At 58.4% G+C, this 57,671-nt stretch carries 48 protein-coding genes, 1 tRNA gene and 1 pseudogene (2 of these 50 cut by a window edge); 25 read left to right on the top strand and 25 right to left on the bottom strand.

All coding sequences use genetic code 11. The annotated features are described in order from the left end of the window. On the bottom strand, positions 1–822 hold the 5' portion of the coding sequence (locus CXQ82_RS01145; RefSeq protein WP_101273704.1) for a LysR family transcriptional regulator. It extends 30 nt beyond the left edge of the window; only the first 822 of its 852 coding nucleotides appear in the window; its start codon is at positions 820–822; its stop codon lies off the left edge, out of view. Positions 823–930: 108 nt separating this feature from the next. Here CXQ82_RS01145 and CXQ82_RS01140 point away from each other — a divergent pair, with 108 nt between their 5' ends. Then, the gene (locus CXQ82_RS01140; RefSeq protein WP_101265380.1) at positions 931–2,100 is read left to right on the top strand and encodes a CynX/NimT family MFS transporter; all 1,170 of its coding nucleotides are present in this window, start codon (positions 931–933) and stop codon (positions 2,098–2,100) included. Between the two features lie 97 nt (positions 2,101–2,197). Next, on the top strand, positions 2,198–3,133 hold the full coding sequence (locus tag CXQ82_RS01135; RefSeq protein ID WP_101265378.1) for a LysR family transcriptional regulator: 936 nt from the start codon (positions 2,198–2,200) through the stop codon (positions 3,131–3,133). On the opposite strand, the gene CXQ82_RS01130 is transcribed toward CXQ82_RS01135, so the two are convergent. Then, positions 3,024–4,118, bottom strand: a complete 1,095-nt coding sequence (locus CXQ82_RS01130; protein ID WP_101265376.1) for a fatty acid desaturase — start codon at positions 4,116–4,118, stop codon at positions 3,024–3,026. The two genes, CXQ82_RS01135 and CXQ82_RS01130, sit on opposite strands and share 110 nt — an antisense overlap. Before the next feature lie 100 nt (positions 4,119–4,218). On the opposite strand from CXQ82_RS01130, the gene CXQ82_RS01125 reads away from it, so the two are divergent. Beyond that, the gene (locus CXQ82_RS01125) at positions 4,219–5,223 is read left to right on the top strand and encodes an AraC family transcriptional regulator (RefSeq protein ID WP_101265374.1); all 1,005 of its coding nucleotides are present in this window, start codon (positions 4,219–4,221) and stop codon (positions 5,221–5,223) included. A gap of 149 nt (positions 5,224–5,372) precedes the next feature. Here the strand turns inward: CXQ82_RS01125 and CXQ82_RS01120 are convergent, their stop codons facing one another. After that, positions 5,373–5,738: a response regulator gene (locus tag CXQ82_RS01120; protein ID WP_101265372.1), complete on the bottom strand. Its 366-nt coding sequence runs from the start codon at positions 5,736–5,738 to the stop codon at positions 5,373–5,375. 38 nt (positions 5,739–5,776) lie between these two features. Beyond that, on the bottom strand, positions 5,777–6,463 hold the full coding sequence (locus CXQ82_RS01115) for a Crp/Fnr family transcriptional regulator (protein WP_101265370.1): 687 nt from the start codon (positions 6,461–6,463) through the stop codon (positions 5,777–5,779). 83 nt (positions 6,464–6,546) lie between these two features. Between CXQ82_RS01115 and CXQ82_RS01110 the strand changes: the two genes are divergently transcribed. Further along, the gene (locus CXQ82_RS01110) at positions 6,547–7,074 is read left to right on the top strand and encodes a DUF962 domain-containing protein (RefSeq protein ID WP_101265368.1); all 528 of its coding nucleotides are present in this window, start codon (positions 6,547–6,549) and stop codon (positions 7,072–7,074) included. A gap of 64 nt (positions 7,075–7,138) precedes the next feature. Here the strand turns inward: CXQ82_RS01110 and CXQ82_RS01105 are convergent, their stop codons facing one another. From CXQ82_RS01105 to dibA, 6 genes are all read right to left on the bottom strand, one after another. After that, positions 7,139–8,119 (bottom strand): sulfate/molybdate ABC transporter ATP-binding protein, encoded by a 981-nt coding sequence (locus CXQ82_RS01105; RefSeq protein WP_101265366.1) that lies wholly within the window; start codon positions 8,117–8,119, stop codon positions 7,139–7,141. Positions 8,120–8,122: 3 nt separating this feature from the next. Beyond that, a complete protein-coding gene (gene cysW, locus CXQ82_RS01100; RefSeq protein ID WP_003218139.1) occupies positions 8,123–8,995 on the bottom strand; it encodes a sulfate ABC transporter permease subunit CysW in 873 nt (290 codons plus the stop codon). A 13-nt stretch (positions 8,996–9,008) separates the two neighbouring features. Further along, positions 9,009–9,827: a sulfate ABC transporter permease subunit CysT gene (gene cysT / locus CXQ82_RS01095; RefSeq protein ID WP_027607868.1), complete on the bottom strand. Its 819-nt coding sequence runs from the start codon at positions 9,825–9,827 to the stop codon at positions 9,009–9,011. Between the two features lie 242 nt (positions 9,828–10,069). Beyond that, complete coding sequence (locus tag CXQ82_RS01085; RefSeq protein ID WP_053137687.1) at positions 10,070–11,080, bottom strand: sulfate ABC transporter substrate-binding protein; 1,011 nt, start codon at positions 11,078–11,080, stop codon at positions 10,070–10,072. Between the two features lie 75 nt (positions 11,081–11,155). Then, positions 11,156–11,338 carry a sulfur starvation response protein OscA gene (oscA, locus tag CXQ82_RS01080; RefSeq protein WP_010565387.1) on the bottom strand — a complete coding sequence of 61 codons (183 nt, stop codon included), beginning with the start codon at positions 11,336–11,338 and terminating at the stop codon, positions 11,156–11,158. Between the two features lie 299 nt (positions 11,339–11,637). After that, on the bottom strand, positions 11,638–13,551 hold the full coding sequence (gene dibA / locus CXQ82_RS01075) for a phosphodiesterase DibA (protein ID WP_101265364.1): 1,914 nt from the start codon (positions 13,549–13,551) through the stop codon (positions 11,638–11,640). Between the two features lie 166 nt (positions 13,552–13,717). Here dibA and desA point away from each other — a divergent pair, with 166 nt between their 5' ends. Both desA and CXQ82_RS01065 read left to right on the top strand, forming a co-directional pair. Next, on the top strand, positions 13,718–14,902 hold the full coding sequence (gene desA / locus CXQ82_RS01070; protein WP_101265362.1) for a delta-9 fatty acid desaturase DesA: 1,185 nt from the start codon (positions 13,718–13,720) through the stop codon (positions 14,900–14,902). A gap of 188 nt (positions 14,903–15,090) precedes the next feature. After that, positions 15,091–16,092: a sensor domain-containing diguanylate cyclase gene (locus CXQ82_RS01065; protein WP_101265360.1), complete on the top strand. Its 1,002-nt coding sequence runs from the start codon at positions 15,091–15,093 to the stop codon at positions 16,090–16,092. A 125-nt stretch (positions 16,093–16,217) separates the two neighbouring features. On the opposite strand, the gene CXQ82_RS01060 is transcribed toward CXQ82_RS01065, so the two are convergent. The 3 genes from CXQ82_RS01060 to gabD all read right to left on the bottom strand — a co-directional run bounded on the left by CXQ82_RS01060 (position 16,218) and on the right by gabD (position 20,468). Then, positions 16,218–17,426 carry an HDOD domain-containing protein gene (locus CXQ82_RS01060; protein WP_101265358.1) on the bottom strand — a complete coding sequence of 403 codons (1,209 nt, stop codon included), beginning with the start codon at positions 17,424–17,426 and terminating at the stop codon, positions 16,218–16,220. A gap of 139 nt (positions 17,427–17,565) precedes the next feature. Then, positions 17,566–18,843, bottom strand: a complete 1,278-nt coding sequence (gabT, locus tag CXQ82_RS01055; RefSeq protein WP_101265355.1) for a 4-aminobutyrate--2-oxoglutarate transaminase — start codon at positions 18,841–18,843, stop codon at positions 17,566–17,568. Positions 18,844–19,025: 182 nt separating this feature from the next. Next, positions 19,026–20,468 (bottom strand): NADP-dependent succinate-semialdehyde dehydrogenase, encoded by a 1,443-nt coding sequence (gene gabD / locus CXQ82_RS01050; protein ID WP_101265353.1) that lies wholly within the window; start codon positions 20,466–20,468, stop codon positions 19,026–19,028. 371 nt (positions 20,469–20,839) lie between these two features. Between gabD and CXQ82_RS01045 the strand changes: the two genes are divergently transcribed. From CXQ82_RS01045 to CXQ82_RS01005, 11 genes are all read left to right on the top strand, one after another. Next, positions 20,840–20,916, top strand: a tRNA-Arg gene (locus tag CXQ82_RS01045). A 168-nt stretch (positions 20,917–21,084) separates the two neighbouring features. Next, entirely contained in the window at positions 21,085–22,326 is a 1,242-nt protein-coding gene (locus tag CXQ82_RS01040) for a tyrosine-type recombinase/integrase (RefSeq protein WP_065941051.1), read from the top strand. Continuing rightward, positions 22,326–22,649, top strand: coding sequence for a hypothetical protein (locus tag CXQ82_RS31210; protein ID WP_157832139.1), 324 nt, complete (start codon positions 22,326–22,328; stop codon positions 22,647–22,649). The genes CXQ82_RS01040 and CXQ82_RS31210 overlap by 1 nt, the downstream gene beginning before the upstream one ends. Then, the gene (locus CXQ82_RS01035; RefSeq protein ID WP_101265351.1) at positions 22,646–23,284 is read left to right on the top strand and encodes a hypothetical protein; all 639 of its coding nucleotides are present in this window, start codon (positions 22,646–22,648) and stop codon (positions 23,282–23,284) included. The genes CXQ82_RS31210 and CXQ82_RS01035 overlap by 4 nt, the downstream gene beginning before the upstream one ends. Before the next feature lie 38 nt (positions 23,285–23,322). After that, on the top strand, positions 23,323–23,826 hold the full coding sequence (locus tag CXQ82_RS31205; RefSeq protein ID WP_157832138.1) for a hypothetical protein: 504 nt from the start codon (positions 23,323–23,325) through the stop codon (positions 23,824–23,826). Beyond that, complete coding sequence (locus tag CXQ82_RS01030) at positions 23,819–24,073, top strand: AlpA family transcriptional regulator (RefSeq protein ID WP_065941142.1); 255 nt, start codon at positions 23,819–23,821, stop codon at positions 24,071–24,073. The genes CXQ82_RS31205 and CXQ82_RS01030 overlap by 8 nt, the downstream gene beginning before the upstream one ends. After that, on the top strand, positions 24,070–24,375 hold the full coding sequence (locus CXQ82_RS01025) for a hypothetical protein (protein ID WP_101265349.1): 306 nt from the start codon (positions 24,070–24,072) through the stop codon (positions 24,373–24,375). Before CXQ82_RS01030 ends, CXQ82_RS01025 begins: the two co-directional genes overlap by 4 nt. A 530-nt stretch (positions 24,376–24,905) precedes the next feature. Continuing rightward, positions 24,906–25,187, top strand: coding sequence for a hypothetical protein (locus CXQ82_RS01020; RefSeq protein ID WP_101265347.1), 282 nt, complete (start codon positions 24,906–24,908; stop codon positions 25,185–25,187). After that, complete coding sequence (locus tag CXQ82_RS01015) at positions 25,184–25,465, top strand: DUF3077 domain-containing protein (RefSeq protein ID WP_027606917.1); 282 nt, start codon at positions 25,184–25,186, stop codon at positions 25,463–25,465. The genes CXQ82_RS01020 and CXQ82_RS01015 overlap by 4 nt, the downstream gene beginning before the upstream one ends. Then, positions 25,462–28,368, top strand: a complete 2,907-nt coding sequence (locus tag CXQ82_RS01010) for a DUF927 domain-containing protein (RefSeq protein ID WP_101265345.1) — start codon at positions 25,462–25,464, stop codon at positions 28,366–28,368. Before CXQ82_RS01015 ends, CXQ82_RS01010 begins: the two co-directional genes overlap by 4 nt. A gap of 71 nt (positions 28,369–28,439) precedes the next feature. Beyond that, entirely contained in the window at positions 28,440–29,075 is a 636-nt protein-coding gene (locus CXQ82_RS01005) for a hypothetical protein (protein WP_101265343.1), read from the top strand. Positions 29,076–29,932: 857 nt separating this feature from the next. Here the strand turns inward: CXQ82_RS01005 and CXQ82_RS01000 are convergent. Further along, positions 29,933–33,436, bottom strand: a complete 3,504-nt coding sequence (locus CXQ82_RS01000) for an NACHT domain-containing NTPase (protein ID WP_157832136.1) — start codon at positions 33,434–33,436, stop codon at positions 29,933–29,935. A gap of 376 nt (positions 33,437–33,812) precedes the next feature. Here CXQ82_RS01000 and CXQ82_RS00995 point away from each other — a divergent pair, with 376 nt between their 5' ends. After that, positions 33,813–34,307: a hypothetical protein gene (locus tag CXQ82_RS00995; protein WP_101265338.1), complete on the top strand. Its 495-nt coding sequence runs from the start codon at positions 33,813–33,815 to the stop codon at positions 34,305–34,307. A gap of 41 nt (positions 34,308–34,348) precedes the next feature. Beyond that, positions 34,349–35,239, top strand: a complete 891-nt coding sequence (locus CXQ82_RS00990) for a hypothetical protein (protein WP_101265336.1) — start codon at positions 34,349–34,351, stop codon at positions 35,237–35,239. 208 nt (positions 35,240–35,447) lie between these two features. Here the strand turns inward: CXQ82_RS00990 and CXQ82_RS00985 are convergent, their stop codons facing one another. Next, positions 35,448–37,724, bottom strand: a complete 2,277-nt coding sequence (locus tag CXQ82_RS00985) for a P-loop NTPase fold protein (RefSeq protein ID WP_101265334.1) — start codon at positions 37,722–37,724, stop codon at positions 35,448–35,450. Positions 37,725–38,235: 511 nt separating this feature from the next. On the opposite strand from CXQ82_RS00985, the pseudogene CXQ82_RS00980 reads away from it, so the two are divergent. Beyond that, positions 38,236–38,597, top strand: a pseudogene (locus CXQ82_RS00980) (DNA/RNA helicase, superfamily II protein); the annotation flags it as partial. A gap of 281 nt (positions 38,598–38,878) precedes the next feature. On the opposite strand, the gene CXQ82_RS00975 reads toward CXQ82_RS00980, so the two are convergent. From CXQ82_RS00975 to CXQ82_RS00950, 6 genes are all read right to left on the bottom strand, one after another. Then, complete coding sequence (locus tag CXQ82_RS00975; RefSeq protein ID WP_101265332.1) at positions 38,879–39,196, bottom strand: hypothetical protein; 318 nt, start codon at positions 39,194–39,196, stop codon at positions 38,879–38,881. A gap of 384 nt (positions 39,197–39,580) precedes the next feature. Beyond that, complete coding sequence (locus CXQ82_RS00970) at positions 39,581–40,033, bottom strand: hypothetical protein (RefSeq protein WP_101265330.1); 453 nt, start codon at positions 40,031–40,033, stop codon at positions 39,581–39,583. 27 nt (positions 40,034–40,060) lie between these two features. Beyond that, positions 40,061–40,708, bottom strand: a complete 648-nt coding sequence (locus CXQ82_RS00965) for a response regulator (protein WP_101265328.1) — start codon at positions 40,706–40,708, stop codon at positions 40,061–40,063. A gap of 2 nt (positions 40,709–40,710) precedes the next feature. Next, positions 40,711–43,956 carry a hybrid sensor histidine kinase/response regulator gene (locus CXQ82_RS00960; protein WP_101265326.1) on the bottom strand — a complete coding sequence of 1,082 codons (3,246 nt, stop codon included), beginning with the start codon at positions 43,954–43,956 and terminating at the stop codon, positions 40,711–40,713. Positions 43,957–44,047: 91 nt separating this feature from the next. After that, positions 44,048–45,244, bottom strand: coding sequence for an EAL domain-containing protein (locus tag CXQ82_RS00955; RefSeq protein WP_101265324.1), 1,197 nt, complete (start codon positions 45,242–45,244; stop codon positions 44,048–44,050). Next, positions 45,241–48,048, bottom strand: coding sequence for an ATP-binding protein (locus CXQ82_RS00950; protein WP_101265322.1), 2,808 nt, complete (start codon positions 48,046–48,048; stop codon positions 45,241–45,243). The genes CXQ82_RS00955 and CXQ82_RS00950 overlap by 4 nt, the downstream gene beginning before the upstream one ends. A 247-nt stretch (positions 48,049–48,295) precedes the next feature. On the opposite strand from CXQ82_RS00950, the gene CXQ82_RS00945 reads away from it, so the two are divergent. The 5 genes from CXQ82_RS00945 to CXQ82_RS00925 all read left to right on the top strand — a co-directional run bounded on the left by CXQ82_RS00945 (position 48,296) and on the right by CXQ82_RS00925 (position 54,395). Next, complete coding sequence (locus CXQ82_RS00945; RefSeq protein WP_101265320.1) at positions 48,296–48,823, top strand: fimbrial protein; 528 nt, start codon at positions 48,296–48,298, stop codon at positions 48,821–48,823. An 88-nt stretch (positions 48,824–48,911) separates the two neighbouring features. Beyond that, positions 48,912–49,637: a molecular chaperone gene (locus tag CXQ82_RS00940; RefSeq protein ID WP_101265318.1), complete on the top strand. Its 726-nt coding sequence runs from the start codon at positions 48,912–48,914 to the stop codon at positions 49,635–49,637. 19 nt (positions 49,638–49,656) lie between these two features. Then, positions 49,657–52,296, top strand: coding sequence for a fimbria/pilus outer membrane usher protein (locus CXQ82_RS00935; RefSeq protein WP_256581869.1), 2,640 nt, complete (start codon positions 49,657–49,659; stop codon positions 52,294–52,296). A gap of 24 nt (positions 52,297–52,320) precedes the next feature. Then, positions 52,321–53,634 (top strand): fimbrial protein, encoded by a 1,314-nt coding sequence (locus CXQ82_RS00930; protein WP_101265316.1) that lies wholly within the window; start codon positions 52,321–52,323, stop codon positions 53,632–53,634. Beyond that, positions 53,631–54,395, top strand: a complete 765-nt coding sequence (locus tag CXQ82_RS00925) for a molecular chaperone (RefSeq protein WP_101265314.1) — start codon at positions 53,631–53,633, stop codon at positions 54,393–54,395. The genes CXQ82_RS00930 and CXQ82_RS00925 overlap by 4 nt, the downstream gene beginning before the upstream one ends. Positions 54,396–54,414: 19 nt before the next feature. On the opposite strand, the gene CXQ82_RS00920 is transcribed toward CXQ82_RS00925, so the two are convergent. From CXQ82_RS00920 to lepB, 4 genes are all read right to left on the bottom strand, one after another. Beyond that, positions 54,415–54,990, bottom strand: a complete 576-nt coding sequence (locus CXQ82_RS00920) for a hypothetical protein (RefSeq protein ID WP_101265312.1) — start codon at positions 54,988–54,990, stop codon at positions 54,415–54,417. Further along, complete coding sequence (locus CXQ82_RS00915; protein ID WP_101265310.1) at positions 54,987–55,559, bottom strand: RNA polymerase sigma factor; 573 nt, start codon at positions 55,557–55,559, stop codon at positions 54,987–54,989. Before CXQ82_RS00915 ends, CXQ82_RS00920 begins: the two co-directional genes overlap by 4 nt. Positions 55,560–55,706: 147 nt before the next feature. Further along, a complete protein-coding gene (locus CXQ82_RS00910) occupies positions 55,707–57,350 on the bottom strand; it encodes a VWA domain-containing protein (protein ID WP_101265308.1) in 1,644 nt (547 codons plus the stop codon). 194 nt (positions 57,351–57,544) lie between these two features. Beyond that, positions 57,545–57,671, bottom strand: the 3' end of a protein-coding gene (lepB, locus tag CXQ82_RS00905) for a signal peptidase I (RefSeq protein ID WP_101265306.1). The gene runs 659 nt beyond the window's last position; 127 of the gene's 786 nt are visible here — the last part of the coding sequence; the start codon falls outside the window, past its right edge — the gene reads right to left on this strand; the stop codon is at positions 57,545–57,547.

The following is a 57,671-nucleotide window of genomic DNA, read 5'->3' as shown; positions in this document are numbered from 1 at the left end:
CAATTGGCGCTGCAAGCTCTGCCCCGCCGCCCCCAAGCCACTGCGGCCGTAGAGCGCCAGCCGCACGCCCTGCACCGCCGGCAAACCGCTGTCGGCGCCCAATACCACATGCCCCGTTTGCACCACGCGGCGCGGCAACAGGCTGATGCCCAACCCGGCGGCCACCGCCGAGCACACGCTGGCAAGGCTCGCGCTGGAATAGCCGATACGCCAGCGCCAGCCGGCCACTTCCAGGTGCTGGAGCATCTCATTGCGGTACAGGCCGCCCACCGGGAAAGCCACCAACGGCAACGGGTCGCGCCCCAGGCACGGCGTGCTGCGGCTGTCGACCCAGCACAGCGGCTCCGGCCAGGAGGCCAGGCAGTCAGCGCTGTCGCCCATCTGCTTGACCAGCAACACATCGAATTCACCGCCGCGGTACTGGCGCTGCAACTCCGGGCCGAGGCCACTGGTGACTTCCAGGCGCACCCGTGGGAACGCCTGCACAAACGCCGACAACAACGGCATCAGGCGCTCGGCGGCAAAGTCTTCCGGCACGCCCAGGCGCAACACGCCGTCGCTTTGCTGGTTGATCAGTACATCGGCGGCTTCTTCGTGCAACGCGAGGATGCGTCGCGCATAGGCCAGCAAGCGCTCACCCTCGGCGGTGGCAACCACGTGGCGTTGGTCACGGTCGAGCAACTGGCACGCGGTAGCGTCTTCCAGGCGGCGGATCTGCTGGCTCACGGTGGATTGGGTCAGGTGCAGGCGCTCGGCGGCACGGGTGAAATTGCCGCAATCGACCACGGCGACAAAGCTGCGCAATAACACGGGATCGAACATGGCGGTCATCATTCCATTAGCCACTGGTTGGCATGGTTATATTTAATTTCAGAATACCTTTGCCACTGCCCATACTCACGCCTCATTTATCTATCGCAAGGGCGCTGCATGACCCTGAATAAATCCCTCGCCGGCTGGGGCCTGTTGGTTGTGCTCGGGCTCAACCTGCGGCCGATCCTCAGTTCCATCAGCCCATTGCTCGGCGAGATCCGCATGGCCACCGGCCTGAGTTTCCAGAGCAGCGCCCTGCTCACCAGTTTGCCGGTGGTGTGCATGGGCCTGGTGGCGCTGGTGGGCGTGCGCGTGGAGGCGCGCCTGGGTGAGCGGCGCGGCATTGCGTTGGGCCTGATGCTGATCCTGCTGGCGTGCCTGGCGCGTTGGCTGATGGGCCAGGCGTCGGCGCTGCTGGTCACGGCGTTGCTTGGCGGCGCGGGGGTGGCGCTGATCCAGGCGCTGGTGCCGGCGATGATCAAGCGCGAGTTTCATCACCGCGTGCCGGTGGCGATGGGCGTGTACTCAGCCTCGCTGATGGCCGGTGGCGGGCTGGCGGCGCTGCTCAGCCCGGTGGTGGCCACGCATTTCCAGCAATGGCAGGCCGGGCTCGGCGTGTGGTTGCTGCCGGCGCTGGGGGCCTTGCTGCTGTGGGCCTGGCTGCCGTTGGGCGCGGCGAAGAATCCACAGGTGACGCCCGCGTTCCAGGGCCTGCGCAACCGCCGGGCGTGGCTGCTGGCGCTGTATTTTGGCCTGGTGAACTGCGGCTATATGAGCATGGTGGCGTGGCTGCCGGCCTACTATCAGCAACTGGGTTGGGGCGTGCTGCCCAGCGGTTCGTTGCTGGCGTTCATGACTATCTTCCAGGTGATCGCCGCACTGTTGATGCCGGTGCTGGCGCAACGCGGGATCGACCGCCGCCCCCTACTGGGCATCAGCCTGCTGGCGCAGACCGTGGGTTACCTGGGCCTGATCCTCGCCCCGCAGGCATTGCCCCACGTATGGGTGGCCTTGTGCGGCTTCGGCCTGGGCGCGTGTTTTGCCCTGAGCCTGCTGCTGACCCTCGACCACCATCGCGACCCTCGCCAAGCCGGACAACTGGCGGCTTTTGTGCAGGGCGTGGGTTTCTTGATCAATGCAATTTCACCATGGATGACCGGCTGGCTGCGTGAGTTGACCGGCAGTTTTGTGAGCGCCTGGGTGGTGCTGACGGTGACGGTGGTGGCCATGCTGGTGGTGACCCGCGTGTTCAGCCCGGCGACCTACCGCACAGTACCCGCTCTATAGATATGCATTTAAGGTCTAGATAAAACAATCAAGCTACGTTGACGGAATAAGAAGCCCCCTTAAAATCCCGGTTCTCCTACAGGATGCCGGGCACGCCATGGACCTTCGCCAACTGCGCTACTTCATCGCGCTCAACGAACACCGCAGTTTCGTGCGCGCGGCTGACGCCATGGGCATCACCCAGCCGGCATTCAGCCGCAGCATCCAGGGCCTGGAGCAGGAATTCGGCTGCGTGCTGGTGGACCGCGCCAACAAAGACCTGCGCCCCACCCCCGAAGGCCAGGTGGTGCTGCAACACGCCTTGAGCCTGGTGCAGGGTGCGGCGTTGCTCAGCCATGAAGTGACGCGCATGACCAAGCTCGACGCCGGCGAGGTGCGGTTTGGCAGCGATGCGGTGGCCGCCGTCAACCTGGTGCCTCAGGCCATGGCGCGGTTTGTCACGACCTACCCGAAGGTGCGCAGCGCGCTGCAGGTGGATAACTGGGAACGCCTCGGGCGCAGCCTGAGCCGTGAAGAGATCGAATTTTTTATCGCCGACGTGCGCCACTTCGAAGCCGAACCGAACTTCCAGACCCAGGCCCTGACGCCCCGGCGCAGCGTGTTTTTCTGTCGTGATGGGCACCCGCTGTTGGCCAAGGACAGCCTGTCCACCAACGACCTGTTCGACTACCCGTTGGCCACGCCCCTGATCGCACCGGGCATTCGCAAACTGCTGGCCAACCTGAGTGGGCGCATCGACTTCGCGCCCGCCATCGAACTTGAGCAATTCGCCGCACTGGCGACCATCGTGCGCCAGTCCGACGCCATCGGCCTGGGCGCCGAAGAGGCCTTCGTCGACGCCTTCGCCAGCGGCGAGTTGCAGGTGCTGCACTGGCGCAACCTGCCCCCCGCCCTGGACAGCCTGAACAACCGCTGCGGGGTGATCAGCCGCGCTGGGGTGCGCTTGTCGCCTGCGGCGAAGGCACTGATAGAGACCCTGCTGGCGGTGGAAAACCGAGCCGATTGGCCCGCGCAAACGTCCCGAAATCATTGAAGCGCACGCCCATCTCAGCCATCACTTTGTGCGCCACCCTGGCGGTCATCTGGCGGATGTAAAACGGTTCCTTCACCACAAAGTGATGGATGCCGTGGGTGCTGCCGAAGTTGAAGCAGAACGCCTGCAACGGCCACATCCACCAAGGGTTGAGCACTTGGGTTTGCTGGATCACATTGCCCAGTTCAACGTCGCCGTAGTAGTGCATGTTGGAGCTGACAAAGTGCAGGCAAAAGGTGCGCAACACGTTGGGGCCGATGATCACCACGGCGGCGATGTCGATCACCTGCATCATCTGCAAGGTGCCGGCTGACCACTCGATCGGCACGCCCATCAGGCCGGCGATGCCGTTGGCAGCGTGGAAACCGAGGAAGATGTACCAGGCGCCCCAGTGCAGCAGCGCCAGCGGTGCGTACACCAGCAGCGAGCGCTTGAGGATCTTGAGTTTGTGGCCCCAGGTCTTGGCGCGCAGCATGCGGATAAACGCCGACATCACGTTATCGCCGACCATCAACAACCGCGCAAAACCCCAGGGCTCGCCGTTGGTGATGGCGCGCTCCTCCATATCGGTTTCGGTGCCCGACACTTTGTGATGGTTGAGGTGCAGGTGGCGGCGAATCCACGGGTTGATGGTGCTCGGCCGCGCCAGCCACACCAGGCCCATCATCAGGTTGTGGGGCAGGCGCTGCTTGCGAAAGTACATGCTGTGGATCAGGTCGTGTTCCAGCTCGTGGGTCAGCGAGGCGAAGAAGGCATTGAGCAACAGGCACACCCACCAGGCCATGTGCCCGCTGATATACAGCGCCGCTGAGCCAAGCATGCCCAGCAGGGCAACGGCCAGGATGCCCGCGCCCAACGCGTCCTGGTGCAGCAGCCAGGGGTGCTGCTGGCGCAGGCGCACGCCTTCGGCCAGCACCACTTCACGGATATGCGCCGAACGCTGTTGCGCGTTCATCTGCTGGGGACTTGCAGAAGTACCGTCCATGCTTCCATCCTCTGGTTATCGAGGCTTCCATCCTGCACCAGGCCCACGTGCAGCCTGCTAGCCCCACACGCCAACCTGTTGACCGCAAGCGCCAATCGTCATGACCGAACCCACTTCCCTCGCCAGCTGGACCCGCGCCCTGCGCAAGCAACTCGACGCCTTGGGCCTCGACAGCGCCGCGCTGTGCGCCCAGGCCGGGCTGGATCCGCAGCAGATGGACGACCCGAATGCACGCTACCCGCTGTCGGCCACCACCCGCCTGTGGGAATTGGCGGTGCAGGCCAGCGGCGATCCGGCGATCGGCTTGCGAGTGTCGCGGTTTGTCAGCCCCACGACTTTTCATGCGTTGGGGTATGCCTTGGTGGCCAGTGGCAGCCTGCGCGAGGTGTTCGAGCGCATCGTGCGCTACCACCAGGTGGTCAGCGATGCCCTGGCGCTGGAGCTGAGTCGCGAAGGCGAACGTTACCGTTTCCGTCTGTTGCAACCGCCAGGCAGCCCGGCGCCGGCGCTGGAGGCCATCGACGCGTTTGCCGCGATTTATGTGCGCACCTGCCGCAACCGACTGGGCCGCGATTACGCGCCGCTGGCGGTGTACCTACGCCGCCCGCCACCGGCCGACCCCACGCCGTGGCACACGGTGTTTCGCGCGCCAGTGTTTTTTGCCGCCGAGGAAGACCGGATTGAATTTGCCGCCCAGGATTTCGACAGCCACCTGGACGACGCCAACCCCGAGCTGGCCGAACACAACGAAACCGTGCTCAAGCGCACCCTGGCCCAACTGCAACCGCTGACGTGGGAGCGCAAGGTGCGCGGTGTTATCGAGGCGCAATTGCCCGACGGCGAGCCAAGTGCGGAACGGGTCGCCCAGGCCTTGCACTTGAGCCTGCGCAGCTTGCAACGGCACCTGGCGGATGAGGGGTGTCGGTTTGATGCGTTGCTGAATGAGTGCCGGCAGAACCTGGCGTTGCTGCATCTGCGGGATCCGCAGTGTTCGTTGGCGGAGATCAGTCATCTGTTGGGATTTGCTGATACCAGCAGCTTTAACCGCGCATTCAAGCGTTGGACGGGGATGACGCCGGGGCAGTTTCGGGATGGGTTGCGGTAGGTGGATTTGTGGTGATTGTGAGGGCCTCATCGGGGGCAAGCCCCCTCCCACCTTTTGATTTGTGAATACATTCAAATGTGGGAGGGGCGGTGCGACGATTCGACTTGCCCCCGATGGCAATAGCTCAGGCACCAGACATTCCAGATCAATCAGCGGCCCCGATCCCGCCGCAAAACCTTCTTCACCCGCATCACCAGGGCCTTGGCCTCAAACGGCTTGAGCAAATAATCGTCCTCATGCAGCTCCAATCCCCGCAAGCGGTCTTCAATCCCGCCCGGCGTGGTCAAAAACAACAGCGGCGTGGCGCCCTTCAAGCGCACCGCTTGCTGCAACTTCCAGGCATTCAGCCCGGGCAGCATCACATCCAGGATCACCAGGTCGTACTCGGTGCTTTCGACAAAGCGCTGCGCCGCCATGCCATTCGCCGCGACTTCCACGTTGTAGCCGGCCTCGTTCAAGCCCTGGGCCATCCGCCGTGCCTCGTCGGTTTCATGTTCCACTAGCAGCACACGCATAACACACCTCGATTGATCAGACGTGCAGGCTACCACCCTCAGGGGTGCGCCGCCTCGCGCAGGCGCTGTGGGTCGAGGATTTCGATCTCGCCGTAGCCCAGGCGCACGATGCCTTGGGCTTGCAGGTCCTTGAGCAAAGCGTTGGTGGTCTGGCGCGACAGGCTCAGCATCGCCGCCAGGTCTTCCTGGGGCAGTTGCAGCACGCGTTTTGCGGGGTCCATGTCGCCGTAACCCTCAATGATCATCAACAACCGGTGGGCCAGGCGCACCGACGCCGGCATCAGGCTCAACTGTTCCAGGCCGATAAAACTCAGGCGCAGCTTCTGGCTCATCAACAACGCCAGGTCGCGCCAGTACTGTGGGGCTTGATCGAGGACCCGAAGCAGCGCCTGCTGTGGCACCTGCAACAGGGTGCAAGGCCCTACGGCGCAGGCATCATGGGTGCGCGGCAGGCCGTCGAACAGGCAGATTTCGCCGAACCAGAAAGGCGACTCCACCAGGCTCAACACAGCCTCCTTGCCCTGCTCACTCACGGCGCTGACCCGCAGCGCGCCTTCGAGCACCGCATACAGGCCACAAGGTGGGTCGCCACGCTTGAACAGGTATTGCCCCGCCGTCAGCTGCCGCAGCCGCGCATGGGCCAGCAGGCTATGCTGAAAGGGGGCGGGCAAGTGGCTGAACCAGTGCCCGGCGGCCAACCGGGCGCGCCATTGCTCTACATCCATGAGAACTCCGAAGATTGTCGCCCAGCTGACAGTTGGTCGCAGGCTGACAGGGCATGATCAAACATCCTACAGGAGGAACAACAATGAAAAGCCTCGTCGACCACCTCAGTCAATACGCCGCCTACCACCGCGACCCGCGCAATATCGCCAGCCATTTTATCGGCATCCCCTTGATTGTGGTGGCGGTGGCCGTGCTGCTATCACGCCCTGAATGGGCGGTGGGCGGCCTCTGGATCTCACCTGCGGTGATTGTCGCGCTGTTGTCGGCGTGGTTTTACCTGCGCCTGGAACTGGCGCTGGGCGTGCTGATGAGCGTGCTGATGGGCCTATCGGTGTGGGCCGGGCACGTGCTGGCGGCGCAGAGCACGTTGGTGTGGCTCAGCAGCGGTGTCGGGATGTTTGTGGTGGGCTGGGTGATTCAGTTTGTCGGGCACTACTACGAGGGCAAGAAGCCGGCGTTTGTGGATGACGTGTCCGGGCTGATTGTGGGGCCGTTGTTTGTGGTGGCGGAATTGGCGTTTTTGCTGGGGTTGCGGCAGGGGCTCAAGCAGCAGATTGAGCAGCGCTCAGGGCCAGTAGCCCGCCGCGATCTAACGCCAAGTGAAATCTAAATGTGGGAGGGGGCTTGCCCCCTCCCACATTGACCCCATTTCAACATTTGGTTTTGCGGTGTGCTTAGGCTTTTTGCCAGACCTTGGGTTTGAAGAACAGGGTCTCGCCACGGGCCAATCCGGTGAGGCTGTCATGGTCTTTTACCACTTCAGCTTCGATCAGCTCGCTCTGGCCTTCCACTTTCAGGGTCACCCGCGTAGTAGCCCCCAGCGGCCGGATATCACGCACCTCAGCCGCATGGTGATCTTCCAGTTCATGCCGCGACAACGACACTTCGTGCGGGCGGAACAGCACGTGTTGGTCTTCACCCAGGTGCAGGCGGTTGGAGTCGCCGAGGAAGTGGTAAACAAAATCGCTGGCCGGGTTTTCGTAGACTTCGCCCGGTGAGCCGATCTGCTCGATCACCCCCTTGTTCATCACCACGATACGGTCGGCGACTTCCATGGCCTCTTCCTGGTCGTGGGTCACGAACACCGAGGTCAGGTTGATATCTTCGTGCAGGCGGGCCAACCAGCGGCGCAGCTCTTTACGTACCTTGGCGTCGAGGGCGCCGAAGGGTTCGTCCAGCAGCAGCACCTTGGGCTCGACCGCCAGGGCGCGGGCCAGGGCGATACGCTGGCGCTGGCCACCGGAGAGTTGCTCCGGGTAGCGATCCGACAACCAATCCAGCTGCACCATGTTCAGCAGTTCGTGCACTTTGCTGGCGATCTGGCTTTCGTTCGGGCGCTGGTTTTTCGGCTTCATGCGCAGGCCGAAGGCGACGTTATCGAACACGGTCATATGGCGGAACAGCGCGTAGTGCTGGAACACGAAGCCGACGTTGCGATCGCGCACATCGTGGCCGGACACGTCTTCACCGTGGAACACGATGCTGCCGTCATCCGGGGTTTCCAGGCCGGCAATAATGCGCAGCAAGGTGGTTTTACCGCAGCCGGACGGGCCCAGCAACGCCACCAGTTCGCCACTCTGGATATCCAGATTGATGCTGTTCAGGGCCTTGAAGGCGTTGAAATTCTTGCTGACATTACGGACTTCGATCGACATGACTTATTCCTCACCGGCGCTTTTGCGCAGGCGGTTGATACGGTTCTCGCTCCACTGCTTGAGCAGCAGGATAAAGAGCGCCAGGATCAGCAACAGGCTCGCGACGGCAAACGCGGCGACATGGTTGTATTCGTTGTAGAGGATCTCGACGTGCAGCGGCAAGGTGTTGGTCACGCCGCGAATGTGGCCGGACACCACCGACACCGCGCCGAACTCACCCATGGCCCGCGCGGTACACAGCACCACGCCATAGATCAGGCCCCATTTGATGTTCGGCACAGTTACGTGCCAGAACATCTGCCAGCCATTGGCGCCCAGCAGGCGCGCGGCCTCTTCTTCCTGGGTGCCCTGCTCTTGCATCAGCGGGATCAGTTCACGGGCCACGAACGGCACGGTGACGAAGATGGTGGCGAGCACGATGCCCGGCAAGGCGAACACGATCTGGATGTCATGGTCTTGCAGCCACGGCCCGAAGAAGCCCTGGGCACCGAACATCAACACGTAGACCAGGCCCGCGATCACCGGCGAGACCGAGAACGGCAGGTCGATCAGCGTCACCAGGATGCTTTTGCCACGGAACGAGTACTTGCTCACGCACCAGGCGGCGCTGACGCCGAACACCACGTTGAGCGGCACCGAAATCACCACGGCGATTACCGTGAGTTTCAATGCCGACAGCGCGTCGGGTTCGAGGATCGCGGTGAAAAACGCGCCAAGGCCGTTTTTCAAGCCCTGGGATACCACGATAAACAGCGGCAGCAGCAGGAACAGGAAGAACACCAGCCAGCCGAGGCTGATCAGGATACGTCGCGACACTGCGCTGCCACGGCGGGCAGCATTGGCCGAGGACGCGGCGGAAATAGACGATTGGGACATGTTCCGCGCCTCCTTATGGACGTTCGATGCGCCGCTGCAACAAGTTGATCAGCAGCAGCAAGACAAAGGAAACCACCAGCATCAGCACACCAATGGAAGTGGCGCCGCGGTAGTCGTACTGGTCGAGCTTGACCATGATCAGCAGCGGCAGGATCTCGGTTTTCATCGGCATGTTGCCGGCGATGAAAATCACCGAACCGTACTCACCCACGCCACGGGCAAACGCCAGGGCGAAACCGGTCAGCCAGGCAGGCAGCAACGCAGGCACGAGGATGTAGCGGAACACCTGCAGCGGCTTGGCGCCCAGGCAGGCGGCGGCTTCTTCGATTTCCCGGGGGATATCGGCCAGCACCGGCTGCACCGTACGCACCACGAACGGCAGCGTGACGAAGGTCAGCGCCAGGGTGATACCCAGCGGACTGTAGGCGATCTTGAAGCCCAGGTCAGCGGCGAACTGGCCGACCAACCCCGTCGGCGTGTACAGCGCGGTCAGCGCAATACCGGCCACGGCGGTGGGCAGGGCGAATGGCAGGTCGATCATCGCATCGATGATCTTGCGGCCGGGGAAGGTGTAGCGCACCAGTACCCAGGCCAGCAGCGTGCCGATCACGCCGTTGATCAGCGCGGCGTATAACGCGGTGCTGAAGCTCAGTTTCAACGCCGCCAGCACGCGCGGTGCGGAGATGATGTTCCAGAACTGATCCCAGGTAAGTTGAGCGGCGTGTACAAACATCGCCGCGAGGGGGATGAGTACGATCAGGCTGAGGTACACCACGGTGTAGCCCAGCGTCAGCCCGAAGCCGGGTATGACGGGGGAAATACGACGCGACATAAGAGTCCTTGGTTAAAAGGTAGAAACCACTGTAGGAGCACACCACATAGGCAAAGGAGACCTACTGTGGCGAGGGAGCTTGCTCCCGTTGGAGGGCGAAGCGCTCCCAAATCGGATCCCGCGTTGCATCAGCTGCATCTCGGTCGCCGGGTTTGGGGCTGCTTCGCAACCCAACGGGAGCAAGCTCCCTCACCACAGTAGGCGCCTTTCCACAGAAAGCGGGCTCCTACAGGTACTTTGGCTTACTGCGCCGTGTAGATCTGGTCGAACACGCCACCGTCGTTAAAGAATTTCGGTTGGGCAGTTTTCCAGCCGCCGAAGTCTTTGTCGATAGTCACCAGGTCCAGTTTCGGGAACTGCTGGGCGTATTTGGCGGCCACTTTTGCATCGCGTGGGCGGTAGAAGTTTTTTGCCGCAATCTCCTGGCCAGCCGGGCTGTACAGGTGTTTCAGGTATTCGGTAGCGATTTCGGTGTTGCCCTTTTTCTCGGCGTTCTTGTCGACCACGGCCACTGGCGGCTCCGCGAGGATCGACAGGGACGGTACGACGATGTCGAACTTGTCGGCGCCGCCGTCTTCTTTCAGGGCCAGGAACGCTTCGTTTTCCCAGGCCAGCAACACGTCGCCCTGACCGTTGTTGACGAAGGTGATGGTCGAACCACGTGCGCCGGTATCGAGGATCGGCACGTGCTTGAACAGCTCTTTCACGTATTCCTGGGCCTTGGCTTCGCTGCCACCGGATTTGAGGCCGTAGGCCCAGGCGGCGAGGAAGTTCCAGCGGGCGCCGCCGGAGGTTTTCGGGTTCGGCGTGATCACCGACACGTCTTTCTTGATCAGGTCGCCCCAGTCCTTGATGCCTTTAGGGTTGCCCTTGCGCACCAGGAACACGATGGTCGAGGTGTACGGGGTGCTGGCGTCCGGCAGGCGGGTCTGCCAGTTTTCCGGCAGGGTCTTGCCCAGCTTGGCGATTTCGTCGATGTCACCGGCCAGGGCCAGGGTTACAACGTCGGCGCGCAGGCCGTCGATCACGGCCCGGCCTTGCTTGCCCGAACCGCCGTGGGATTGCTGGATCTTGACGTTGTCGCCCGGGTGGGACTGTTTCCAGAAGTTGGTGAACTCTGCGTTGTAGTCCTGGTACAGCTCACGGGTAGGGTCGTACGAGACGTTGAGTAACTCGTAGTCCTTGGCAACGGCGGAACCGGCAAACACGGCACTGGCCAGGGCGGCCAGGGCATAACGGCGAATCGACGACATAGAAGGCTCCTGAAATTCTGGGGTGTTGGCTTTTTCTTATAGTTGCGGGTCTAGCATGCGAATCGCCGTTTCTGCTTAAGCCGGTTTGTTACCCGGGTTCTGCAAACGGAATTTTTCTTTGCGTTCGATCTGTACCACTTGCGCGTTATGCACAGTGATTTCCACCGCGCCAAACCGCAGATCGCGCAGGGCGCTCTGGATCTCACGCAAAATGGCTGCTTCGTCCTGGCCGTCGACGCTACGTAGAGATGCGCTCATGGTCTCGCTCCTGAAATGAATAGTGCCTCGCAGTGGCGGCACTGCTTGCGGCGTGAGGGCGATAGTAGATAAGCGCGGATATTCTTAAAAATACTATTTAAGAATGTTTATATAACCAGAAAGAATTTTCTGATGGGACGTGGGGTTGCGAGCAGATTTTGGCAGCTTGTGCTGAAATTAAGCCTTGAGAGATTCAAATGTGGGAGGGGGCTTGCCCCCGATGGCGGTGTATCAGTATCAGATCTGCTGGCTGACACACTGCAATCGGGGGCAAGCCCCCTCCCACATTTGACTGTATTTCAAGTTCTGATAGAGGGCGTGCGGTCCCAATCCAATTCATTTGCCGGCATCGGCCGCCCAAACCAATACCCCTGCCCAAAATCGCACTGCTGGTCGAGCAGAAACCGCGCTTGCTCCACCTGCTCGATCCCTTCGGCGTGCACCTGCATGCCCATGCTTTTCGCCAACGCGATCACCACGCGCACAATCGCCGCGTCGTCTTCATCCCATGGCAAGCCGGCGACAAAGCCCTGGTCGATCTTGAGTTTCTGCACCGGCAGGCGCTTGAGGCGCAGCAACGAGGAATAGCCGGTGCCAAAATCGTCGATGGCCAGGCGTAAACCCAGTTCGCGCAGGCGGTGCAGTTGCTCCAGGGCCACTTCCGGGTCATCCATCACCGCGCTTTCAGTCACTTCCAGCTCAAGGACGGCCGGATCCAGGCCGGTGTCGTGCAGCACCTGGGCGACTTGCTCGTACAGTTCCCGTCGGGCAAACAGGCGGCTGGACACATTAATGGCGATAAAACCCAGCGGCGCGCCGTCGGCCAGCCATTGGCACATCTGCCGGCAGGCCTGGTCCATCACCCAGCCATCGATATCGGCAATCAACCCGGTGCGTTCGGCGATGGGGATAAATTCGCCCGGCGGCACCAAGCCGCGCTCCGGGTGCTGCCAACGCACCAGCGCTTCGACGCCAACCAGGCGGCTGGTGTGCAGGTCGTGCACGGGTTGGTAGTAGACGCGCAGCTCCTGCTGGTCGAGGGCGCGGCGCAGCTCGCCGGCGATTTCCACGCGGTTTTGCGCATGGGCGGTGAGTTCTTCGGTGTACAGCGCGTAGCCTTCGCGGCCCGCGCTCTTGGCCTTGAACAGCGCGGAATCGGCGTTGCGCAGCAGCTGTTCGGCGCTCAAGGCGTCATTGGGGAACAGGCTGATGCCAATGCTGGCGCTGATAAACAGTTGGTGCCCATCGAAAATGAACGGCTGCTTCATCGCCTCCAACATACGCTGCGCCAAGGCCGCCGCCTGCACCACCTGTGGACAACTTTCCGCGAGCACCGCGAACTCATCCCCACCCAGCCGCGCCAGGGTCACGCCGGGGCCGAACAGCCCCTTGAGCCGCTCGCCCACACACTTGAGCAACTGGTCGCCGACGTTATGACCGAGGCTGTCGTTGATGATCTTGAAGTGGTCCAGGTCCAGCAACAACAGGGCGCAACCGCGCTTGTGCAGTTGCGCAGAGGCCAGCGCCTGCTCGGCGCGGTCGGTAAACAGCAGACGGTTGGGCAGGTCGGTGAGGGGGTCGTGATGGGCCAGGTGAGCCAGCTCGTGCTCGGAGTGCTTGATGGCGCTGATGTCGGAAAACACCGCGACGTAGTGGCTGACCTGGCCCTGGTCATCGTGGATCACGCGGATGGTTTGCCACTGTGGGTAAATTTCGCCGCTTTTGCGCCGGTTCCAGATTTCACCGCTCCATTCCCCGGTGCGCTCGAGGCTCTGGAACATCTGTTGATAAAATTTCGACGAATGGCGACCGGACTTGAACAGGCTCGGCTGCTGGCCCAAGACGTCTTCGCGCTGATAGCCGGTGATCGCCATGAAGGCCCGGTTCACATGCACGATCAGCCCCTGTGCATCGGTGACCAGCACGCCTTCGCGGGTGCTATCGAACACCGCCGCAGCCTGGCGCAGGCGTTCGCGGTTTTCCTTGAGCGGTTGCTGCAGCTGATGGGCCCGGGCAAAACGCGCGCAGATCAGATAAATGGCCAGTGCGCTGAAGGCCACCCACACGTACCCGCGCACCTGCAGCCAGCGCCCCAACTCCCGCGGGTCATCGAGAAAGTTGATCAATAAATCGTTGCTGAGCCCTAGCCACAGAATCGAAACCAGCAGGTATACCAGCCCCGCACGCAGGGCACCTCGGTATGAAAACAGCATATGCTCAGTAATCCTTAACCAAAAAACACGATCGCCCTACAAAGGCTGGGGATTATAGAATAAGAAACATCCCGTCACTCCTATCTGAAAGGGCGGCTGGTTTTCTCTGTAGGCTTAGTGATAATGCATGAGCTGTTCTTTTCTTTATCTGAGGGCCATACAGCCTATGTGGTACAACGGTTTTCTTGACCTGTCAGCCTGGCAGCTGGTGGCGGTCACCCTGTTGATGACCCACGTGACCATTGTTGGGGTCACGGTTTATCTGCATCGCTATTCAGCCCATCGCTCCCTGGAGCTGAATGCCGGCCTGAAACACTTCTTCCGCTTCTGGCTGTGGCTGACCACGGCGCAGAACACCCGCGAGTGGACCGCCATCCACCGCAAGCACCATGCTAAATGCGAAACCGTCGATGACCCGCACAGCCCGGTGATCAAGGGCCTGTCCACGGTGTTACGCAAAGGCGCCGAGCTGTACCGCGCCGAAGCAGAGAACCCTGAGACCCTGCGCATCTACGGCAAGAACTGCCCGGACGACTGGATCGAACGCAAGCTCTACACCCCCTACCCGCTGCTGGGCGTGGCGATCATGGGCGTGATCGACCTGCTGCTGTTCGGCACCATCGGCATCACCATCTGGGCGATCCAGATGATGTGGATCCCGTTCTGGGCCGCCGGCGTGATCAACGGCCTGGGGCATGCCGTGGGCTACCGCAACTTCGAATGCCGCGACGCCGCCACCAACCTGGTGCCGTGGGGCATCATCGTGGGCGGCGAAGAGCTGCACAACAACCACCACACCTACCCCAACTCGGCCAAGTTATCGGTGAAGAAGTGGGAATTCGACCTGGGCTGGGCGTGGATAAAACTGTTCAGCTTCCTGCGCCTGGCCAAGGTGCAGCGCGTCGCGCCGATTGCCCACCGCGTCGAGGGCAAAGGCCACCTGGACATGGACACCGCCATGGCGATCCTCAACAACCGCTTCCAGATCATGGCCCAGTACCGCAAGTTGGTGATCGGCCCGCTGGTCAAGCAGGAACTGGAAAAGGTCGATCACTCGGTGCGCCACCAGTTCCACCGTGCCAAGCGCTTGCTGTCGCGTGAAACCAGCCTGCTGGACGACCGCCACCACCTGCGCATCCAGGGCATGCTGGAACACAGCCAGGCCCTTAAAGTGATCTACGAAAAGCGCCTGGCGCTGCAGCAGATCTGGCTCAAGACCAGCACCAATGGCCACGATATGCTGGCGGCCATCAAGGAATGGGTGCATGAGGCCGAGGCCAGCGGCATCCAGTCCCTGCGGGATTTTGCCCACCAATTGAAGACTTATTCCCTGCGTCCTGCAGCGGTCTGACCATGCTGTGGGAGGGCCTTCCCTCCCACTCATCGGCTTTTTGACGTCATTTACCGGGCACCGCCAATCGGTACCGTTGACGGAACTTCACTGCAATTCGCCTCTCTCAATGAACACTTCGCCATCATGGTGGCCCCTTGTAGTGACCGCTGTTCCATCCTGCGGCCCGCCCAGAGAGAGTTGTGCCGATGGTTCACGAAAATCCCTACTTGCCCGATCCGCCTGTCGCTGAAAATCCGCGTCCGGCTGCGGCTGCCACCCTGCTGGCGCTGGTGCATGCCCAAGGAGAAGTCGAGCGGTTGAGCGAGCGTGAGCAGCTGTTGAGTTCGTTGCTGGTCAGCGTCAACGCGGTGCTCTGGGCCATCGATTGGGAGACGCGCCGTGTGCTCTATGTGAGCCCGGCCTACGAGCGGATATTCGGCCGTTCCGCTGGCCTGCTGCTGGCCGACCATCGGGAATGGCGCAACAGCATTCACCCCGAAGACCTCGACTACGCCGAACACAGCCTGGCCCGCGTGCTGGAGCAGGGCGCCGTGGAAGACCGCGAGTACCGCATCATCACCGCCGATGGGCAGATCCGCTGGCTGAGCGACAAATGCTACATCAACCAGAAGGTCGAACCCGGCGAGCCGCTGATCGTGGTCGGCATGGCCGAGGACATCACCGAAAAAAAGCAGCTGGAGCTGGAGCTGCATCGTCTCGCCACCACCGACGTGCTGACCCAGAGCAGCAACCGCCGGCACTTCTTCGAATGCGCCAACCAGGCGTTCGACACCGCGTGCGCCCAAGGCGCGCCGCTGGCCTTCCTGCTGCTGGACATCGATGACTTCAAGGACGTCAACGACACCTACGGCCACCTGGAGGGCGACCAGGTGCTACGGCGTATCGCCGAGAGCGGTCGAGGCGTATTACGCCGTGGCGACCTGTTCGGGCGCATTGGTGGCGAAGAGTTTGCCGCCGTACTGCCGGGGTGCGCACCCGAGATGGCACTGCAAGTGGCCGAGCGCCTGGGCAAGGAGATTCAGGAACTGAGTTTCAGCTTTGAAGGCCACGCGTTCAACGTGACCATCAGCCAAGGCCTAGCCAGCCTCAGCGAAGCCGACTCGACCCTCGACAGCCTGTTTGCACGGGCTGATGCAGCCATGTATGAGGCCAAGCGCCTGGGCAAGAATCGAGTGATCGCGGGCTGAAGGATATACACCGGACAAATGTGGGAGGGGGCTTGCCCCCGATAGCGGTGTATCAGTCACTTATTAGTTGACTGACACTCCCTCATCGGGGGCAAGCCCCCTCCCACATTTGAACTCATTGAATACTAGGCCTTGCGCACCCGCATCAGCTCGGCCAACCCCACCTTCAGCAACCGCGCGGTCTTGCCCGCCGCCAACTCTTCCAGCCCTTCGTGCTCGGTCAACCGCGCCATTTGCGCCGCCAGGTTCACCACCAGCGCATCCCGGGCATACACCCCGCCCTCCAGGGAATAAATCGCCGCGATCAACTGGCGCAGCTCCAAAGGCAAACGCCAGCGCGCGCGCAGCGCCGAACCGTAGGCGGCGCCAAAGGTGTAGAGCGACTCACCAATCGCCTCGTCATCCAACTCGCCGCCACCCTGGCGCCAGTCTTCCAGGCAACGCAACAATGCCAAGTCGCCCAACCGATGCAGGATGCCGGCGCTGTAGCAGCGCTCATGGTCCAGGTCCAGCATGCGCGCCAAGCGGCGGGCGTAGTCGGCGGTGTCCTGGGACAACTGCCAGTGGCGCTCGGCATATGCCACCAGCGCAGGGTCACCCAGCACCACGTTGTGCTTGAGGGCCAGACCCAGGATCAGGTTCATGCTTTGCCCGGCAGCCAGCTTGTGCAGCGCCGCAGGCAACGTCTGCACTGGCGCGCCATGGTGACCGGCGCTGTTGGCGGCGGCGATCAGTACGGCGGTGATTTGCGGGTCCATGCGCACGCGGTCTTCCAGGCGCTTGAGGTCCAGGCCGTCGGGCCCGAGGCCGTATTGCACGGCGGCTTTCACGTCGACCCGCAACGGCGCGCCGTCGGACGCTTCGCGGCGGCGCTCCAGGAACACCGGCAAGGTCGTGCCGGGCGCCAGCGGCGGAATCTCGCAGTACACGTTTTCGCCCTCGTTCAGCAGCAAGTCTTGCAGGCGCTGGGTCAGGCTTTCCATGTTCAGGGGTTTGGTCAGGTACGCCGTGGGCGCCAGGGGCAAGGCTTCGCGCACGCTGGCGCTGTCATTGCGACTGCTCAGCAGGATAAACGGCAGCAACGGCGAGCGACGCGTCTGACGCACGTTGCGCAGTAAGCTCAGGCCATCGATGCCCGGCAACTCCCAATCCGCCAGGATCAAGTCGTAGGCCTTCTCGCGCAGCAGTGTGGCGGCCTGCTGGCCATCGGCACACACATCCAGCCGCGCATCACAGCGCACATTCAACAGCACTTGCTTGAGCAGATCCCGCGACCAAGGGTCCGCCTCGGCAATCAACACTCGGGGTACAGCCGGCAAATCAACAGCAGTCATCCAGCACGCTCCATCGGCAATGCTTGCACCTTAGACAATGGTTGCGCCTACGTACAATGAACAACGCCTGAATGTGCGGCACTGGGCATAAAAAAACCCGCCGAAGCGGGTTTTTTCTATCGATCAGATCAGCATCCGATTACAACTCGGAGAAGCACTCTTCAATGATCGCCAAGCCTTTGTCCAACTGCTCATCCGGCGAGGTCAGCGGCACCAGCACGCGCAACACGTTGCCGTAGGTGCCGCAGGACAGCAGGATCAGGCCCTTGTCACGCGCCTTGGCCACCACGGCAGCCACGGCTGCGGCGTTCGGCTTGTGGCTGTCGCCACCCTCGAACAGCTCGACCGCGATCATCGCGCCCAGTGCACGCACTTCACCGATGACCGGGTACTTGGCCTGGATAGCCTTGAGGCCGCTGACCAGACGCTCGCCAACCGCCTTGCAGCGGTCCAGCAGGTGCTCTTCTTCAAACACTTCCATCACCGCCAGCGCAGCGGCGCAGGCGATCGGGCTACCGGCGTAGGTGCCGCCCAGGCCGCCTGGAGCGATGGCGTCCATGTATTCAGCCTTGCCGCACACACCGGCCAGCGGGAAGCCGCCGGCGATGGATTTGGCGAAGGTGGTCAGGTCGGCGGCAACGCCCATCTGTTCCATGGCGAAGAAGGTACCGGTACGGCCGGCACCGGTTTGCACTTCGTCGGCGATCAGCAGGATGCCGTGCTTGTCGCACAGTTCGCGCAGGCGCTTCATGAAGGATTTAGGCGCGACGTAGAAACCGCCTTCGCCCTGTACCGGCTCGATGATGATGGCAGCGATATCACGCGGCTCGGCATCGTTCTTGAAGATACGTTCGATGCTGGCGATGGAATCGTCGTCGCTCACGCCGTGCAGTTCGTTCGGGAACAGCGCGCGGAACACGCCGCCAGGCATCAGGCCCATGCCGGCCGAGTAAGGCACGACTTTGCCGGTGAGGCCCAGAGTCATCATGGTGCGGCCGTGGTAAGCGCCGGTGAAGGCGATCACGCCGGCACGGCCAGTGGCAGCGCGGGCGATTTTCACGGCGTTTTCGACGGCTTCGGAACCGGTGGTGACCAGCAGGGTTTTCTTGGCGAAATCACCTGGGACCTTGGCGTTGATTTTTTCGCACAGCTCAACGTAAGGCTCGTAGGCCAGAACCTGGAAGCAGGTGTGGGTCAGCTTGTTCAGCTGTGCGGTCACGGCAGCGATGATTTTCGGGTGCACGTGGCCGGTGTTCAGCACGGCGATACCGCCGGCGAAGTCGATGAACTCGCGACCTTCAACGTCGGTCACGGTGGCGTTCTTCGCGGATTCAGCGAAGATCGGGTGAATCTGGCCAACACCGCGCGGTACAGCGGCTTCGCGGCGTTTCATCAGGGATGCGTTGGTCTTGCTCATAAAGTCCTCATTCGCCACTCATCGGGTGGCGTGGTCCAAGGAATACGTGGCGGGGAGGCAACTACGGCAGCATGCGATGATCGACTGCCACAGCTTTCCCGGCCACTACGAATAACGTCTTGAAACACGCAAAGGGTCAGCGCTCTCGTGCCCTCTGCGTTTGCTGCAATCTCTCGCCGGGCTTAGATGCCCAGGCAGAGGTATTTGATTTCCAGGTAATCCTCGATCCCGTACTTGGAGCCTTCACGGCCCAGGCCCGAAGCCTTGATGCCGCCGAACGGCGCCACTTCGTTGGAGATCAACCCGGTGTTGACGCCGACCATGCCGTATTCCAGGGCTTCGGCCACACGGAACACACGGCCCAGGTCGCGGGCATAGAAGTAGGACGCCAGGCCGAACTCGGTGTCGTTGGACATCGCGATCACTTCAGCTTCGTCTTTGAAGCGGAACAGTGGCGCCAACGGGCCGAAGGTTTCTTCCTTCGCCACAGCGGCGTTTTTCGGCACATCAACCAGAATGGTCGGCTCGAAGAAGTTGCCTTCCATTACCTTGCCACCGGCCAACAGCTTGGCGCCTTTGCTCAGGGCATCAGCGATGTGCTCCTGAACCTTGGCCACGGCTTTTTCGTCGATCAGCGGGCCGGTGGTGGTGCCGTCTTCCAGACCGTTGCCGATCTTGAGCTTGGCCACGGCCACCTTGAGTTTCTCGGCGAACGCGTCGTACACCGAATCCTGGATGTACAGGCGGTTGGCGCAGACGCAGGTCTGGCCGTTGTTGCGGTACTTGGAGATGATCGCGCCTTCGACGGCCTTATCCAGGTCGGCGTCGTCGAACACGATGAACGGCGCGTTGCCGCCCAGCTCCAGCGAGACTTTCTTGATGTCCTTGGCGCATTCGGCCATCAGCTGGCGACCGATTTCGGTGGAGCCCGTGAAGGACAATTTACGCACGATCGGGTTGCTGGTCAGCTCGCCGCCGATGTCGCCGGCGCTGCCGGTGACCACGCTCAACACGCCTTTCGGGATACCGGCACGGTGCGCCAGCTCAACCAGGGCCAGGGCCGAGAACGGGGTTTGCGAGGCAGGCTTGATCACCATGGTGCAACCGGCGGCGAGGGCCGGGCCGGCTTTACGGGTGATCATGGCAGCGGGGAAGTTCCACGGGGTGATCGCGGCTGTCACGCCGATTGGCTGCTTGATCACGATCAGGCGCTTGTCGGGCTGGTGGCCGGGGATCACATCACCGTAGATACGCTTGGCTTCTTCGGCGAACCACTCGATAAAGGAGGCGGCATAGACGATTTCGCCCTTGGCTTCGGCCAGCGGCTTGCCTTGCTCGAGAGTCATCAGGCGACCGAGGTCTTCCTGGTTTTCGATCAGCAGCTCGAACCAACGGCGCAGCTTATTGGCGCGCTCCTTGGCAGTGAGCGCACGCCAGGCCGGCAGGGCCTTGTCGGCAGCTTCGATGGCGCGGCGGGTTTCCGCGGCGCCCATCTTTGGCACGGTGCCGAGAATCTCGCCCGTGGCAGGGTTGTTGACCTTGATGGTCTGGCCGTTGTCCGCATCGACCCAAGCGCCATCAATGAAGGCTTGCTGGCGGAACAACTGGGAATCTTTGAGCTGCATGTCGGCTTTCCTTAACAGCACCGCGCGCACGCGGAGCGAATTAGAGTTGTTGAAAGGCGCCTTGTGGGCTGCCGTCAGGGAAATCAGCCCCAGCGCGCGCCATTAGTGAACAAGCACGCGGGAGACAGAGCGTTTGAAATCTCAAACGAATCCTAGGATCAATGGGGGTACAGGGCAATAGTCTGTTCGAAAAAAAGAACGAAAACGGCGCATTTGCCTGATTTTTCGGATCAGCGTGTTTCGGCAGGGTTCCAACGTATCGCTCACCGGCGCCCGGCGCAGGGCCTCTGTGGGGCAGATTCCTACTGATAAAGGGCCAAAGACCAGCATGGACGCCCAAGGTCGACATGGGTATGATGTCGCCCGCACAAGCATCCGTAGCTCAGCTGGATAGAGTACTGCCCTCCGAAGGCAGGGGTCGTGGGTTCGAATCCCGCCGGGTGCACCACATACTAGTTTCTGGCTGTCTCAGACAGTCTACGAAACACCCCAAGAAGCCCGCCCTGTGCGGGCTTTCTTGTTCCTGACTGTTCACCTCTGTCTACCCCTATATCTTCCCACCGTGTATCCCACTGTGTATCCTTAGATAAAAATAGAACTCGGGGGATACAATCCCATGAAGCGCTCTGAAATCAAGCGTCGTCCATTGTCAGACACGGTTTTAGCGGGGCTGGAGCCTGACACCAAGGAATACCGGGAGCAGGACGGCAACGGTCTGTATTTCCGCGTGAAACCCGACGGTCAAAAGTCCTGGCAGCTACGCTATAAAACTCCAGCCGGCAAATGGAGCTGGCTAGGCTTGGGGGGCTATCCCGAGGTAAGCGGTTCACTAGCACGTCAGAAGGCTTCTTCGCTTCGCAGTGACGCAGCCGACGGCAAAAACCCCATCGCGACGAGACAGGCTCGCCGGGCTGCTGAGCTAGCAGCTAGTAACAATACGTTCGAGTCACTTGCACGCGAGTGGTACACCTCTCGACTCACCTCCTGGGATCCCGGCACCGCTAAACGGATTTTGGGAGCGTTAGAGCTCCACGTATTCCCCATCTTCGGCAATCGCCCATACACAGGCATTCTGTCGATGGAGTGGATGGTGCTGCTACGCGGAATGGAACAAAAAGGCATTCTTGAGCAGTTGAGTCGGGTCAGAGCCTACTGCAAGGAGATTTATGACCTGGCTCGTGTAACAGGTCGCGCAATAAACAACCCCCTTGAAGGGGTGCACAAATTTTTATCTACAGGCAAGGTCGAGAATTTCGCCCACGTCAGCATTGAAGAGTTGCCCGCGCTCCTTCGCGCCATTCGCTCATACCCTCATGCCAAAGATGTACAGTTGGGTCTACGCCTCCTAGCCCTAATAGCCGTACGCCCCAGTGAGTTGCGAGAAGCCAGATGGAAGGAGTTCGACTTAGATAAAAAACTTTGGACGATCCCAGTGGAACGCAAAGGCCGTAAGAAAGGCCTCGAGCACTTAGTACCACTCAGCCGTCAGACCGTTGAAGCCCTTAAGGAGCTGCACATACTGACCGGCGCTTACCCGCTACTTTTTCCTGGCAGAAGCGACCGCACCAAACCTCGAAGCGATACGGTATTTCTAATGGCTCTACGCCGACTCGGCTATCAAGGTCGACAGACAGGCCACGGATTCCGGCATATCGCTAGCACCGTTCTGAATGAACATGGGTTTGATGCTGACCATATTGAAGCCCAGCTAAGTCATAAAACGCCAGGTGTGCGCGGGGTCTACAACAAGGCCCAGTACCTAATTCAGCGAACAAAAATGATGCAGTGGTATGCCGATTACCTTGATCGATTGGAGAAAGGTAACGTGATCGAAGGGAATTTTGGCAGGGTCGAATAATGATGCGTTTCCGTACCCCCTCAAAAAACGGTGTTCCAGGTGTTCCAGAAATGCTGAAAGCCACGTATTTCGTGGCCTTCAGCGGTGGAACACCTTTTTATTTTAGCTGGAACACCTGGTGTTCCACACAAAAAAGGTGTTCCCGGAAAAAACCCGAAAATATTGGCCTCTTAACAAGCTACGTACTTAGAAAACAGCACAGCAGCGGAAGAACGACGCAGCGCCATCTATCTCCTGTCGGCAGTTGTTCAGAAGGGAACACGGAGCACTGTTTGTGGCGCAGGTTTGATTTTCAGACCATGGGCGCGGGGAATTCTAAATGAGGGATGCTCGATTTCTTGCGCTGTTTCGCATTGAAGGTCTGGTTCGCGCTATCGAGGCCTACTGGGGGTTTCTTTTCAATGATGACACTCGCTGGGGCGCTGACCGGTTAAAGCAAGAAGTCATGTTCGGACAAGATGGCGGTGCTCCCGGAATCTCAGTGATTAATGGCCTCTTGTCCGTTTTAGCGGGGCAAAACAAAGCCCGTTCGCCACTTGAATCACTCCGGATCACTTCAGCACATTCCGCCATCCTACTGGCTGAAAAGTCCTTGACTGAACCTCTGAGCAAGGCTGAGCTTAATGAACTGGGCTGGCTATTGACTAAGCTGGTCGCGCTAGACACAAAGCCAATCAAGGCGGCGCTCCTATCCCTGCAAGTCAAAGGTGGCGTTAAGTCGGGAGAATCCAGAAGAGCCGGAAACTCTGAGCGCGATGCCGCAATATGCCGTGCGGGTGAGCGCCTGAAGTCTGAGGGGCGCGGCGTTCGTGAACTATCAGGAATTATTGCTGATACAGAAACTGGTGCTGGACTGAGCAAGAAGCAAATCCGGGCTCTTCTAAGAGCCGGCAACGTGATTCCGGCTCCGCGTAAAAAAAGCGGCAGTGAACAAGCGCACTTCCCATTGAGTAAATAGATTCGCTCCTGTCGATCACGGATACGCAGGAGATTGATATGTACGCAAACGCCGCTCCATCAGAATCGCTAAACACCGCTGCTCCCACCCAGGCGCGGACAAACGTCACCCACTGCCCGCATGAGTTTTTGACTGGCGGGCAAGTCGCTTACGCACTGCGCATCTGCCCCGAAACCCTTGCGGAATGGCGCCGCAAGGGTAGACCTCTCAACTGGACGAACGTCGACGGCAGGCCCAAATACCGAAGGTCCGAGGTATTGCGCTGGTTGTACCGTTGCAGCAAAAACATCGGAGATTTAGAACCGCTCGTAAGTGTTCCTCATGGTTTTTTGTCTGAAGGACAAGTCGGTTACGCGCTGCGCATAGGCTACGAAACTCTTGCGGATTGGCGCCGCCGGGGTAAGCCGCTCACATCGACAGGGATCGCAGGGCAATACCGCTATCGCCTTGTCGAGGTGGTTCAGTGGATATTCCAATCCCGGAATGAAATTCTTTCTTTGGAAGCGACTACATTTGGGCCAGAGGGGGACGATCATGACTGACCGGACCCCACTCCCCTTTCAACTTGATCCAGCCACTACGCTTATCCGTATAGGTGAAGTCTCAGCCATCGTCGGTCTTGCCAGATCCACGATTTACAAGCTGATGTGCCAGCCGGAAAGCGGCTTTCCTCTCCCCGTCAAACTCAGCGAAAGCAACGCCCGTGGAGCGCCGGTAGCCTGGGTTTTAAGCGAAGTTCAGAACTGGGTCCGAGCACGCATTGCGCTGCGCGCCAAGGAGGCCGCATGAGAGCGTCTGTAGCCCATAAAGCGACATTACAACCATTCTCTCTCCTCCAGGAAATCGGCCTGTCTCAGACAGCCATGCAGCGCCTCATCCGGTATCGAAATAAGCATGAAAGCCTGGGCCGGACTGTCGTCGTCATGACGTGGCCTGACGGCAACTGGGGCGTACTCGCGATGCACACAGAAAAACTCAGCGTCATCGCTATCGAGGATGACCAAAAAGCAGCTGCCTACGAGTATGCACGCTCGATGATCGAGGGCGGCTATCTGCCGCTGCTTCACCTGCGCTGGGAATTTCATGCTTGAAATGAAAACGCCCCCGGCGGCAACCGGGGGCGTTGGAGGTAAATCTAGATGCCCAATCAATGTATTTCGCCCCCAGCAAATCTTCAAGCTTCGCTTGTGGTTGCACGTCGGAAAACTGAGCGCTATGCTCTGGCCGTCGCTGCAAATTCAGCGACCGGGTGTAGGAACCCGCAAAGGTACAGGCGCACCAGCGCCCAATTCACGATTGCAGGCGTTTTTTTTCGCCCGCGATCTAGTGTTATGGCGGCTGTGTGCGGGCAGGCTTCGGCCTGGCCGGGTTCCTGTATCTCCGGTATTCCTACCCCGCACATGGCTGCCACCCAATCCCGTAGGAAGGATCGTGGCAGCTCTCAAGTTGATATGGGAGCTCCACACATGCACGCCCTCAATCCGTCCAAAATCCGTGCTGCTGCCCACCGGGCAATGGCTCGCGCCGCTCTACACGCAAACTCCAGCCTCCGTTCTCGCCTCGCCCGTTACAACTCTCACATGGAAAAAGCACGCGCCCTGGAAGCCACAGGGGGTGTGAAATGAAATCGAAATGCCTTGCTCTGCCAGAAGAGCTTTTGACCGTCTCCGGCGACGTCGAAGCAGGCATACCGATCGATGCGATCAGCTGCGCCATCATTCGCGCCGACTCGGTCTTGGCCTTGCTTGAGGAACACTTCATAGAGGGCAGACCGCCGCTTCCATCAGCGATAGTGGCGGGCACCCTTTGGGATGTACGCGGCGCACTGGCTCTCATAAAAACACTGGCCGAACACGGCCATGATTCCACTCGCAAAATGCCTCGTGATGGAGGTGCCCTATGACCTCGCCAGCCGAACATAAAACACCGGGCCATACCCAGTTCACCAAGGTGAATAAAGAAGGTCGGATGCTGTTTCGCGTCAACCCAGGCATATCAATCGATGAGGCGTTAGAGGTCGCATCACACCTGCAATTTTTCGCCAATCAATTCGCGTTCGACGCCGCCATGACCGATAACTGCGAGCGGTTAAGTTGGGCGTCTTATTACCTGGGCGAGATGGCAAAAGCACTCATCGATGACGTCACGGACGGGCTATTTCTTGCGAGGCCTGACCAATGACCGTGCGCCCCGCTAAAACCGGCAAACGCCCCAGCTTCGCCCAGGTGAAAGCCGCCTCCCTTAAGGCTATTGACCGAGTGTTGGCTCACTGGCTACCCAACGGGAAACGCGAAGATGGCGGCAAGGAATATTCAGCGCCGAATCCAACTCGCGCCGACAAGCACGCCGGATCGTTCAAGGTGAATTTAGCCAAGGGCACCTGGGCAGATTTTGCCACCGGCGACAAGGGTGGCGACCTGATTGATTTGGTCCGTTATTTGGATGGTGGAACAGAGGTCGAGGCGTGCAACAAACTCGCCGAGTTTCTGGGTGTGGCTAGCGACTCAAATAGCGACTCAACAGCCACCAAATCGGCGCAAAGCAGAACACCGGATTGGGTGGCGATCCGCCCCATTCCTGATGAGGCCATGGCGAAAATTTTGGTCAAGCATCGCCAGCATGGAACGCCCTCAAAGGTTTGGATTTATCGAGACACCGACGCCCTGCCGTTGATGGTGCTCTACCGTTTTGACCTGCCTCCAGATGACAGCGGCAATCCGCGTAAGGTGTTTGCTCCTCTGACCTGGTGCAAAGGCAAAAATGGTGTCCAACAGTGGCGCTGGCAAGGTTTGCCGGAACCGCGCCCGCTGTTGCACCTCGACCACCTCAAGCAACGCAACGTGGCACCCGTCGTGGTGACCGAGGGCGAGAAATCTGCCGACGCCGCCGCACTGCTAATGCCGGGGTACGTGGCCACCTGCTGGCTCAACGGAACGAACTCTTGGCGCAAGTCGGACTTTAGTCCGCTGATTGGGCGCGATGTGCTGCTGTGGCCTGATAATGATGCGCCAGGGCTCAAGTGCATGGATGAGCTGGCCGAGCACCTGCGCACGCTGGGAGCGGCCTCTGTGCGCGTTCTGGCGCTCGCGGTGTTCAGTCAGCGACCCGGCCTCAATGGAGAGGCACCGACCTTTGCCAAGGGTGGTGTGTGGGCCGACGGCGATGATGCTGCCGATGCACAGGCAAAGGGTTGGACGCCCGCCCACTTTGCCGAGCTGGAGCGCACCGGAGAGCTTTTCTCTCTGCCGCTCACGGCGCCCGGCGACAAGCCATCCAGAACCAAGCAGACCACTAGCAAACAACCCGCTAGGAAATCCAAAACCAATACGCTGCCCGGTGGCTTTCGGCTCACATCCGAAGGCGTGTTTTATGCCGGTGATGATGGTGAAGCTCGGCCAGTCTGCTCTCGCCTGGAAATCCTCGCCCGCACCCGAGACGAAAAGGGCCATAACTGGGGCTTACTGGTTGAACTGGACGATCCCGACGGAGAAAGAAAACGCTGGAACATCCCCGCTCGTAACATGGCCGGAGACTTCGGCAAAGAGGTATTAGGTCCGCTGGTGGATATGGGCTTGCGGTTGGCGGGAAATCGCTCAGGGCGTAACGCTCGCAACGATTTGCAGGGCTACCTGCAAAGCTACGACAGTGACAAACGCGCCCGAGTGGTTAACCGACTCGGTTGGCATGACGATGCCTATCTGCTTCCAGAGCGACAGATTGGTGCCAGCAAAGAGCAACTGCATTTCTACGATGCGGGCGCTCAACTTCCGCCCATCAGTCAGGCCGGAACACTCGAACAATGGCAGCGGCATATCGGTTACCTGTGCATTGGCAACCACCGTCTGACATTCGTCGTGAGTACCGCTTTCGCGGGGCCATTACTGCACATGCTGGGTCATGAGTCGGGAGGCTTTCACCTTTACGGTGACAGCTCCGGCGGGAAGACCACCCATTTGCAGGTGGCCGCATCGGTCTACGGGAGTCCGCGTTGCGTGCGCTCCTGGCGCTCGACTGATAATGCCCTGGAGTCCATCGCCGCCGCGCACTCAGACGGCTTATTGGTTCTCGATGAAATCGGGATGTGCGATCCGCGCATCATTGGCGAAACGGTTTACATGCTGGGCAATGGCGCCGGTAAAGCACGCGCTAATGATCGAGGCCAGGCCGGTCGTAACGTTCAGGAATGGCGTTTGTTGTTTCTCTCGACCGGAGAAAAGACGTTGGCGCAACACATGGCAGAGGCAAACAAGGATCTTAAAGCGGGCATGGAAGTACGCATGCTCGCAGTGCCGGCCGATGCCAGCAAAGGGCTTGGAATGTTCGACGTCCTCAATGGCTTTGAGGATGCGGCTGCGCTTTCAGACGCTCTAAAAGCACGGGTGACCAAGTACTACGGCTCCCCGTTAACTGCCTTCCTGTCCGCCCTATGTGAACCCGGAAAGATGCTGGGGTGGTCGACCATTTTGCGCCACACCATTGAGCGGTTTGTCTCGACTTCACTACCCGAGTTAGCAAGCGGACAGGCCCAACGTGCGGCCACTCGGTTTGGATTGGTCGCCGCTGCGGGGGAGTTGGCCACCGCCTTGGGGATAACAGGTTGGCCTGAGGGTGGAGCGACCACGGCAGCAAAGGTTTGTCTCAATGCCTGGCTGAATGAGCGAGGCGGCGCCGGAAACTTCGAAAGTGACGCCATCGTCGCGCGCCTTCGCCAAGTGATCGAGCGTTTCGGAGAGAGCCGTTTCACCCGCTGGGAGTCCGCCGCCGCCAAGATCGACGAGCACGGCCCTCGCACCATTGACCGGCTGGGATTTCGCAAGACGCTGGAGCACGGGTTGGGCGATGCATTGCACACCACGACCACTTACTACGTATTGCCAGAGGCTTGGCGTACTGAAGTCTTCAAAGGCATGAATCTGAATGCCGTTAACAAAGAGCTATTGAACCGCGCCATTTTAGAACCTGGCAGCGATGGCAAAGCCGCTCAATCGGTAAGGCTGCCGGGCATGCCTAAAGCCCGCGCCTACGTTTTTAACTCATCCGCACTCATGGCGGATGACAGCGGACACTCCATCGAGGCCGCATAAATTAGTTATCCATTTCGGCCTGCCTTTCCGGCAAGCCTTTCGCAGCACCATATGTAAATGGAGATACCCCCATGTTTAAAAGAAACACGCTTTCAACCCCTGAAATCAAAGCGGCTCAAACCAAACACGCAGCTCACCAAAAAACGCGCCAAGAACTGGAAAGGACCAAGGAACAACTAGCCCGCAAATTAGCGTCCTTGGTCGCTGAGGACGCTCTGGACAAGGAAGCCAAAGCATCCGCGCATGACAAAGCACTTAAAGCCTACAGTGCGGCCATTGCTGCTGGCGATACGACTGCTGAGGCCGAAGCAGATACAGCGCTGCAATCAATCCTCAGCGAGTCGGACAGAAGCCGTGGCAAGCACCTGGCTCGGACTGCTGCCATCGCTAAACTTGAACAGGAAGTGGGTGAGATCGACCAACGACTCGAAGAGTGCGGCCAAGCATTGGAGACCTCACACAAAGAGCTGTTGAGGGCAATCCTGTACAAACGAGCGGAGCAAATAAGAAGCAGCGCTAATGAGTTGGTGGCAGTAGCCAAACGATACCAGCAGGTCGCGTATCTCATGGGTCTGCAAGGCTCTTTGCAAGACATTCGGATTCCCTTACCTCCCACTCACCAGGAGGACCGGTTTGACTACGTCGGCCCTCATACAATTAGGACAGGCCCAGAGAGACCGCCGGTTGAGGAACTGCTGTTGGACTGAATCGACACACCATCAACGTGGAACACCTTTTTCCGTTGGAACACGCGGTGTTCCAGCCCAAATAAAAAGGTGTTCCAGCCTGAAGGCCAAGTAATTCGTGGCCTTCAGCATTTGTGGAACACCTGGAACACATGGAACACCGTTTTTTGAGGGGTACCGGTTTTAACCCCCCATCACCCCGTCGCATTGGGCACCTTCAGCGAGCAGCAGAGGGGTCGCCACACTTCGCCCCCCCCTCCACCAAGTGCTCAGACAGCAAGCAAAACACGGCCATTCCGCCTTGCTCATGGGTCCTTTGGAAGGTGATTTGGATTGGGGTAATTCGAACCCCGATGTTTTTACAGATTCAAGTGACTATAGGGGGTTCCGTCTCCGATTGGGTCTTAGGTCAACAGGTGACGAAGACACCCTATCTAACCCTTGGTAGCGATCATTGATACTGTCGAGTTGTCTGAGGTAGAAGTGGGATCCCGTGACCACCACCATTACCCGCTGTAGGCAACACAGATAGAGGGCGTCGGGATGATTGAATATCTAACCCGGCCGAAATCCGGTGTTCCACGTGTTCCACGTGTTCCGAGAACTCTGAAAGCCACGAAATACATGGCTTTCATCGGTGGAACACCGAACAGAGATAGGCGGAACACATCTCTTTCCAGGCACAGAAGGTGTTCCAGAAAAATGAACACCGAAATCGTCATTAGGCGCCTTAAACTCCTGCTAATCTTGCTAAGCGGTAGCCATAAACTCCAAGCTTATTAGCACTGACGAAGCTACGATTTAATCAAATAGGACATCCGGGAAAGGACGCTTTCGACCCTGAGGGGAGTAATTTTGCTATTCAGAAATCCCTCGAATCATATTGACTTAGTCGTGAGCTTTTCGCCGTTGAAAGTGATGCGTAAACCTAATCGCCCAGCGAGTGGTTCAAGCACGCCCATAATTACAGAACGAAGCATTTTCTTCGATGGCACAGCTTCATATATGCGCATCAGAGTCTCCGCCTCGATCATAGTGCCTCCTTTAGCAATGACTCCTACTACTCTAGATGCAAAGTTATACGTACCCGAACTTGCAAGGCGTTCAAGTTCGATCAGCGGAGGTGAATCACCAATGGTATATAGAGCCTCGACGGCGCTTCCTTCTAAGCTGCCGTCAGCACTTTTTCCACTGGCTGGCATGGCTATGACAGAATCGAAGAGTGGACGTAGGCTTTTAGCAATGCCAGGTACGCCGAGTCTCACTGCATCCAGTGTAAGCCGAAGGTGTTCATGTGGTTTATAGTCAGCTTGAGCTATCCACTGCTCAAACAAGCTGAAAGGAATTGTGCGGCCCGGGTGAGGTGGTGAGGGCTCTAAAGTACCCGAGGCTACTCCCATCATATTCAATCGATAGGTTAATCCCGTCGATAGAGAGCCAGCGATTAAGAGACGATCCCCCGTCTCCCACCGTCGGCGTGCTATTGCCGATACAGCTCGATCCACGCGAGAGCGATCAAGCACATGTCCGAACATAATAACCGTGCCACTAACCATATCAGCGCTCATCAGGTGAATGCGGTCCAGCAAGGTATCAAACGCTTCCAGATTCCCTGAATTAACAGCATAGAGCGAGGCAATATCACGCATCTTTTCGCTAATATCTTCAGCGGCTAACAGTTCGTTGACCTTGTCAGAGCGCCCGACCTTACCCCAGTCACCAATCAAATGCTCCATGGTCTGCAAGGCTTGCTCTTCCGGCACTTGCGGCGATCGCAAAAGACGTAAAATCGACGCAGTATCAGCTTGCGGCGACGATAAGGCCTGGGCAGCAGACGCTCTCGAATGATACCCATCACTCGCCATCGCCAGAACGATGAGTTCCTCAATCGCGGGCTCAAGCTTGCGCATCGAATGGCTCCAGGCGACTAGCCGGACTTCAAGTGGTAGGGTCTCATCGCTGGCGGCGGCGAATGCGACGTCCTTATCTACGCAACCAATGCTCATATGACCGATCAAGCAACTGATTGCCTGTCCATCTTCGACTTTTCTTGGGAAAAGACGGCTTCGGGCGATATATAGATCGAACGCACTAGTTCCGAGCCGGTTCACCTCCTGCTGCAAGTCGCTGATATTGAGCATGTGCTCAATATCGCCGTCCAGAAGTTCGCTGAGAACAGCTAATGTGAGGCTCGCGTCTCGATGCCTCGCAAGTATTGTGCCGATACCGTTGTGCAGAAGATGACGCTCTCCTAGCCTCGCCCGCACTGCTGAATGCAAGGGAAGCGAAAACGCATCAACGATGATTCCGTCTATTAATCTGCTGGTCCGCCATGACACGTTTCCCCAAATTTCGGTAATTCGGTCTCCTATCGACTGCCTTTGTTCGTTTGTGACTGTCATACCGTTGGCCAAACATCTACCGAGCAATCGCAAGCCGGTGTGAAAAACGTCATCCTCTTGCTCAAGAATTTCGTCGATAAGGGAGCCCGGATCAGGATGGCGCTCAAGAGCAAACTGTATTGCCTGTGCCCATGGACGTTTAGCGATCTTGAAAAGCCGTTGCGCGAGTTGGTCGAGGTGAGATTCAAGCAGTTCAGCAGAAGCGAGGTATTCCTGAACTATTGGAAAAGGGAAGGCTAACCTCACCAACCCCTCTCTCCTCAACACGCCGCGACGAATCAATGCTTCACGTACATCATCAGTACGAAGGGCTGGCGCTAAGTCCCTAATACACCGGTCAAGCCCTCTAATACTCAAGCCGAGCGTGTCCGTCTCAAGCGCGTCGAACGCTGCGTGCTCGGCAATCCGTCGTAGCATCGTGGTGTCGATTGGATCGAATTTTTGGGTACTTTTAAAAGCTGATGGGCGGAATAAAGTTTCGAGATAACTGTCAAGCAAGTCGCTACGACGCAGATCTTCGTGCTCTTGGCGCATGACTAGTAATAAAGCGAGAAAAATGGGAATACGCACGAGGTGCGCTAAATCTGGACGCGCATCTATCCGATCGAGCAAAGTTTGAGCTAGACCGGGCTCACCTGGTCGGTAAAAGTCAACGTAGGGAGCTATATCTTCATCTCTCAGAGGCATCAGCTCCACCATCGTTACGTCCCTGGGCGGGGACAACGCTGCTGCGTCTCGCACTGTCATTAACCAGCGCACGCCTGAATGAGTAGCGCAATAAACCCTTAACCTCTCCAATATTAAAGTTCGCCGGTCATTGGACACTTCATCCAACCCATCCAGCAGCAATACAAGCGCTCCGGCATTGGCCGCAGCGCGCCAGTCAATCCTAACGTCGAACTCGCCATTCAATTTCTGCGAAAGGTAGTCAGCGATAGATAGGTCCGAATCGGAAAGTTTGGTGATCGGAACTATCGCCGGGAGGAGTCCTGTGAGAGCGACCTTTCGTGCAATCGCATGAACAAGTGTGGTCTTTCCAAATCCCGGGCCTGCGATTACGACCACGGCCCCTAGGTCGATGCTGGGGAAGTCGCAAAGATCAACAAGTGCCTCCTCATGGATATTCCGCCACCCTGGGAGGTCATCGTCAAAGTCAGGTTGGCGGTCTCGATCATATCGAAGGCATTTAGGCCAAAGATAAGCCCCTTCGAGTTGGTGACTGAATTCAGTTCCTGGAACCTCGATCATAGAGAGCGCCGCAATAGCATCACGATATTTCGCGCTCCCCCAGTTCGAAGGGTCAGAGACGATGATCAGAGCTTCGGACCGGAGGCGGTCATATAGCGTAGCTCCATCAAAGCGCATCCGAACATGGGCTCCCTCCCAAACCATGTCCGTCAGAGCCTTAAAAAGTATGGTGCTAGGAACTGTTGAGAGGGGCATCCATTGGGGCAAAAAATCCCGTACTAAACAGTCAGCTGGCCAAATGCTTATGTCGAGGTGCTTGACGACGCGCCAGACGTTTTGAATATCGTTGGAAAGAAGCTCTTGAATCGATGAAACAAGTCTGCGCTGACCATTAGTCAGACGGTTGTGCCATTCATTGAGATCTGAACCTTCGTGCCGCTTGGTGATTTCCGATAACTGGGATGCAAGGCTGGATGACGCCCCCAAAACGAGCTCCAATCGATCATCCGAAGTAAAGTTGGTTTCCAACTGGCGGAGAAACGATGGCCAGAGTGCTTTCCACGCCAAGCCATTAGCATCCAGAGACAGTTTGACCTGAAAAAAACGACGTCCTCCGTCTGCAAATTGGACGACAAAATCGTCAACGCTCTGAGGTGCTTCTATTCTCACCTCAACCGGCTGATCATGCCGAGGTCGCTCACGTGGGTCGATCATTCGTCCGAGGTAAAGAGCCGCGACTTGATCTTGGTATCTAACGCCCGCCTGGGTTGCTGGTCCACCCGCTTCACTCAATGTGATCACCTTCCATTTAGGCCTCGATGAGAGAGGCTGACGCGACATTATTATGCAAGAGACAGTGCTCATTCTCGGCACAGTATACAAGTAAGCTTTCGAGTTATCTTGCGTCTAAATTTTTACTCATTAAACGCAGTTATGGAGTGTCTACCAGCCTTTCAAATCCAGAACTGTCCGTCACGAAACACATCAACCAGTCATATGCGGACGGACAGTTTTTAGGAGCTATCTTCACCCTTAAGTGAGACCTTAACTGCTACAACGGCTTCTGATTCGAGGTGGGGTCTTCATTTTTGTGCACCTTTATATGCAACAATCAATTAGAAGATTTCTGCCGCGGATCGTGACTGCAAATCTTGCAGGAGGGGGTAGTATGAACTTGGTCGAACAGGCGCTTGAGGCCGAATTACCTAGGCTAGCAATGGATTTTTTCGTTGTTTTCTCAAGACTTGAGTGTGCACTGAAGCGTTCAGGGACATATGCGGTTGGGGACCATAACAGCGTCGAACCTGATTGGGATCGGTTCGCCCGCGACCTTGGTCCTGGTTTCCTAGATGAAGTCGTCTCACAAAAAATCGCCCCTGACTTGATAGACCACCCACCCAAAAAACAAGTGAAGCTAGAAAATGGTGCGCTCGGATGGAAAAATGTTGGTTCTGTTGAAAACACTAGAGATCTGTTTCTCGCACTTCGCAGAACGAGAAACAATCTCGTTCACGGCGCTAAGTATCAAGACGGTGGACCAGGCGATACGTTGTTCGTTGAGGGATCAGAAAGAGACGATGTGCTTCTCACTCAGTCCATAGCGGTCATGACCTTGGCTTTGAAAACTAACCCGGATATTCATAATTTTTTCCGGCGCTATTAAAGATGTTCGTGAAGAACATGGTGAAGGAGTACTAGTTAGGCATGGGCAAAATAGACTTAATATTGCAGCGTCTTACTTCAATTAGCCAGATAGCACTGGTGATCATTGCTGTATTTACTATTTGGTACTCGGTGATCCCTCTCTACCAGAAAGAATTAGCAAGCGAGCAACTAGCCAAAATCCAAATTGATCAACTTGCAGCAGAAGAGCGTCTAAACTTTCTCAACGCAAGCTATACGACACAGCTTAAAGAGGTTGAATCAGCTCGAAGCGAAGTGAGCCTCCTGACCGAAAAACTTGCTAACGATAGAGACCGGCTGGATATTTTAAAAGAAGAAATAGATAAAAAAAACAACCAGCTAATTCGACTAAGAGCAACACTAGACAAAGAAAAAATTCGCACACTCTCTGCGAGTAACCAGCTAACACAGTCTCAAAAGCTAAAATTCATCCAAGCTTTAGATTGGTATACCCTTACTGCACCGCTCGATGAAAAATGCGCTACCGCTTTGAGACGTTGGACTCGGCCTGACAGTCCTAAAAATGAAGAAATAAAAAAGGTAGGTTGCGCTCCTTATGAAAACATAAAAGCTGCAATCTCAAAAATCCAGTTAGACACAGCCAAAGACTCCTCCGGCGACGATTTAAAAATTGAGCGCGCCAACCTAGAGTTGTGGAGCAGGCAGGCTTACTCACTAATGGAAAAAAATAAATATCAGCTTTCTGACCAAATGGATTATGCGTACCGGGATAAGCTTCTGAGCGAATCTGAAAAAGACATCACGAAGGGTTTATCTCAGAGTGAAGCCAGTGAGGAGTTAAAGAAAAGTCTTGAAGCTGGAAAGGAACTAATTAATTATGAATATAAAATAAAGAGCAAAAACAGAGGAGTTGTTAGCTGGTACATAAAATTACTGAGAGAAACGCTTTGAATACGGCAGCCTATTGTAGGCTTCAAACATTCAACCTCAGTAGACTGTATTAGAAAAAACGCTACCTCGCCCCTAATTTTTAGGGGCGGGGGCTGTTACTTACGATTATGTCCTTCTAGCCGTATATTGCCCGAAATCTATTTCAAGCATGACTGATAGCAATGCTAAACGACCGACTAATATCGGCCAAGCATTATGATAGCTATAATCATTCTTTACTTTTTTCTGGCGGATCTTCTGAGGCCAATCCAGCCTCTGCTTGAAGTTGCTCTTCAGCCAATACACTTTTGTGAATGAATGCAAACTGGTGGGCTGTTAACCGCGCAGGCGGACCTTCCTGATAGTAATCTGGGGCATCCAACTCGGATCCGTAGCGTGAGCGAAGATTAGCGTTGATGTAGCTAGGATCAATCAATAAGGCTATTGAATCATACGTTTCACGCCGAAGGTCCGATCTTACGGGTAGACCACTGTCTACCTCCCATCCCTCACCTATGTAGGTTCCCAAAAACTCATCCATACGGGCAGGCTCGGCTTCAAATAACTCCCGCAGCACAACTTCGACCTCTTCCTTATTCCGGCCTTTTTGCCAGTACCAGTAAAGTTGAGGTGCGTCGCCTCCTGCCTGTTCAAATATCGGTATAGAGACGTTAGCTTCATATATACGGTCGGCAAACAATTTATAGATAACGTCATTTTCCTCCATCGGAAGAACTTGATGTTGCTCATGCCTATCAGGCCAATGTAAAAGCCAGCGAATACACTCAACCCCCATCTTTAAAGGCGAAACTGCTTGAACAATTGTTTCAACAGCAGCCTGACGATTGGGCATTGGAATACGCCTCATAAGTTGGGATATGAGTATTCCAGCTTGCATCATCGTGCCACCAAGTACGTATGGTCCTCTCTCTCGGGGAAGGAGATCGCCATTTTTAGCAATCGCAATTGCGACAGGCAACACAGAGACTTCGTTCATAAAATCCACGCGATCACGCAACGCCTGTATCAACTGCGGCATTGCACGCGTGGCGTAAGCACTCAGAAGCCTACGTTGCTCATCTACATCAGATGCGACTAGTGCATCTATCAGGCCATTCAGGTGACTATCCGCTATATCACCTTCAGGCACCCCATAAACGAAATAGCGCTTAAAATATCGAGCCGAGCATAAGCGCTTTTCTCCGGCCCACTTCTCCTCCCAATCGCCCCCATACGTTGAGTTACCAATTCGAGGAAATAATGGCTTGAGCAACCGTTCCCGTACCTGTTCACGCTCTTTCGTAGATGACGCTGGCATCGCTTTCTCGATAAGACTGTCGATAGGGGAAGATTGTCGCTCCAAGCCTCTCAAAACATCACGAGGCTCACCTTTCAGGAACATTTCAGAATTGTCACGAATAGCCGCATAGAGTTTTGGATAAAGTACGCGAACACCTTCAATTAGCATGAACTCGGCAACATTCACTTCGCCTTTTACAAGCGGTAACGCAAACATTAATGCATTTGTGTAGAGTTTTGCAATCCTGGGAGTCTCCAACTTAGGCTCAAGCCCGTCCACAAAATAACGCGAGAATATATCGATTTGGCGCTGATCTAGAATAATTCCAGCTTGACTGAGTGCATGATCTACACCTTCGAAGGTAATCTGCCGCAGACTCATTTTATCAGCAGGTGGCAGGTGTAAAGGAACTTGGATGATCTTTTCGAGAAATGCCCGCCCGGCTTCGAGGCCGCCTGCGCCGTATCGCTCACCTATAGCAGCGGCGACTACATCATCGTCAAAAGCCAATACATAGCTCGTATATTTAAAACTTGCTGAAAGCTTTACCAACTTGAATACAGCATTCGTTTCATCTTTGTCCAGCCGGTCGATATCATCGATTAGAATGACTAGCCTTTTTCCACTTTGTCCTAGAAGAAAGTCGATCTGCTCTTTTAGTTGCTCAAGACTGACCTTGGATAATGATTCTCCAATATTTTTTGCAGCTTCTCCGGGATTGATCTCAACACCGGGTAGAGCGACAGAAACTATAGATAGAATACCGCCGTAAGACTCAAGTAGTTTTGCTGCTTTTTCTTTAAATGCTGGTTCCTTTCCTAGAGCTTCTGCCAAAGTACCGAAGAAACCTCGCAGGAGCGCATCCTCTGAAGGGAAGTGCCATGGATTAAACCGTATTGTGACAACCTGATTATATTGAACAAGGGACTCCTCCATCATCTTGAGCACGGATGTCTTGCCATCACCCCATGGGCCGAATAGTCCGATGACGATGCTGGATGGATCTCTACGTTTGGCAATTGTCTCGGCAATCCGGGCTGCGAAGAGTGCCCGCCCAAACCGGTCATGAACCTTAGACTCGATGGGCTCGTCGGAAAAATAGCGATTGTCATCTTCATCGTGTTCGGACGCCTGCGAAGCAGGATCAGCAGCAGATGGTTCCGAAATTAAAGCATTGCGCCCAAAAAACCTGCGTATCCATTTCATCACCTTCTCCCTAACGCGCTGAATATTTGCCTGCTACTGCTGAGGATTAGCACATTAACCGAAATGAAGAAACATCTTAGAATATAATCGACTGCCTATGCTTCTATTTCTAAACCGCAGTCATTACGATGTTTTTGAGATTAACCGGAAGAGACGAACTCCATTCTCTACATCCTTAGCCTAGCGTAGCGAGATTTATTGCCGTAACACGACATAAGCTGAAACTTCGAAAGACTCCAGGCGGTCAAAAGAATGTCTTTGTTAAGCGAAGATTGGATAGTCAACAGCTAGTAACGCTCCTCGTGTATCCCAGCGTGTATCCCTATAATTGTTTAACTCAATAATTTATATCAAAATCAATACTTTACCTTTCCTATTCAAATGACGCCGGGGCACCATATATTAGTTTCTGGCTGTCTCAGACAGTCTACGAAACACCCCAAGAAGCCCGCCCTGTGCGGGTTTTCTTGTTTCTGGCTATCCGTCCCGTCTACCCCTCTCACTTCCCGCCGTAGCCGACACCAGCAAGGAGCTGAATGCGGGCATGGAAGTGCGCATGCTCGCCGTGTTGAACGGTTTTGAAGACGCTGTCGCCCTCCTCGATATGCTCAAAGGTCGTGTAGCCAAATACTACGGCACTCCCCTCACCGCCTTCCTGCACGCACTGTATGCGCCCGGAGAAATCCTCAGGAGTCGGTGATCGTACGCCGCACGGTGGAGCAGTTCATCACCCAAAACTTGCCCGCATCAGCCAGTGGACAAGCCCAGCGTGCCGCCCTTCGCTTTGGCCTCGCAGCAGCGGCCGGAGAGTTGGCCACCGCCTTCGGCGTCACCGGCTGGCCGGACGGTACAGCCACGACCGCCGCTCGGGTGCCCACAACACCCAGATGCTGACTTTAGCGTTACACGCAGGGGCAGCGTTACATCGGGGGTACGCTATGTCGCTCAATTGTGTAACAGGCCTGAAGGCCAATGAAGCCGGGCATTTGGTGAAGGGCGTTACACTCGTAACACCGGTTACACCAGTTTTGGAGGGGGCTGGATATGTGCTCTCATACTGCCTTTCCAAATTGGCCCTACACCACATTGTTGGCCTCTGGCCGGATTCAACCGGTCGGCGCAACAGATTGGCTGAATCGTTCAGCGGGGCATTTTCAAGCATTCACAACGATGCAAAAAAGCAGCTTGATATCGGTAGTTTCGTTTTGGAGTTCGTGTTCATTTTGCGACAGGGTCATGGAGGCTTTGGCCCAGCTATACGCCTCTGATGAAGAAAGCGCTGACGTGTCAGTGGTGCCTTGGTGCATGTCTGAATGTCCCAACCTGCCGTCTGGGTAGAGTAACCATCCCTCCCACCCCATCAGGATGGCGCCGGTTGCCTCCAGGAGTTGCAAAGCTGTAATCGCGTGAGGATAAGGAAGAACCAGTTCGCTTTGAGATACTGATAGCCGTTGCAAGTCAGCTAGGGTCATCGGGATATCCTTGTGTCATGCGTTCGGTTTTGGGTGTTGAGCCTGATTAGCTTAAGAGAAAAGTCCTAGCCGGCTGAGCGCGTATACAGACTATCAATGCATCAACGATTTGGTGTTGCTTTGCCCCACGGGGATGCCACGAAAAAGTGGCCAGAAGGAAGCGCCCTGTATGCCCACGTGTATGCCTAACCGACGAACCACCAAAGAAACCCAATAAATACGGGCATCTTACCGCCAAGTTCAAACGACGCCGGGGCACCAGATACAGATAAAAAAGCCCCAGGTCAAAAGACCTAGGGCTTTTTCGTTTTTCTGCGCCACAGCCCAGCAACCCACTGGTGGCGCACACATCTATCGCAACCAATCCCACCCAGCACTCCCGGGCTACAGCACTTGCAGATACCGCTCCAGATCCGCCGCGCTCACAGGTTGCCTGGCCATCCCCAGCAATGGGATGTGATGGGCCTTGGCCCAGGCAAATACGCGCGGTTGGTCGGCAAACGCAAAGTCGCCCAATAGTAAAAACCGCTTTATCAGGCAGCCTTGATTCAAGCTTCTGAGGTGGCGTTTATCGGCAGTGCTTATCTTGAAACCATCGACGATAAAGCAATCGATCCTTTTGGTATTGGCCATGGCGTTCAGTACATCGTTCATGGATGCGCACAAGCCGATCCGGAAATACCCTGCTTCATTTAACAACGCACTGTAGTTGAGCAGGACACCGGCGTGGCGGCATAGCACCATGATGTTTTTATGCTTCACCCTCTTGCCGCTCATATTTGACGATCCATACCCATAAATGAGGGCATGATCGAAGGTGCGCCTGCCGCCGGCCATCAGGCAGTTCTTAAAAATGGACGTGTCTTATTGAAACTTCCCGGCATTTACACAGTAAGTCACCAGTGCCTGGTCGGTACTCACCTCAAGCTTGCGCATCGCTGAGACCTTTTGCGCGCTAACTGTCTTACTGCTGCGATTAACCATGCGCGCAATGTCTGTCACGCTGTGGCCGGCCACGAACAAGCGCAGCACTTCCATCTCACGCAGGGACAAGCTGGCAAAGCGCTCGTTGATCTGCTGCTGATTGTGGATAACCGACATGGCTTCCTGCACAGGGCTCTGGTAATTGCGGCGCAGGGCGAGGGCATTCAGGGCGTTTTCAATTTCTTCGTGCAAGTGGTTTTTTTGAATGACCCCCATCACCCCCAATTCATGCAGGCGTGACACGATCAAATTGTTCGACATCATGGTCAGCACCAGGATCTGTGTGTCGACAAACCTTCGAGTGAGGTACTCGATCAGTTTGAGGCCATCACCAAATGTCGAATCGCCGGGCATGTGAAAATCGGTAATGACCACGTCCGGTTTTTCGCTCTGAAGCCTGTCGATCAATTGGCTCGAACTGGTCGCTTCACCCACCACTTCAAAACGAGCATCGCGCTGGATAACTTCACGCACGCCGAGCAGCACGATGGGATGATCGTCCGCAATCACTACCTTGATTTTTTTCATGTCTACCTGTCCGATGGTTGGCCTTGAGCGCCTGGGTTGGACGCCAGGGCGTCCATGACCGCTTCCAGGCGCTGTAACAGGGTGCGTACCTGAGTCGCCAGGCTCGGGTTCAGTGAGCCCTTGTACAGCGATTCTTCCAGTGCGTTGCAGGCAGCACTCAAACGCACGGCACGAATCGATGCTAGGGACCCATTCATGCGGTGCAAGTGGCGCACCACTTGTTCTTTGTCACCGGTGTCGAGACCCTGCCGAGTCAGGCGAACGTCGTCCTGCAGGGTGGTGATGAATAGCCGGTGCATGGTTGCGGAAAACGTGATCCACCCGTCCATATCGCCCGGCTGCAAGGCCGAACCTGCCCGCTGTCTATCCACGCGCGCGCCGCCATAGCGCAGCAGCGTCTTGCGCAACGCGTCCAGGCTCAAGGGTTTGACCACCCAGGTGTCCATGCCCGCCGCCAGGCACTGCTCACCCTCTTCGCGGAGGGCGTTTGCAGTGACGCCAATGATCGGCGTTTGTCGATCACGCTCGCGCAGGGCACGGGTCAGGCTATAGCCGTCAAGCCGGGGCATATTGATATCGGTGATGACCAGATCAAAGGTGCCAGGCGACCAACGTTGCAGCGCTTCCTCACCATCTTCAGCGGCGACGACCCTCGCGCCCAGCGCCTCGAGCTGCTCCTGCAAAATGGCGCGATTGATCGGGTTATCCTCGGCCACCAACACCCTCAACCCCAAACGCTGGTCACTCACGCGCTCGGTGGGTCCTAGCGGTTTTGCCCCGCCTGGATGCGCCTGCGACAGCGTTCGGGCGATGCCGCGAATGTCGTAGGCGTTGACCGTCCACGCCGGCCTCAACGCTTCGGTCTGGGGTGCAGCGAGCTCAGTCGCCGTGATGCACACCCCCCTCCAATCGCTGTGCTGACCAGCCCCGGTCACCCTGTCCAGCAGCAACTCATGTTGCTCTCCCTGGTACCCCGGCGGCAACGCCGCCGCACGCGCGCCCCAGCGGTTGAGCCAATCAATCAGCGATTGCTCAAGTTCCTTGAACGGAGCGCGCACGTACACCGTCACTCCTTGCAGCTCAATCGCCGAACAGTCCGGGAGTGGGCCTGGGACGATAGGCAGGCGCTGGTGAAGGGAAAAACTGCTGCCCAGCCCCGGCTCGCTGACCACTCGCAATTGTGCGCCCATCAATTCGCTCAAGCGTGAGCAGATCGACAAGCCAAGGCCCGCGCCGCCAGCCTGCTGGCTGCCAGCCAGCTGTGAGAACGGTTTGAATAACTGTCCTAATTGCTTTTCGCTGATGCCGGTTCCCGTGTCGGAAACCTGCCATTGCAAGGTTGCGTGGGTCATTTCCAGGTCTGTCACCTTGAGACGCACGATCACCCGCCCGGAATCAGTGAACTTGATCGCATTACTCAGCAGGTTATTCACGATTTGCCGAATGCGGCCAGGGTCACCGCTCATCAGCGCAGGCAAGTTCGCATCCACACACGCGAAGATCTGCAGCCCCTTGTTGAGGCCTGCTGCGGCATAGCTGTTGACTGCATCTTCGAAGACATCCAGCGGGCTGAAGGTCACGGTCTCAAGTGCCATTTGGCCGGATTCGATTTTCGACACGTCCAGCACATCGCTGATCAGCTGGAACAACACTGCGGACGAACGCTCGATGGTCTGCAGATAATCCTGTTGGCGAGCGTCCAACTGGGTCAGCCCCAGCAGCTCAAGGTTGCCCAGCACGCCATACAGGGGCGTGCGAATTTCATGGCTCATGGTCGCCAGGAACAATGTCTTGGCGGCACTCGCCTCGTCAGCGGAACGCTTGGCCTGCTCCATCAGCAGGGCATCATCAACATGGCGGGTGATGTCATTGAACCCACAGAGCACCACGTCCTCACCCTGATAGCGACTGAACCTGAACGAAACCAGCAAATGCCGCCCCGCCACTTCGATCTGCATCTCGCGCGGTTCTTCGTCTTGATAGTCGCGGTTGAGCAAGCCGATCAGCTCAGTGGTGCCCTGCCACTCCTGGGCGCGCTGATTTTCCAGCAGCACCTGGTTGTTGTTGCGTTGAACCACGCATAGGCCCACCGGGGCGCTTTGCAGCATGGCGCGGTTGAACTCTTCGCTTTCAGTCAGTAAGCGCGTCGCTCGCAACGCAGGCTCGACAATGCCGGCGCGGTACCAGCGATTGACCCGCCAGCCCAAAAACACGGCGAGCAAAAACACAGCGCCCGTGCCCAGCAATGACCATTTGGCGAAGCGAAAGAAGTTTTCATAGCTGATGGTGTACAAGCCGATCCATTGGTCCTTGCCGGTGGAAACCACCTTGAAGCGCAAGCCTTCGGCGCCCAGGCTCATGCCCACCGGCAATGACGCTGAATCCTGGGCATCGCCCAGCAGCACATCACCTGCCGGAGAGATCAGCGTGACGCGATGGTCAATCGGTCGGATCAGCAGGCGGTCCAGGTCGTTGATTTGCCCGGCGTCCAACAATGCTGCAACTGTCAGCAACCCCTCATCCCGACGCTCGGGCATGACCGCCGGGTTCAGGTCCAGGCCGATAAACGCCACGATCGTCTCGGTGCCCGGCAACAAGCCCTGGGGCGCACGCATCCAGCTCACGCGCCGATTATTGAGTTGCTGGTGCCGGGCGAGCAGTCCCTGGTACAAGTCCGCTGTTACGTCAAAGAAGTTGCTCTTGAGCAATATCGATTGCTTACGTGTGCCATCGACGCCGGGAATCGCGATATTGAACTGGTCACTGGGCGAAAACAGGAATATCTGTGGTGAAGAATAGAAAGAGCTGGCCCAGAATGCGCTGTAGAAATCGGTCATTTGCACGCCCAGCGAATAGCCGCCCTGCAATTGCTCAGGGTCATAGCGCTTGCGCTCGCTCAGGGTAAAAGGCTGGGACAGGGCCAAGCCGTGATTCTGGAACACCCGCTCCTGGCCTTTGTGCAAAATCTCAACGCGCGAGATCGGGCGAATATTGAGCAGCGTATTCTGGTTGGTGCGGTCATAGGCACTGGCGACACTGCGCAAAAACGTGTCGTATTCGTGGATGCTCTCGATCAAACCCGAAAAATGGAAGTCGACCTTGATCCGTTCTTCGTCCAATACCCGTTCAACTGCCCAATAACACATGCTGACCAGCAGCACCGTAAGGCCGGCGAGCACCAGCAACAGCTTGTTGATTCGTTGAGAGCTCAAGGCGAACACGCCGAACTTCAGGCTTGCATTTTTCATCGCCGACGCCCCGGGTCTTGGAATGAGACGGCGGGGAGCTTCTCCGCCACTGTTGCCATTCCATGGCGCGCTACAGGTAGACCATTTGATTTCAATTAAGTGCTGGCTTAAGGCCATCTTCGCGTAACAACTCGAAAAACCGCTCCGCCGGCACAGCGGCGCAGATCAGGAAGCCCTGCGCCTGATCACACTGGATCTTGCGTAGGAACTCTAGCTCGTCCTGGGTTTCCACGCCTTCAGCCGTCACCGTCAGGCCCAACTTGCGGCTCAGTTCGACAAGGCTGTGCAACGCGGTGGCGAGACTTTCGTTGTCGACGCAACCGTGGACCAAGGAGCGGTCAATCTTCAGTTCGCTGAAGGGCGTGGAAATGAGATTGAAATAGGAACTGAAGCCTTTGCCGAAGTCGTCCTGCGCCAACCCGAAGCCTTTCATGCGCAAGCGACAGGCGCCTGCGTAATAATCGCTGAGCGACTCGGTGGTGGACGTCTCCATCAACTCAAACCCGATCGAGGCGGGTTCGGCCCCCAGGGCCAACACGCGATCATGCAAACGGTCGGCAAGGTCGTGGCGGTCGAGCAAGTGGGTCGGCAAGTTGATCGACACCGGCACTTCGCAGCCGCGACGGCGCCAGTACGACTGCGCCTCGATGGTCTGCTCCAGCATCAGCCACAGCAACTGGTCTTCCAGCCCGAAACGTTGAAGTGCCGGAAGAAAGTCCCTGGGCAGCAACGTCCCCTGCTGTGGGTGTCGCCAACGTACCAACGCTTCGGCGCTGCACACGCGGCCATCACGCAAGGATTTTTTCGGTTGAAACCACGCCTGTATTTCTCCGCGCTCCATAGCTGCCAGCAGGCACTGGCGCGCGGGTTGCGTCGGATGACGGTGGGAAGCATCCAAGTCACTGCGGCGCTTATTGAGGCTATCGCGCAAGCGCATGATGTCGCACGCATCCACCGGTTTTGAAATAAGCCCCAGCACGTCCAGGTCCAGATTTTTTGCTACCAGCCCGGCACTGACCAACATACGCCTGGATGCCACACTCATGAGCGCCAGGGCAGGCGGTTTGCCAAGCCTGGCAATGCTCTGGATCAGTTGCACGCCATCCATCACCGGCATGAACAGGTCAGTCACGACCATATCGTAGGAGTGGGTGTTCAGGCGCTGCAGCGCCGTGGCACCATCCCACACGGCCTCTACACTGAACCCACCCAGGGTACTGAACAGGTTGCGCAAAAACTCATGCTGGAAGGGGTGATCTTCAACAATCAGCACCCGATAGGGTTTCAATTGCCACTCCTTCGGTAAGGTTCCAGGCAGGCGTACAGCGTGCGTAAGGCAAACGGCTTGACCAGGCAGCGGTTCATGCCTGCTTCCAGGCAGCGCTCACCCTCCTCGCTCATTGCATTCGCGGTAGCGCCGATGATTGGCAAGTGGCAGTCGAGGCTGCGCAGTTTGGCGGTCAATTCGTAGCCGTTCATGTGCGGCATATTGATGTCGGTGAGGATCAGGTCGAACGTGCTCTGCCGCCACATCTCCAGCGCTGTCAGCCCATCACCGGCCAATTCGACCGTACAGCCCAGTTCTTCGAGCTGGTCGCGCAGAATCAGCTGATTAATGACGTTATCTTCGGCCACCAGCACATGGATACCCAGGTTGAATACCGGGTAGCGTTGCGCGGTTGCCGTGGCGCCGCGCATGAGTTGCCCTTGCGCGGCCCCGACCGCCATACGCAGGGCTTTCAAGCTGTTGAAACTGACCATGCCGATCGAGTCGTGCAGTGCATCATCATGCAGGTCACTGGCCGCCAGCACGCGCGGGCCCTCCCAGTGCGCGGCCAATGTTTCGCCGGGCCGGCCGGGATGCAGTTCAAGCAGTACCGCACCTTCCGTATGGTCATGGGCCTTGGGCAGGCCGACTTGGGCGCGCGCGCCCCAACGGCACAACCAGCCACAGATACTGACGGCCAACTCGCGTATCGGCGAGACCACGCAGACCAGTTCCGGCAACAACTCGTCAGCGCCCGGCGACGGCTCCATTGCCGACAGCTGTTCAAGGGGCAAGTGCAAGGTAAAGCTGCTGCCCAGGCCAGGCTCGCTCACCACACGCATGCTGCCGTTCATCAAGTGCATCAGGCGTTTGCAAATGGACAGCCCCAAGCCGGTTCCCGCCACCACATGGGTATTCCCGTCGGCCTGGTAGAACGGCTCGAAAAGGTGTTGCTGGTCTTCGTGGGAGATACCTTTGCCGGTGTCGCAGACCTGCCAGTGCAGCATCACCCGCTCACCGTCGCGGCTGTCCAGCCGGACGCGCAGGATGATCCGACCGCTGTCGGTAAATTTCAGCGCATTGTTGAGCAAGTTACTAAGGATCTGCCGAATGCGGCTGACGTCACCATTCAACCAGTCCGGCAATTGCGGGTCGACACAGGCGAACAACTGCAGGCCCTTGCGTTGAGCCGCGGCGGCATAGGCGTGAATCACTTCCTCAATCAATTCCAGCGGTGAGAACCGGTTGCACTCCAGTTGCAACTGCCCCGCTTCGATACGCGACACATCCAACACATCGCTGATCAGTTGCAGCAGGTTGGCGGATGAGCCCTCGATTGCCTGCAGATAGCTTTTTTGCTGATCGCTCAACTCGGTGCGCGCCAATAGCTCCAAGGTGCCCAGGACGCCGTAAAGCGGCGTACGAATTTCATGGCTCATGGTGGCGAGGAACAAGGTCTTGGCTTCGTTGGCAGCGTCCGCCATGCGCCGCGCCCGGTCCAGGGCGACCTCCACCTGCATGCGCGCGCTGATGTCGCTGAACGCACAAATCAACACGTCTTCGCGCTTATACCGCGTGCGCGCGAAGCTCAGGTACAGGTGGCGACCATCCGCCAGTTGCAACTCATCGACAGTGGTGTGTTCGCCGTCATCAAAACCGCGGCGTATCCAGTCCGCACTGCGTTGCTGGCGCTCCTGGCTGTCGCCGATCCACTGCGTATACAGCGGGTTATCAAGAACCACCTCGCCGTCCTGGCGGCGCAGCACGCACAGCGCCACGGGCGCAATGCGGATCACGGCCCGGCTGAAGGCTTCGCTCTCCACCAGCGCCTCAATGCGGTTGCCGGCCGGCACGATCAGGCGCTGATCGATACGCCGCATCAGCCAGATCATCAGCCAAGTGACAAGCACGCACAGCAATAGGCTGATCACCACAGGCGTGATCAGCACCGTCAGCAGTGAGTGCATGTCGAGGGCGTAGACGATTTGCCAGTTCGAAAACCCCAATTGTTTGCGAATCGCCAGATGATCCGGCAGCCACTGGCCGCCGACAAAGCCGAACGACTGGGTCGCCGGCATATGGCTCAATTCCAGGCGTAACGACTGCCCTTGCGCGCTATCAAAAATCAGCTGGCCGTTGGCGTCGAGCAAGATGAACTGGCCGGCGTTTTTGTTTTGCAGGGCGCTCAGCAGATCTGGCGATTCGACCTCCAACCCCAGCCAACCGGATTGAGGGCTACGGTCATCGAGACGGGTGAATATGTACAGCGGGGAATCCTCACGCTCAGGATCGGTGAGCCACAGTTCGTCGACGGCGCTGTCATATTCCGCGTTGAGCCGCGCCAGCAAATGCGGGGCAATCAGCTGCACCGGTTCGCGAGCACTGAACAGGCGAACCACCTCGGCCTGGGTGCCGGTCGCGGCGTACAGCAGGTTCACCCGGTTGAGGCGCAGGTAGTCGAGCATGCGGTGGGTCAACCACAGGCTCCAGGCCTGTTTGTCCGTCCCCAGGCCGATATGCACCTCTTCGCCCGCTACCACGTTCGCGCTGGCTACCGGCGCCGTGACGCTGCGCACCGCTGCCAGCCGCAACGTCTTGAGCAATGTCTGGCGGCTGACGAAAAAATTCTGCGCATCGGATATCGCCGCATTCATATAACTGCGGCGCTGGGATATCTCCTGGCTCAGTGTGGCGCTCACATAACTGTAGACCCCGGCGTAAAACCCCAGCACCAGAGCGATGACCAACAGGCGCAGCAGCTTTCTCGCCGCCGCGGGCGTTGAGAACGACGTGTCGAGCGGAGGTAGGGATTGGCGTAGTTTCATGCGAGAACGTTAATCCACCGGCCTTGGCGCCGGAATAAGACGATCCTCAAAGTACCCGCCGCTTTCGGCAGGTTTCTCTAAACGCTCGCCAGGCATTGCCATGACGCAGCTTTTAAGAATCGCCTGATTAAACCCCACGCCTCCTCTCCATAAGATTGCGGCGCCTGGACAGCCCCCTTACGCCCTGTGGCGAAAAACGGACGGCGTCCACGCACAGCCCTAACCATCTTTAATGAGGAGTTCCACCATGAAGCGCATTGCCTTGATCCTGGCCATGACCGCCGCTCCAGCCCTGACCTTCGCGGCCGCCCCGAACACCATCACATTCACTGGCCAGGTGTCGGATCAGACCTGTGCTGTAGCGGTCAACGGCAACGCAGCGAATCCGGTGATCCTGATGCCTACCGTCAGCGCCGCCGCCTTGAGCGCAGTGGGCAGCACCGCCGGCGAAACGCCCTTCACCATCAGTGTGAGCGGCTGCACCGCACCGTCTTCGAGCCTTGCCATCAAGACCGCTTTCCAGGGTAGCAACGTAACCAGCGCCGGCAACCTTGCCAACGCGGGCACGGCCACCAACGTACAAGTGCAACTGCTCAGCGAAGCGGGTGGCTCTGCCGTTGTACTCAACGGGATTACCTCTGTTCCAGGCTTGACCCTGGCCTCCGGCGCCACCAGCGCCAGCCACGATTTCGCGGTTCGCTACATCAGCGAAGCTGGCGCCGCCACGGCCGGCACTGTATCCGCCACCGCGCAATACGCCCTGGACTACCTGTAATCCCAGGTACCTGCCGGGCCCCGTGCCCGGCACGTTTACCCACGTCCTCATTCTTCACCCGCTCTGCGCCTGTTGGACGGAGAACACTATGACTCGCCTGAAGAAAACCACACTCGCCCTGGCGCTGGCACTCGGTGCAGCCATCACCTCCTATGCCCATGCCAGCGTTGTGATGACCGGTACCCGTGTCGTCTACCCAGCTCAAGCCCAGGAAAAAATGGTGCAACTGAGCAATCAGGATACCCATCCCTACCTGGTCCAACTGTGGCTCGACACGGGCAATCCAAACCTCACGGCGCAGACAGCAGACGCGCCGTTTATCGCCAGCCCGCAGGTGTTTCGCATGAATCCCAATGCCGGCCAGGTCGTGCGCCTGGTCTTCACCGGCAAGGGCCTGGCCAAGGACCGCGAATCGCTGTTCTACCTCAATTTCGTGCAGATGCCGGCCATGAAGGCCAGCGAGTTGCAGGCCAACAAGTTGCTGCTCACTGTCAGCAGCCGCATGAAGGTGTTTTACCGCCCGCAAGCGCTGGCCGGAAACCCCGACGCGCTCAGCCAATCCCTGCATTTCAAGCTTCAGGGCAAAGCCGTGGTCGCCAGCAATGACAGCGGGTACTTCGCCACCGTGCGCCGTGCCGACGTAGTCAGCCGAGGTACGTCCTACACCCTTGCCCAAGCGTCGATGATCGCCCCGTTGAGCCAGGCCAACTGGGCGTTGCCCGCTGGTGCCTCGGCCGCTGCGGGAGACACCGTGCGCCTGACATTGGTCAACGATTTCGGTGCTGATGTCGTCACTGACCTGCCCCTTCTTTGATCGGCCTGGGGTGATCGTCATGCCTACCTATCGCGTATCAGCCTTCACGATGAATCCTGTATTCGAACCGCACCACGGGTTACGCGGTTTCGTGCAATCGGCCCTGTTCAGCACAATCAGCTTGATGAGCCCGACGATCGCCCTCGCGCAAGGCACCGTGCCCGCGTCCAGCGACGCTTATGTCTTCGACGACAACATGCTGTTTGGCGGCGGTTCACTGGCGCGGTTCAACAAGGTCAACGCCATTGAACCCGGGCAATACCGGGTCGACGTGTTTACTAACGGGCGCTTTGTCGAGCGCATTGACCTGCGCTTCGCCGACCAGGGTGAAGGCGATGTGCAGCCCTGCCTGCCCGCTGCCCTGCTGGAACGTAGCGGTGTGCTCAAAAGCGCGCTCCAGTCCGCCGGCACGGACCAGTGCCTGGTGCTCGCCAACGCCGTGCATGGTGCGTCGACCGCCTTCGATTTCGGGCGGATGCGCCTGGACCTCAGCGTGCCCCAGAGCCTGATGCTGAAAACCCCGCGCGGCTATGTCGCGCCGCAGAACCTGGACGGTGGCAACACCATAGGTTTCGTCAACTACAGCGCCAGCCAATATCACGTCTCACGCACAGGCAACTACAGCGCCAGTTCCGACTCAAGCTACCTGGCCCTCAACAGCGGGATGAACATCGGTTTGTGGCGCCTGCGCCAACAAGGCAATTTGCGATATGACAACGATAACGGCAGCCACTGGAACACCACCCGCACTTACGTCCAGCGCGCCCTGCCCGGATTACAAGGCGAAATGACCGTGGGCCAGGGGTTTACTGCAGGCCGATTTTTTTCTGGCATGAGCTACACCGGCCTGGAGATTGCCTCAGACGACCGCATGCTGCCGGAGTCAGTGCGCGGTTATGCACCTACCGTGCGCGGTATTGCCAAAACCAACGCGCAGGTGATCGTGCGCCAGAACGGCAATGACATCTATCAGACCACCGTCGCGCCGGGTCCGTTTGAAATCAGCGACCTTTACTCCACCAGCTACAACGGCGACCTTGATGTCTCGGTGGTCGAGGCCGACGGCAGCGTCAGCCGCTTCACAGTACCGTTTTCGGCGGTGCCCGAGTCGTTGCGACCCGGGCTGTCGCGCTACAGCATGGCGCTGGGCCGAAGCCGTGACTTCGGCGACCACGACCCGTTCAGCGAAATGACCTACCAGCGTGGCCTGACCAACAGCGTGACCGCCAACAGTGGCTTGCGGGTTGCCGAGGGCTACCAGGCGCTGGTGCTCGGCGGCGTCTACGCCAGCACGCTCGGCGCATTCGGGTTGGACACCACTTACTCGCGCGCCAACCTGCCGAATGAAGGCCAGCTCGATGGCTGGATGGCGCGCCTGTCCTACAGCCGCACGTTCCAGCCGACCAACACCACGTTGTCGATTGCCGGCTATCGCTACTCAACCGAAGGCTATCGCGACCTCGGCGACGTGCTCGGCGTGCGCGAGTCGATCCGCAACCGACAAACCTGGGAGTCGACGAGCTATATGCAACGCTCGCGCTTCGAGGTGTCGATCAATCAAAACCTCAATGACTACGGCAGCGTGTTTTTATCCGGTTCGACCCAGGACTACCGCAGCGGCCGCGAACGCGACACACAGCTGCAATTTGGCTGGGCCAACACCTTGCGCAACAACGTCAGCGTCAACCTTTCGGTGTCGCGGCAAAGCACCGGCAGTTACCTGAACCGGAGAAGCGGCAATTACAACGACCAACTGGGCAACACCGTTTCCGACAACGGCGTCGGCACGACGCGCAGTGCCGGCACCCAGGAAACCGTCACGCTGCTCTCGGTATCGTTCCCACTGGGCAGCCCGGCCAGCCCGAATGTGCCGTCGCTGAGCAGCTCGGTGACGCACAGCTCGACCTCTGGCGACCTGTATCAAACCTCGCTGTCGGGCACCCAAGGGGCCGATCAGACCTTGAGCTACAGCCTTGACGTGTCCCGCGACGCCGAGCAGAAACAGAACGTGTGGAGCGCCAACCTGCAGAAATACCTGCCCAACGCCTCGGTCAGCGCCAGCGCGTCCAAAGGGCAGGATTACTGGCAAGCCTCCGGCAGCGCTCGCGGGGCCTTGGCCGTGCACGGCGGCGGCGTAACGTTCGGGCCTTACCTGGGCGACACCTTCGCACTGATTGAAGCCAAGGGCGCCAGCGGTGCGAAAGTCATGAACGGCATGGGCGCAACCATCGACGGCGACGGCTACGCGCTGGTGCCGTCACTCACGCCTTACCGCTACAACACGGTGGCCATCAACCCTGAGGGCATGAGTGAAAAGGCCGAGCTCGACGACGGCCAGCGCCGCGTCGCGCCCTATGCCGGCGCCGCCGTGAAGGTTGAATTCAAGACCCGTGTCGGCAACGCAATCCTGGTCAAAGCCGTGCGCCCCGGCGGGGAAACGGCACCCATGGGCGCCGATGTATTGGACGAAAACGCCAGTGTCATCGGGATGGTCGGCCAAGGCAGCCAGGCTTACCTACGCACCGAGAAACTCAAGGGCCGCCTGACCGTCCGTTGGGGCGAAGGCGCAGACGAGCAGTGCGCGATGCAGTTCGACCTGGCGCAACAGGATGTCAGCCAGGCGCTGATCAAACTCAACAGCGCCTGCCGCCGCCCCTGAACCCTTTTCATAACGGAGCTCACCATGACGTTCTTTCGCCCTCTCTTCACACTGCTACTGAGCCTCGGCGCCGGTGTTGCTGCGGATGCCCAGGCCACCTGCACGCGCGTCTACAACGGCAGTCAAGTGTATGACGGCAACTCGGCACAACTGACATTTGGCCGGGTTAACCTGACCTCGACCTACCTGCAACCGGTGGGTACGCATTTGGGCTCCGTGGTGGTCTCGCCCGCGACGGCGCCCGGGCTCACCAGCGAGACCGTGCTGTGGCAATGCGACCTGAGCGACGCGGACAGTATTTACGAGGTGTTCGCTACCAACGGCGACGACCGTGTCGGTGGGTATTGGGAAATCGGCAACGGTTCAGGGGCCTCGGTCAACGATGGGCTGCCCGGTTACTACGCCACGTGGTTCCCCTATGTCGGGATCAAATTGACGCATCTGAACTCCGGCAAAGTGCTCACACGCTATTGGCAGGACGCCAAAATCACCCAATACGACACGGTCGGCAGCAAGATCCAGATCAAGGCCAAACACTTGAGCATGATCCAGGGCGACCTGGCTCGTGTGTCCAGCCTCCCGCCCACGTCGGGCTCGGGAAGTAACTATTGCGGGGGCCAGGCAGCCTCCAGCGGCAGTGGCACCTACAGCTATACCTGCACCCAGCCCAATGCCTATGTCCAGTTTCGCGGAGGGGGTATCGCCTCGGACGCGGTGGGGACAGACTCCAATACCCACTACAACTTCTGGGGCGCGGGCAACGGCATTGCGTTCGGCATGCGCTCGGCGGCGTCTATCAGTTACACCGCCACCTGCGTGGCCCGCAACGTCACGCCGGTGGTGAGTTTCCTGCCGATTACCGCCACTGAGCTCAACCAGGGCATGACGCGCAGCAGTGACTTCACCATCGGGCTGGAATGCAGCAACACGGCCAGCTCCGGCACCGCCAGCAACCAGACCGCGCTGGGTATTCAGGTGGCTTACAGCGCCTATACACAAGCGCAGTCCTTAGGCCTGTTGACCAGTGGAGGCGGGGTGACCTACCTGGTGTCCAATGGCTACGGCAGCGACCCTTCGGTGGCCACGGGGGTGGGTATCAGCCTGCGTAACGCCAGCAATGGCAGCGCCATGAATTTCCTGGGATGGTCAGGCAGCGGCACGGGCGCCACCGGCGGCTGGTACCCGGTACTGGCAGGTGCCAGCAGCGCCGGCAGCAACGCGTCCGGCTACACCAGCTACCTGCAGACGATTACCGCGACCCTCAGCACCCTGCCTGGCAAAACCGCCACGCCGGGCAGGGTCAACGCCACCGCCTACGTATTGGTGAAAGTCCAATGATCCGGCTGGCGTTCTACTCGGTGCTGATGTGGGTGTGCGCGGCGATGAGCGCGTCTTCGATTGCCCGCGCCGGGCTAATGCCCGAACAGACCCGCTTGATCTTCCACGAGGGCCAGGCCCAACGCTCGTTGATGCTGGCCAACACCAACCCCTACCCCGTGGTGGTACAAACCTGGGTGGACAATGGTGAAGGCAACCGCGCGCCGGAAAACTCAGCCTCGGCGATGATCGCCCTGCCCTCGGTATTTCGCCTGCAACCCCAGGCGTTGCAGGGCTTGCGCATTATTTACGACGGCAGTGCGCTGCCCAAGGACCGCGAGTCCGTGAGCTGGCTGAACATGTACGAGATCCCGCCCGCCAAAGCCGACGCGCCAGCGCTTTCGACGCGCGTCGCGGTGGCCATGAACACCCAGATGAAAATCTTCTACCGTCCCGACCACCTGCCCAGCGCGCCTGAAGCAATGGCCGGCGCCCTGACCTTTCGCATCGAACGGCAGGCAGGCACCTGGGTACTGGTGTGCCATAACCCTAGCCCCTATCACGCGTCTTTTTCCTCTTTGCGCGTGGGTGCTCAAGGGCGTGAACGCCCCGTGGCAAAGACCCTCGACATGATGGCCCCGCCCCTCAGCGACAAAGCCTACCCGCTGGGCAATTTCAGCCTCGGCGCAGACGCCAATATCCCCGTCAGCTATACGCTGATCGATGACGGCGGCCACTACCTTGATGGCCACGCCACCGCCGCCGTGCATCAACTGCCGTAATGAGCAGCGTGGTTGCGCATCAGCGCTTGTGCAACGCCTCCAACCTTGCCGGCAAATCGTCGTTGGGAAAGCGTTTATACAGCGCCAGCAGCTTCTCGTCGGCGGCTCTGGTTGCACCCGCTGCACGCAGGTCGAGAATTTCCTGCAACCCCTCCTCCAACGAAGGCAACGCCACCGGCGCGCGCTTGCTCAGTTTCGCTGCGGAAGTATCGGCCATCTCAGCTTGCGCCGGCATACTTTCAGCCTTGGGCGCGACAGCCATCCGGGCCATGGGCGCCGGCGCAGGTGCGGAAAACGCCTGCGGTGGCGGGGCCGCGGAGAAGGTCGCGGTGGATATCTCTGGCTGCGGCACAGGCTCGCGCATGACCACGCCGATCATCAGCGCCACACCGGCGACGGTGGCGAATGCCATTTGCCAGCGGGGTTGTTGGCAGGCGTGCAGCCAGCGCTGCCACAGGCTCGGCTGCGGCGTTGGGGCTTCGCGGCGGGCGGCGTTGAGGATGAAGGCGTCGAGGGACGCCGGCGGTTCGCCGGTGCTGTGTTGACGAAAATGCTGGAGCAGGTCGTCGTCGGGTGTGTGTCGGGAGTCGGTCATACGGGTATCTCCTCGGCCAGCAGGCGACGCAGTTTCTGCTGGGCGTAACGCAGGCGGCTTTTTACGGTTTCCAGCGGGGCGCCGGTGAGGGCGGCGATTTGCGGCACCTCGAGGTCGCCGTGCAGGCGCAGCAGGAAGACTTCGCGCTGGTCTTCGGGCAAGTCTTGCAACGCGGCGTCGAGGCGCGCCTGGTCGCGGCTCAGGCTCAGTTGCTGCTCGGGGCCGGCGCTGTCGTCGGGCTGGGCGTGCAGTTGCTCGTCGTAGCTGTCGTGCAACGGGTTGTGGATGCCGTGCTTGCGCCAGTAGTCGATGAGACGATTGCGGGCAATTTGGAACAGCCACGTACGAAAACTCGCCCGCCCCTGTGGCTGGGTGCTACTGCGGATCAGGCTGAGCCAGGTCTCCTGGTAGATTTCCTCGGCCAGCTCGGCCTTGTTGCTCAGGGATACCAGGAACCGGTACAGGCCTTGGCGGTGCCGTGCGTATAAAACTTCGAACGCGGCGGCGTCACCGGTGCGATAGCGGGCCAGCAGCGATTCGTCGCTGGGTGAGTCATCTGGAACGGCCATGTAGTGGGAGAACTCCTTCTGTCAGCCGAAGCAGGATGTGGGATGGGATAGCGCCCGACGACGGGGTGTCCGTCAGCTTATCTGTAGCTGATCCAATGTCATCGGGGGCAAGCCCCCTCCCACAGTTGTTCAATATCGTGTTCGGAATCAGTGTTTCAGGCTTTGGGTCAGCTCAACCAGCTGCACAAATTCGTTGCGCAAGCCGAAAGGATCGTCACCCCGCGCCGAACGCGCCAGTGCGGCGGTGTCCTGCAAGCTCATGCTGCCAGTGTAGCGGCCATCCCCCTTGAGCTGTTGAGCGAAGGCGGCCACCGCCGCCGAAAAACGCAGGTCATCGCTGGCCTTGGCCGGTTGATTGCCGATGGGCCGTTCAATCAGTTGGCTGTCACCGCCCGCCAGCGGTTTGTAACGCACGCGCAACATCGCCAGCTCCGAGGACGTGCTTCCCGCTGGCGCAGGTGCAGCGGCGTAACGCAAAGGCTCCAGCCAGCCTTTCTGGCCCTTTGGCACAATTTCGTACAGCGCCGTCACGGTATGCCCTGCGCCAATCTCACCGGCGTCGACCTTGTCGTTGTTGAAATCCTCACGCTTCAAGGCGCGGTTTTCATAGCCGAGCAGGCGATATTCGCTGACTTGAGCCGGGTTGAATTCCACCTGCAGCTTCACGTCCCGCGCCACCACCGCCAGGGTCGAGCTGAGTTGGTCCACCAGCACTTTGCGGGCTTCGCGCAGGTTGTCGATGTAGGCGTAGTTACCGTCGCCCGCGTCGGCCAGTTGTTCCATCAGGTGTTCGTTGTAGTTATCCACACCGAAGCCGAGGGTGGTGAGGGATACGCCGCTTTTGCGCTGGTCGACGGCCATCTGCTTGAGGCTGTCGAAATCACTGATACCTACGTTGAAGTCACCGTCGGTGGCCAGCAGGATGCGGTTGATGCCCTTGTCGATAAAACCCTCGCGGGCCATCTGGTAGGCCAGTTCGATGCCGGAGGCGCCGGCCGTGGAGCCGCCAGCGGTGAGTTGGTCGATGGCGTTGCGGATCCTGGTTTTTTCGCGGCCGGATGTAGGTTTGAGCACCACACGGGACTCACCGGCGTAGACCACCAGCGACACGCGGTCTTGGTCGCGCAATTGATCCACGAGCAATTTCAGGGTGCTTTTCACCAGCGGCAAGCCTTCGCGGCGGTCCATGGAACCGGACACATCCACCAGGAACACCAGGTTGGCCGGCGCCAGCTCCGCTACCGCGCGGTCCGACGCCTTGATGCCAATACGCAGCAACTGCGTGTGCGGGTTCCACGGTGTGGCGGCGAGTTCGGTGGTCACGCCAAACGGCGAGCCATCGCTGGGCAGCGCGTAGTTGTAAGGGAAGTAGTTGACCATTTCTTCCAGTCGTACAGCCCCTTCAGGCGGCAGACTGCCCTGGTTGAGGAAACGCCTTACGTTGGCATAGCTGCCAGTATCGACATCGACGCTGAACGTGGAAACCGGCGTTTCGGCCACCCGGTGCACGGGGTTATCCGGCAGGTTTTCGTATGTTTCGCGAGGTTCGCTGCGGTATTCCATGGCAGCTGAATCCTGCATCACCATGCGCGTAGTCATGGGCGCGGGCAGCGGCACGCGTTTGCTCAGCGTGCCTTGTACGGCTTCACTTTTGAGCTCGGAAACTGGCGCGGCGTCAGCAGGCGCGGCCACATCATTGGAAGAAGGCAGCCCACAGCCGGCCAGCGTCACCAGCAAAGTCATGGCAAAGCCCTGGGCAGCAGGACGCAGGAAAAGCACGGAGTGGGACATGGCTTGAACCTCGTGAATGAATGATCCGTTCACAAGGTCAGACGCAGCCTACGATGGATTCGGGTTAAACCGTTGGCGAATGCTCAGCCACGGGATTTTCCATCATCAAAAATGTCCGCCAGGCCACCCGGTGCTGCCCAGGATGGTCGGACGTGCAGCAGTATTAGTTGCGTCCATACGTAGTTCCTCCGGTTTCATGGAAAGGTCGTCCCGATCCGCGCCCGTTCATTCGAGAACCAGATACCGGTGACCTTGCCCACCACATCCTCAAGCGCAACCTGCCCCATAAAGCGGCTGTCGTTGCTGTTGTAGCGGTTGTCG

The organism is Pseudomonas sp. S09G 359, assembly GCF_002843605.1.
Taxonomy (GTDB): Bacteria; Pseudomonadota; Gammaproteobacteria; order Pseudomonadales; family Pseudomonadaceae; genus Aquipseudomonas.
The sequence above is the reverse complement of the archived record's forward strand: the minus strand, read 5'-3'. Positions and strand labels throughout refer to the sequence as shown.

Excerpts from the sequence above, each read along its gene's own strand:
- CXQ82_RS00990 (WP_101265336.1), top strand. The coding sequence starts at position 34,349 with ATGGGCAAAATAGACTTAATATTGCAGCGTCTTACTTCAATTAGCCAG.
- CXQ82_RS00945 (WP_101265320.1), top strand. The coding sequence starts at position 48,296 with ATGAAGCGCATTGCCTTGATCCTGGCCATGACCGCCGCTCCAGCCCTG.
- gabD (WP_101265353.1), bottom strand. The coding sequence starts at position 20,468 with ATGCAGCTCAAAGATTCCCAGTTGTTCCGCCAGCAAGCCTTCATTGAT.
- CXQ82_RS01115 (WP_101265370.1), bottom strand. The coding sequence starts at position 6,463 with ATGGATGTAGAGCAATGGCGCGCCCGGTTGGCCGCCGGGCACTGGTTC.
- CXQ82_RS01035 (WP_101265351.1), top strand. The coding sequence starts at position 22,646 with ATGAGGGATGCTCGATTTCTTGCGCTGTTTCGCATTGAAGGTCTGGTT.
- CXQ82_RS00985 (WP_101265334.1), bottom strand. The coding sequence starts at position 37,724 with ATGAAATGGATACGCAGGTTTTTTGGGCGCAATGCTTTAATTTCGGAA.
- CXQ82_RS00975 (WP_101265332.1), bottom strand. The coding sequence starts at position 39,196 with ATGACCCTAGCTGACTTGCAACGGCTATCAGTATCTCAAAGCGAACTG.
- gabT (WP_101265355.1), bottom strand. The coding sequence starts at position 18,843 with ATGAGCAAGACCAACGCATCCCTGATGAAACGCCGCGAAGCCGCTGTA.
- CXQ82_RS01140 (WP_101265380.1), top strand. The coding sequence starts at position 931 with ATGACCCTGAATAAATCCCTCGCCGGCTGGGGCCTGTTGGTTGTGCTC.
- CXQ82_RS01065 (WP_101265360.1), top strand. The coding sequence starts at position 15,091 with ATGGTTCACGAAAATCCCTACTTGCCCGATCCGCCTGTCGCTGAAAAT.
- CXQ82_RS31210 (WP_157832139.1), top strand. The coding sequence starts at position 22,326 with ATGATGCGTTTCCGTACCCCCTCAAAAAACGGTGTTCCAGGTGTTCCA.
- CXQ82_RS01060 (WP_101265358.1), bottom strand. The coding sequence starts at position 17,426 with ATGACTGCTGTTGATTTGCCGGCTGTACCCCGAGTGTTGATTGCCGAG.
- CXQ82_RS01030 (WP_065941142.1), top strand. The coding sequence starts at position 23,819 with ATGACTGACCGGACCCCACTCCCCTTTCAACTTGATCCAGCCACTACG.
- desA (WP_101265362.1), top strand. The coding sequence starts at position 13,718 with ATGTGGTACAACGGTTTTCTTGACCTGTCAGCCTGGCAGCTGGTGGCG.
- CXQ82_RS01025 (WP_101265349.1), top strand. The coding sequence starts at position 24,070 with ATGAGAGCGTCTGTAGCCCATAAAGCGACATTACAACCATTCTCTCTC.
- CXQ82_RS01040 (WP_065941051.1), top strand. The coding sequence starts at position 21,085 with ATGAAGCGCTCTGAAATCAAGCGTCGTCCATTGTCAGACACGGTTTTA.
- CXQ82_RS00940 (WP_101265318.1), top strand. The coding sequence starts at position 48,912 with ATGACTCGCCTGAAGAAAACCACACTCGCCCTGGCGCTGGCACTCGGT.
- CXQ82_RS01010 (WP_101265345.1), top strand. The coding sequence starts at position 25,462 with ATGACCGTGCGCCCCGCTAAAACCGGCAAACGCCCCAGCTTCGCCCAG.
- cysT (WP_027607868.1), bottom strand. The coding sequence starts at position 9,827 with ATGTCGCGTCGTATTTCCCCCGTCATACCCGGCTTCGGGCTGACGCTG.
- CXQ82_RS01015 (WP_027606917.1), top strand. The coding sequence starts at position 25,184 with ATGACCTCGCCAGCCGAACATAAAACACCGGGCCATACCCAGTTCACC.
- oscA (WP_010565387.1), bottom strand. The coding sequence starts at position 11,338 with ATGAGCGCATCTCTACGTAGCGTCGACGGCCAGGACGAAGCAGCCATT.
- CXQ82_RS01130 (WP_101265376.1), bottom strand. The coding sequence starts at position 4,118 with ATGGACGGTACTTCTGCAAGTCCCCAGCAGATGAACGCGCAACAGCGT.
- CXQ82_RS00930 (WP_101265316.1), top strand. The coding sequence starts at position 52,321 with ATGACGTTCTTTCGCCCTCTCTTCACACTGCTACTGAGCCTCGGCGCC.
- CXQ82_RS01005 (WP_101265343.1), top strand. The coding sequence starts at position 28,440 with ATGTTTAAAAGAAACACGCTTTCAACCCCTGAAATCAAAGCGGCTCAA.
- CXQ82_RS01020 (WP_101265347.1), top strand. The coding sequence starts at position 24,906 with ATGAAATCGAAATGCCTTGCTCTGCCAGAAGAGCTTTTGACCGTCTCC.
- CXQ82_RS01105 (WP_101265366.1), bottom strand. The coding sequence starts at position 8,119 with ATGTCGATCGAAGTCCGTAATGTCAGCAAGAATTTCAACGCCTTCAAG.
- dibA (WP_101265364.1), bottom strand. The coding sequence starts at position 13,551 with ATGCTGTTTTCATACCGAGGTGCCCTGCGTGCGGGGCTGGTATACCTG.
- CXQ82_RS31205 (WP_157832138.1), top strand. The coding sequence starts at position 23,323 with ATGTACGCAAACGCCGCTCCATCAGAATCGCTAAACACCGCTGCTCCC.
- CXQ82_RS01120 (WP_101265372.1), bottom strand. The coding sequence starts at position 5,738 with ATGCGTGTGCTGCTAGTGGAACATGAAACCGACGAGGCACGGCGGATG.
- CXQ82_RS00970 (WP_101265330.1), bottom strand. The coding sequence starts at position 40,033 with ATGGCCGGCGGCAGGCGCACCTTCGATCATGCCCTCATTTATGGGTAT.
- CXQ82_RS00925 (WP_101265314.1), top strand. The coding sequence starts at position 53,631 with ATGATCCGGCTGGCGTTCTACTCGGTGCTGATGTGGGTGTGCGCGGCG.
- CXQ82_RS01135 (WP_101265378.1), top strand. The coding sequence starts at position 2,198 with ATGGACCTTCGCCAACTGCGCTACTTCATCGCGCTCAACGAACACCGC.
- CXQ82_RS00995 (WP_101265338.1), top strand. The coding sequence starts at position 33,813 with ATGAACTTGGTCGAACAGGCGCTTGAGGCCGAATTACCTAGGCTAGCA.
- CXQ82_RS00920 (WP_101265312.1), bottom strand. The coding sequence starts at position 54,990 with ATGACCGACTCCCGACACACACCCGACGACGACCTGCTCCAGCATTTT.
- CXQ82_RS01085 (WP_053137687.1), bottom strand. The coding sequence starts at position 11,080 with ATGTCGTCGATTCGCCGTTATGCCCTGGCCGCCCTGGCCAGTGCCGTG.
- CXQ82_RS00965 (WP_101265328.1), bottom strand. The coding sequence starts at position 40,708 with ATGAAAAAAATCAAGGTAGTGATTGCGGACGATCATCCCATCGTGCTG.
- CXQ82_RS00910 (WP_101265308.1), bottom strand. The coding sequence starts at position 57,350 with ATGTCCCACTCCGTGCTTTTCCTGCGTCCTGCTGCCCAGGGCTTTGCC.
- CXQ82_RS00960 (WP_101265326.1), bottom strand. The coding sequence starts at position 43,956 with ATGAAAAATGCAAGCCTGAAGTTCGGCGTGTTCGCCTTGAGCTCTCAA.
- cysW (WP_003218139.1), bottom strand. The coding sequence starts at position 8,995 with ATGTCCCAATCGTCTATTTCCGCCGCGTCCTCGGCCAATGCTGCCCGC.
- CXQ82_RS01125 (WP_101265374.1), top strand. The coding sequence starts at position 4,219 with ATGACCGAACCCACTTCCCTCGCCAGCTGGACCCGCGCCCTGCGCAAG.
- CXQ82_RS00950 (WP_101265322.1), bottom strand. The coding sequence starts at position 48,048 with ATGAAACTACGCCAATCCCTACCTCCGCTCGACACGTCGTTCTCAACG.
- CXQ82_RS00915 (WP_101265310.1), bottom strand. The coding sequence starts at position 55,559 with ATGGCCGTTCCAGATGACTCACCCAGCGACGAATCGCTGCTGGCCCGC.
- CXQ82_RS01110 (WP_101265368.1), top strand. The coding sequence starts at position 6,547 with ATGAAAAGCCTCGTCGACCACCTCAGTCAATACGCCGCCTACCACCGC.
- CXQ82_RS00935 (WP_256581869.1), top strand. The coding sequence starts at position 49,657 with ATGCCTACCTATCGCGTATCAGCCTTCACGATGAATCCTGTATTCGAA.